Annotated in this window: 67 protein-coding genes and 1 tRNA gene (2 of these 68 running past the window's edge); 16 read left to right on the plus strand and 52 right to left on the minus strand. The window is 46.7% G+C overall.

All coding sequences use genetic code 11. The features are described from left to right. The 7 genes from ACYVD4_RS08695 to ACYVD4_RS08725 all read left to right on the plus strand — a co-directional run. Positions 1–846: the 3' portion of a glycosyltransferase gene (locus ACYVD4_RS08695; RefSeq protein ID WP_460944480.1), read on the plus strand. 276 nt of this gene lie to the left of the window's left edge; the window shows 846 of its 1,122 coding nt (coding positions 277–1,122); its start codon lies off the left edge, out of view; it ends in the stop codon at positions 844–846. Between the two features lie 87 nt (positions 847–933). Continuing rightward, positions 934–1,581: a polysaccharide deacetylase family protein gene (locus tag ACYVD4_RS08700; protein ID WP_460944482.1), complete on the plus strand. Its 648-nt coding sequence runs from the start codon at positions 934–936 to the stop codon at positions 1,579–1,581. After that, positions 1,568–2,572 carry a glycosyltransferase family 2 protein gene (locus ACYVD4_RS08705; protein ID WP_460944484.1) on the plus strand — a complete coding sequence of 335 codons (1,005 nt, stop codon included), beginning with the start codon at positions 1,568–1,570 and terminating at the stop codon, positions 2,570–2,572. Before ACYVD4_RS08700 ends, ACYVD4_RS08705 begins: the two co-directional genes overlap by 14 nt. Positions 2,573–2,660: 88 nt before the next feature. Next, positions 2,661–3,464 (plus strand): TatD family hydrolase, encoded by an 804-nt coding sequence (locus tag ACYVD4_RS08710; RefSeq protein WP_460944486.1) that lies wholly within the window; start codon positions 2,661–2,663, stop codon positions 3,462–3,464. A gap of 64 nt (positions 3,465–3,528) precedes the next feature. Beyond that, complete coding sequence (locus tag ACYVD4_RS08715) at positions 3,529–4,653, plus strand: asparaginase (RefSeq protein ID WP_460944489.1); 1,125 nt, start codon at positions 3,529–3,531, stop codon at positions 4,651–4,653. 71 nt (positions 4,654–4,724) lie between these two features. Continuing rightward, positions 4,725–4,811, plus strand: a tRNA-Ser gene (locus ACYVD4_RS08720). A gap of 219 nt (positions 4,812–5,030) precedes the next feature. Then, positions 5,031–6,371 carry a phage integrase SAM-like domain-containing protein gene (locus ACYVD4_RS08725; RefSeq protein ID WP_460944491.1) on the plus strand — a complete coding sequence of 447 codons (1,341 nt, stop codon included), beginning with the start codon at positions 5,031–5,033 and terminating at the stop codon, positions 6,369–6,371. A 247-nt stretch (positions 6,372–6,618) separates the two neighbouring features. Here the strand turns inward: ACYVD4_RS08725 and ACYVD4_RS08730 are convergent, their stop codons facing one another. From ACYVD4_RS08730 to ACYVD4_RS08770, 9 genes are all read right to left on the minus strand, one after another. After that, positions 6,619–8,130: a terminase large subunit domain-containing protein gene (locus tag ACYVD4_RS08730; protein ID WP_460944493.1), complete on the minus strand. Its 1,512-nt coding sequence runs from the start codon at positions 8,128–8,130 to the stop codon at positions 6,619–6,621. Beyond that, positions 8,114–8,653 (minus strand): hypothetical protein, encoded by a 540-nt coding sequence (locus ACYVD4_RS08735; protein ID WP_460944495.1) that lies wholly within the window; start codon positions 8,651–8,653, stop codon positions 8,114–8,116. Before ACYVD4_RS08735 ends, ACYVD4_RS08730 begins: the two co-directional genes overlap by 17 nt. Beyond that, complete coding sequence (locus ACYVD4_RS08740) at positions 8,628–8,999, minus strand: hypothetical protein (protein ID WP_460944497.1); 372 nt, start codon at positions 8,997–8,999, stop codon at positions 8,628–8,630. Before ACYVD4_RS08740 ends, ACYVD4_RS08735 begins: the two co-directional genes overlap by 26 nt. 80 nt (positions 9,000–9,079) lie before the next feature. Continuing rightward, complete coding sequence (locus ACYVD4_RS08745) at positions 9,080–9,568, minus strand: hypothetical protein (protein ID WP_460944499.1); 489 nt, start codon at positions 9,566–9,568, stop codon at positions 9,080–9,082. 65 nt (positions 9,569–9,633) lie between these two features. Beyond that, positions 9,634–9,825, minus strand: a complete 192-nt coding sequence (locus tag ACYVD4_RS08750; protein ID WP_460944501.1) for a hypothetical protein — start codon at positions 9,823–9,825, stop codon at positions 9,634–9,636. 103 nt (positions 9,826–9,928) lie between these two features. Further along, positions 9,929–10,615 (minus strand): hypothetical protein, encoded by a 687-nt coding sequence (locus tag ACYVD4_RS08755; protein ID WP_460944503.1) that lies wholly within the window; start codon positions 10,613–10,615, stop codon positions 9,929–9,931. 133 nt (positions 10,616–10,748) lie between these two features. Further along, positions 10,749–11,729, minus strand: coding sequence for a hypothetical protein (locus ACYVD4_RS08760; protein WP_460944505.1), 981 nt, complete (start codon positions 11,727–11,729; stop codon positions 10,749–10,751). Between the two features lie 63 nt (positions 11,730–11,792). After that, the gene (locus ACYVD4_RS08765) at positions 11,793–12,221 is read right to left on the minus strand and encodes a hypothetical protein (RefSeq protein ID WP_460944507.1); all 429 of its coding nucleotides are present in this window, start codon (positions 12,219–12,221) and stop codon (positions 11,793–11,795) included. 66 nt (positions 12,222–12,287) lie between these two features. Beyond that, complete coding sequence (locus ACYVD4_RS08770) at positions 12,288–13,166, minus strand: S49 family peptidase (RefSeq protein ID WP_460944509.1); 879 nt, start codon at positions 13,164–13,166, stop codon at positions 12,288–12,290. A 154-nt stretch (positions 13,167–13,320) separates the two neighbouring features. On the opposite strand from ACYVD4_RS08770, the gene ACYVD4_RS08775 reads away from it, so the two are divergent. Then, positions 13,321–13,911: a hypothetical protein gene (locus ACYVD4_RS08775; protein WP_460944511.1), complete on the plus strand. Its 591-nt coding sequence runs from the start codon at positions 13,321–13,323 to the stop codon at positions 13,909–13,911. A 78-nt stretch (positions 13,912–13,989) separates the two neighbouring features. Here the strand turns inward: ACYVD4_RS08775 and ACYVD4_RS08780 are convergent, their stop codons facing one another. The 10 genes from ACYVD4_RS08780 to ACYVD4_RS08825 all read right to left on the minus strand — a co-directional run bounded on the left by ACYVD4_RS08780 (position 13,990) and on the right by ACYVD4_RS08825 (position 23,966). Next, positions 13,990–14,436 (minus strand): DUF1353 domain-containing protein, encoded by a 447-nt coding sequence (locus ACYVD4_RS08780; protein ID WP_460944512.1) that lies wholly within the window; start codon positions 14,434–14,436, stop codon positions 13,990–13,992. Continuing rightward, positions 14,433–14,939, minus strand: coding sequence for a hypothetical protein (locus ACYVD4_RS08785; protein WP_460944514.1), 507 nt, complete (start codon positions 14,937–14,939; stop codon positions 14,433–14,435). Before ACYVD4_RS08785 ends, ACYVD4_RS08780 begins: the two co-directional genes overlap by 4 nt. A 4-nt stretch (positions 14,940–14,943) precedes the next feature. After that, positions 14,944–16,359 carry a hypothetical protein gene (locus ACYVD4_RS08790; RefSeq protein WP_460944516.1) on the minus strand — a complete coding sequence of 472 codons (1,416 nt, stop codon included), beginning with the start codon at positions 16,357–16,359 and terminating at the stop codon, positions 14,944–14,946. A 14-nt stretch (positions 16,360–16,373) separates the two neighbouring features. Continuing rightward, positions 16,374–16,955 (minus strand): hypothetical protein, encoded by a 582-nt coding sequence (locus ACYVD4_RS08795; RefSeq protein ID WP_460944518.1) that lies wholly within the window; start codon positions 16,953–16,955, stop codon positions 16,374–16,376. Between the two features lie 216 nt (positions 16,956–17,171). Then, positions 17,172–17,654, minus strand: coding sequence for a hypothetical protein (locus ACYVD4_RS08800; RefSeq protein ID WP_460944520.1), 483 nt, complete (start codon positions 17,652–17,654; stop codon positions 17,172–17,174). Between the two features lie 106 nt (positions 17,655–17,760). Further along, complete coding sequence (locus ACYVD4_RS08805) at positions 17,761–22,137, minus strand: hypothetical protein (RefSeq protein ID WP_460944522.1); 4,377 nt, start codon at positions 22,135–22,137, stop codon at positions 17,761–17,763. Next, positions 22,137–22,700, minus strand: coding sequence for a hypothetical protein (locus tag ACYVD4_RS08810; RefSeq protein WP_460944524.1), 564 nt, complete (start codon positions 22,698–22,700; stop codon positions 22,137–22,139). The genes ACYVD4_RS08805 and ACYVD4_RS08810 overlap by 1 nt, the downstream gene beginning before the upstream one ends. Positions 22,701–22,841: 141 nt before the next feature. Further along, positions 22,842–23,129: a hypothetical protein gene (locus ACYVD4_RS08815; protein WP_460944526.1), complete on the minus strand. Its 288-nt coding sequence runs from the start codon at positions 23,127–23,129 to the stop codon at positions 22,842–22,844. A 108-nt stretch (positions 23,130–23,237) separates the two neighbouring features. Then, positions 23,238–23,468, minus strand: a complete 231-nt coding sequence (locus ACYVD4_RS08820; RefSeq protein WP_460944528.1) for a DUF2188 domain-containing protein — start codon at positions 23,466–23,468, stop codon at positions 23,238–23,240. A gap of 69 nt (positions 23,469–23,537) precedes the next feature. Continuing rightward, positions 23,538–23,966 carry a beta/gamma crystallin-related protein gene (locus ACYVD4_RS08825; RefSeq protein WP_460944530.1) on the minus strand — a complete coding sequence of 143 codons (429 nt, stop codon included), beginning with the start codon at positions 23,964–23,966 and terminating at the stop codon, positions 23,538–23,540. Positions 23,967–24,102: 136 nt separating this feature from the next. Between ACYVD4_RS08825 and ACYVD4_RS08830 the strand changes: the two genes are divergently transcribed. Both ACYVD4_RS08830 and ACYVD4_RS08835 read left to right on the plus strand, forming a co-directional pair. Next, a complete protein-coding gene (locus ACYVD4_RS08830; protein ID WP_460944532.1) occupies positions 24,103–24,456 on the plus strand; it encodes a helix-turn-helix domain-containing protein in 354 nt (117 codons plus the stop codon). 13 nt (positions 24,457–24,469) lie between these two features. Further along, positions 24,470–25,039: an ImmA/IrrE family metallo-endopeptidase gene (locus ACYVD4_RS08835; RefSeq protein ID WP_460944534.1), complete on the plus strand. Its 570-nt coding sequence runs from the start codon at positions 24,470–24,472 to the stop codon at positions 25,037–25,039. 22 nt (positions 25,040–25,061) lie between these two features. Here the strand turns inward: ACYVD4_RS08835 and ACYVD4_RS08840 are convergent, their stop codons facing one another. From ACYVD4_RS08840 to ACYVD4_RS08980, 29 genes are all read right to left on the minus strand, one after another. Next, entirely contained in the window at positions 25,062–26,483 is a 1,422-nt protein-coding gene (locus ACYVD4_RS08840) for a hypothetical protein (RefSeq protein WP_460944536.1), read from the minus strand. A gap of 1 nt (position 26,484) precedes the next feature. After that, positions 26,485–28,536 (minus strand): DUF5977 domain-containing protein, encoded by a 2,052-nt coding sequence (locus ACYVD4_RS08845; RefSeq protein WP_460944538.1) that lies wholly within the window; start codon positions 28,534–28,536, stop codon positions 26,485–26,487. 81 nt (positions 28,537–28,617) lie between these two features. After that, positions 28,618–28,863, minus strand: a complete 246-nt coding sequence (locus tag ACYVD4_RS08850) for a hypothetical protein (protein WP_460944540.1) — start codon at positions 28,861–28,863, stop codon at positions 28,618–28,620. Then, positions 28,850–29,320, minus strand: a complete 471-nt coding sequence (locus ACYVD4_RS08855; RefSeq protein WP_460944542.1) for a hypothetical protein — start codon at positions 29,318–29,320, stop codon at positions 28,850–28,852. The genes ACYVD4_RS08850 and ACYVD4_RS08855 overlap by 14 nt, the downstream gene beginning before the upstream one ends. Further along, positions 29,317–30,171: a hypothetical protein gene (locus tag ACYVD4_RS08860; protein ID WP_460944544.1), complete on the minus strand. Its 855-nt coding sequence runs from the start codon at positions 30,169–30,171 to the stop codon at positions 29,317–29,319. Before ACYVD4_RS08860 ends, ACYVD4_RS08855 begins: the two co-directional genes overlap by 4 nt. A gap of 63 nt (positions 30,172–30,234) precedes the next feature. Then, entirely contained in the window at positions 30,235–30,516 is a 282-nt protein-coding gene (locus ACYVD4_RS08865) for a hypothetical protein (protein WP_460944546.1), read from the minus strand. A 62-nt stretch (positions 30,517–30,578) separates the two neighbouring features. Further along, positions 30,579–30,710: a hypothetical protein gene (locus tag ACYVD4_RS08870; RefSeq protein WP_460944548.1), complete on the minus strand. Its 132-nt coding sequence runs from the start codon at positions 30,708–30,710 to the stop codon at positions 30,579–30,581. Then, positions 30,707–31,396 carry a hypothetical protein gene (locus ACYVD4_RS08875; RefSeq protein WP_460944550.1) on the minus strand — a complete coding sequence of 230 codons (690 nt, stop codon included), beginning with the start codon at positions 31,394–31,396 and terminating at the stop codon, positions 30,707–30,709. The genes ACYVD4_RS08870 and ACYVD4_RS08875 overlap by 4 nt, the downstream gene beginning before the upstream one ends. Further along, positions 31,324–32,079, minus strand: a complete 756-nt coding sequence (locus tag ACYVD4_RS08880; protein WP_460944552.1) for a hypothetical protein — start codon at positions 32,077–32,079, stop codon at positions 31,324–31,326. Before ACYVD4_RS08880 ends, ACYVD4_RS08875 begins: the two co-directional genes overlap by 73 nt. 13 nt (positions 32,080–32,092) lie before the next feature. Beyond that, positions 32,093–33,076: a DUF6712 family protein gene (locus ACYVD4_RS08885; protein WP_460944554.1), complete on the minus strand. Its 984-nt coding sequence runs from the start codon at positions 33,074–33,076 to the stop codon at positions 32,093–32,095. Next, a complete protein-coding gene (locus ACYVD4_RS08890; RefSeq protein WP_460944556.1) occupies positions 33,073–34,365 on the minus strand; it encodes a hypothetical protein in 1,293 nt (430 codons plus the stop codon). The genes ACYVD4_RS08885 and ACYVD4_RS08890 overlap by 4 nt, the downstream gene beginning before the upstream one ends. A 3-nt stretch (positions 34,366–34,368) precedes the next feature. Then, a complete protein-coding gene (locus tag ACYVD4_RS08895) occupies positions 34,369–34,668 on the minus strand; it encodes a hypothetical protein (protein ID WP_460944558.1) in 300 nt (99 codons plus the stop codon). Beyond that, positions 34,658–34,861 (minus strand): hypothetical protein, encoded by a 204-nt coding sequence (locus tag ACYVD4_RS08900; protein WP_460944560.1) that lies wholly within the window; start codon positions 34,859–34,861, stop codon positions 34,658–34,660. The genes ACYVD4_RS08895 and ACYVD4_RS08900 overlap by 11 nt, the downstream gene beginning before the upstream one ends. An 80-nt stretch (positions 34,862–34,941) precedes the next feature. After that, positions 34,942–35,367 (minus strand): hypothetical protein, encoded by a 426-nt coding sequence (locus ACYVD4_RS08905; RefSeq protein WP_460944562.1) that lies wholly within the window; start codon positions 35,365–35,367, stop codon positions 34,942–34,944. After that, entirely contained in the window at positions 35,264–35,626 is a 363-nt protein-coding gene (locus ACYVD4_RS08910) for a hypothetical protein (protein ID WP_460944564.1), read from the minus strand. The genes ACYVD4_RS08905 and ACYVD4_RS08910 overlap by 104 nt, the downstream gene beginning before the upstream one ends. A gap of 90 nt (positions 35,627–35,716) precedes the next feature. After that, complete coding sequence (locus tag ACYVD4_RS08915) at positions 35,717–36,346, minus strand: hypothetical protein (RefSeq protein ID WP_460944566.1); 630 nt, start codon at positions 36,344–36,346, stop codon at positions 35,717–35,719. Continuing rightward, entirely contained in the window at positions 36,339–37,226 is an 888-nt protein-coding gene (locus ACYVD4_RS08920; RefSeq protein WP_460944568.1) for a DUF4747 family protein, read from the minus strand. Before ACYVD4_RS08920 ends, ACYVD4_RS08915 begins: the two co-directional genes overlap by 8 nt. Before the next feature lie 162 nt (positions 37,227–37,388). Next, positions 37,389–37,679 (minus strand): hypothetical protein, encoded by a 291-nt coding sequence (locus ACYVD4_RS08925; RefSeq protein ID WP_460944570.1) that lies wholly within the window; start codon positions 37,677–37,679, stop codon positions 37,389–37,391. Positions 37,680–37,747: 68 nt separating this feature from the next. Then, on the minus strand, positions 37,748–38,155 hold the full coding sequence (locus tag ACYVD4_RS08930; RefSeq protein WP_460944572.1) for a hypothetical protein: 408 nt from the start codon (positions 38,153–38,155) through the stop codon (positions 37,748–37,750). 14 nt (positions 38,156–38,169) lie between these two features. Continuing rightward, complete coding sequence (locus ACYVD4_RS08935) at positions 38,170–38,511, minus strand: hypothetical protein (RefSeq protein WP_460944574.1); 342 nt, start codon at positions 38,509–38,511, stop codon at positions 38,170–38,172. Positions 38,512–38,736: 225 nt separating this feature from the next. Beyond that, a complete protein-coding gene (locus tag ACYVD4_RS08940; protein ID WP_460944576.1) occupies positions 38,737–39,051 on the minus strand; it encodes a hypothetical protein in 315 nt (104 codons plus the stop codon). A gap of 297 nt (positions 39,052–39,348) precedes the next feature. Beyond that, positions 39,349–39,777 carry a single-stranded DNA-binding protein gene (locus tag ACYVD4_RS08945; protein WP_460944578.1) on the minus strand — a complete coding sequence of 143 codons (429 nt, stop codon included), beginning with the start codon at positions 39,775–39,777 and terminating at the stop codon, positions 39,349–39,351. Between the two features lie 7 nt (positions 39,778–39,784). Then, positions 39,785–40,030 (minus strand): hypothetical protein, encoded by a 246-nt coding sequence (locus tag ACYVD4_RS08950; RefSeq protein ID WP_460944580.1) that lies wholly within the window; start codon positions 40,028–40,030, stop codon positions 39,785–39,787. A 14-nt stretch (positions 40,031–40,044) separates the two neighbouring features. Continuing rightward, positions 40,045–40,482 (minus strand): hypothetical protein, encoded by a 438-nt coding sequence (locus ACYVD4_RS08955; protein WP_460944582.1) that lies wholly within the window; start codon positions 40,480–40,482, stop codon positions 40,045–40,047. Positions 40,483–40,622: 140 nt separating this feature from the next. Further along, positions 40,623–40,979 (minus strand): hypothetical protein, encoded by a 357-nt coding sequence (locus ACYVD4_RS08960; RefSeq protein ID WP_460944584.1) that lies wholly within the window; start codon positions 40,977–40,979, stop codon positions 40,623–40,625. A 66-nt stretch (positions 40,980–41,045) separates the two neighbouring features. Further along, positions 41,046–41,300, minus strand: a complete 255-nt coding sequence (locus ACYVD4_RS08965; protein ID WP_460944586.1) for a hypothetical protein — start codon at positions 41,298–41,300, stop codon at positions 41,046–41,048. 118 nt (positions 41,301–41,418) lie between these two features. Next, entirely contained in the window at positions 41,419–42,222 is an 804-nt protein-coding gene (locus ACYVD4_RS08970; protein ID WP_460944588.1) for a hypothetical protein, read from the minus strand. A 571-nt stretch (positions 42,223–42,793) separates the two neighbouring features. Continuing rightward, positions 42,794–43,099, minus strand: a complete 306-nt coding sequence (locus ACYVD4_RS08975; protein ID WP_460944590.1) for a hypothetical protein — start codon at positions 43,097–43,099, stop codon at positions 42,794–42,796. A 53-nt stretch (positions 43,100–43,152) separates the two neighbouring features. Next, entirely contained in the window at positions 43,153–43,419 is a 267-nt protein-coding gene (locus ACYVD4_RS08980; protein ID WP_460944592.1) for a hypothetical protein, read from the minus strand. Positions 43,420–43,597: 178 nt separating this feature from the next. Between ACYVD4_RS08980 and ACYVD4_RS08985 the strand changes: the two genes are divergently transcribed. Then, positions 43,598–44,101 (plus strand): hypothetical protein, encoded by a 504-nt coding sequence (locus tag ACYVD4_RS08985; protein ID WP_460944594.1) that lies wholly within the window; start codon positions 43,598–43,600, stop codon positions 44,099–44,101. Positions 44,102–44,116: 15 nt separating this feature from the next. Then, positions 44,117–44,584 (plus strand): helix-turn-helix domain-containing protein, encoded by a 468-nt coding sequence (locus tag ACYVD4_RS08990; RefSeq protein ID WP_460944596.1) that lies wholly within the window; start codon positions 44,117–44,119, stop codon positions 44,582–44,584. A 573-nt stretch (positions 44,585–45,157) separates the two neighbouring features. Here ACYVD4_RS08990 and ACYVD4_RS08995 read toward each other — a convergent pair. After that, positions 45,158–45,454: a winged helix-turn-helix transcriptional regulator gene (locus ACYVD4_RS08995; protein ID WP_460944598.1), complete on the minus strand. Its 297-nt coding sequence runs from the start codon at positions 45,452–45,454 to the stop codon at positions 45,158–45,160. Positions 45,455–45,511: 57 nt separating this feature from the next. Here ACYVD4_RS08995 and ACYVD4_RS09000 point away from each other — a divergent pair, with 57 nt between their 5' ends. Further along, positions 45,512–46,609, plus strand: a complete 1,098-nt coding sequence (locus ACYVD4_RS09000) for a ClpXP adapter SpxH family protein (RefSeq protein ID WP_460944600.1) — start codon at positions 45,512–45,514, stop codon at positions 46,607–46,609. An 87-nt stretch (positions 46,610–46,696) separates the two neighbouring features. On the opposite strand, the gene ACYVD4_RS09005 is transcribed toward ACYVD4_RS09000, so the two are convergent. Beyond that, on the minus strand, positions 46,697–47,563 hold the full coding sequence (locus ACYVD4_RS09005; protein ID WP_460944602.1) for a DUF4349 domain-containing protein: 867 nt from the start codon (positions 47,561–47,563) through the stop codon (positions 46,697–46,699). 347 nt (positions 47,564–47,910) lie between these two features. Here ACYVD4_RS09005 and topA point away from each other — a divergent pair, with 347 nt between their 5' ends. The 3 genes from topA to ACYVD4_RS09020 all read left to right on the plus strand — a co-directional run bounded on the left by topA (position 47,911) and on the right by ACYVD4_RS09020 (position 53,783). Further along, entirely contained in the window at positions 47,911–50,583 is a 2,673-nt protein-coding gene (topA, locus tag ACYVD4_RS09010) for a type I DNA topoisomerase (protein WP_460944604.1), read from the plus strand. 121 nt (positions 50,584–50,704) lie between these two features. Continuing rightward, positions 50,705–53,002: a glycoside hydrolase family 20 protein gene (locus ACYVD4_RS09015; RefSeq protein ID WP_460944606.1), complete on the plus strand. Its 2,298-nt coding sequence runs from the start codon at positions 50,705–50,707 to the stop codon at positions 53,000–53,002. A gap of 82 nt (positions 53,003–53,084) precedes the next feature. Beyond that, positions 53,085–53,783 carry an SIR2 family NAD-dependent protein deacylase gene (locus ACYVD4_RS09020; protein ID WP_460944608.1) on the plus strand — a complete coding sequence of 233 codons (699 nt, stop codon included), beginning with the start codon at positions 53,085–53,087 and terminating at the stop codon, positions 53,781–53,783. Positions 53,784–53,860: 77 nt separating this feature from the next. Here ACYVD4_RS09020 and ACYVD4_RS09025 read toward each other — a convergent pair whose 3' ends face one another. After that, a complete protein-coding gene (locus ACYVD4_RS09025) occupies positions 53,861–54,565 on the minus strand; it encodes a hypothetical protein (protein WP_460944610.1) in 705 nt (234 codons plus the stop codon). A gap of 42 nt (positions 54,566–54,607) precedes the next feature. Further along, on the minus strand, positions 54,608–54,658 hold the 3' end of the coding sequence (locus ACYVD4_RS09030; protein ID WP_460944612.1) for a hypothetical protein. It continues 438 nt past the right edge of the window; 51 of the gene's 489 nt are visible here — the last part of the coding sequence; the start codon falls outside the window, past its right edge — the gene reads right to left on this strand; its stop codon occupies positions 54,608–54,610.

Raw genomic sequence — 54,658 nt, forward strand, 5'->3', positions numbered from 1 at the left:
GTGCCTTTTTCACTACGTCCGCTGCCCTTGTCAGATGAACGAACAGCTTCTCCCAAGAAACGGGCAATAACCCAAAGCATCGCACTAGCAGTCGGCGAACTCATTATTACAACCGATGGCGATTGCCGCATTGGAGCCAACTGGCTGGCATCATTTGCTACGTCTTATCAACAAACTGGCGCAAAATTGATATCGGGCCCGGTAACCTTTACAACCGAACGTAGCGTTTTTGACTCCTTACAAACAGTTGAGTTCGCCAGCCTGATTGGTTCAGGTGCCTGCACAATGGCGCTCGGTTTTCCAACCATGTGCAACGGTGCGAATCTTTGCTACGTAAAGGAAGTATTTACGGAGGTCGGCGGCTTTGCCGGTGTTGATCATCTAGCGTCGGGCGACGATGAGTTTCTGATGCACAAGATTGCAGCTCGCTATCCTGATCAGATCCAGTTCATGAAAAGTGCCGATGCGATTGTGCAAACCGGGGCGCACCGTTCGTGGCAGGCATTTTATAACCAGCGGAAACGTTGGGCCAGCAAATGGAGAGCTTATACGAGTGTGTTGCCCTCCATGCTGGCCATTTTTATTTTTTTAAGTAATGCGATGCCGTTGGCAGCAATACTAGGCTATTGGCTCGAATTTTTAAACGGAACAACGGCCTTTGTCGTTATCCTGTTGAAGGCTTTGCCAGAGTTTTTGTTTTTACGGCAAGTTCTTGTTTTTTTACAAAAAAAATCGTCAGTAGCTTTCATTCCGCTGACGCAACTTATTTACCCATTTTACGTCCTATTTTTCGGGCTGGCCGCTCAAGGAAAAGGATACACCTGGAAGGGAAGAAAACTTAACTGATCTATGGTGTAGGATATAAGATGTATGACTTATTAACCGAGTCAGCAACGTATATCATATACCACACATCCTATATCATACATTATTTTGGGCTTATTTCTTCATAAATCTAACTTTCTGCTTAGAACGGTATATCCTGAATGCTGGTGGAAAATAGAGGATAATTCCGATCCTACGATTTATCTGACCTTCGATGATGGTCCGATTCCCGACGTAACCGAATTCGTTCTGGAACAGTTGGATAAATTTGCGGCTCAGGCTACGTTCTTCTGCATTGGCGATAATGTCCGTAAACATCGGGATGTCCTGTACAAAGTGCTTGAGGCCGGACACATGGTTGGTAACCATACGTTCAATCACCTCAATGGCTGGCGTACCGACGATGCTACGTATCTGGAAAATATCCAAAAATGCCAGCAGGAATTAGGCGTTGAAACAGACTTATTTCGCCCGCCTTATGGCCGGATTCGAAAGTCGCAGGTAGCCGAGGTTATGGAGTCATATTCGATTGTGATGTGGGACGTACTGAGTGGTGATTTTGACCAGTCTTTACCTGCCGAAAGCTGCCTTCGCAAAACCATTCAATATACCGAACCGGGTTCTATTGTGGTCTTTCACGACAGCCTGAAAGCCTGGCCTACCATGCGCTACGTTCTGCCTCGTATGCTTGCCCACTTCGCCGAAAGAGGCTTTTCGTTCAGAGCCGTTCCGCAGCCAATTTATGCCGGTTACTGAATCTTTACCCGTCGTAAGCATTTTAATTGCCGCCCGAAACGAGGAAGCTTCTATATTGAACTGTTTACGAGCCATAGACCTTCTTCACTACGTTCCCGGTACAGTTGAAGTGCTCATTGGCAACGACCAGTCAACCGATCAGACCCGGCAACTAATATCTGATTTCATCTCTGACAAACCGACGTATCATTTGATCGACGTTACGTCTACTTTAAGAGGGTTACAAGGAAAAGCAAACGTACTGGCCCAATTGGCCCATCGTGCCCGAGGCCAATTGCTATTTTTTACAGACGCCGACACACAGGTTCCTACCGATTGGTTAACCGAAATGAGCCGCCAATTAACGGCACAAACGGGTATTGTTACGGGCATTACGTTACCCGAGGGCTTCGGAATACTCTCACGACTACAAACAATCGACTGGTTATATAATCTGACATTAACCCACATTATCAGCAGTTTAGGCATTCCAGTAACCGCTATGGGGAACAATATGGCGGTGAGTCGGGTAGCGTATAAGGCCGTTGGTGGCTACGAGTCACTCCCCTTTTCAGTTGTTGAAGACTATACCCTGTTTAAGTCAATCGTTTCTAAAGGATATAACTTTCGCAACCTGCTCAATCCGAACGTATTAGCCTCAACAGAACCCGTAACAAGCGTTCAGGCACTTTTCCGGCAACGGAAACGGTGGATGCGTGGAGCTATGCAGTTGCCATTCTGGATGGTGCTTTCATTATTGGGTCAATATCTGATAGCCCCATTACTTTTTCTGATAGGCTGGTTTGCGCCTGGGCTGGCAATAGGCCTGTATCTGGCCCGACTCTTACTGCAAACAACCGTTATTTCATACAGCCTGAGCAGACTCGACCGAACCAGCTTATTACCCTATGCGTTGCTATTTGACATATATCAACTCATTTTCGGGCCATTGGCTGTGATTTACTACGTATTGCCAACGGCAATTGAATGGAAAGGCCGAAGCTATAAGTGAGTTTGGGATTATAGGTTATAAAGTTGTAGGGTTATAATGTTATGTACTTTATAACCCTACAACTTTATAACTCTACAACTATTTTACAATGACATTAATCGATACACACGCTCATATTTATGATGATCAGTTTGCTCAGGATCGGGAAGCAATGCTTCAACATGCCGAAAACCAGCAGATTAGTCAGATATGGATGCCGAATTGCGCTCGCGAAACCGTAGCCGGTATGATGGCCCTGGCCGATCAGTACCCTGAGCGCTGTTTACCAATGATGGGGTTACACCCTGCTTATGTGAACGATACATTCGAAGAAGAATTAGCTGTAGTTGAGGAAGCTCTAAATCGTAATGCTTTTATGGCCGTTGGCGAGATCGGCCTTGATTTTTATTGGGATATGAGTTTTGTTGACCAGCAATTTACCGCTTTTGAAACGCAGTTACGTTGGGCATCCCAACAACAACTTCCTGTTTCGATGCATACCCGCTCAGGACACGAACGTAACGCCTTTGCCGAATCGGCCGATTTAATCGAAAAACTTTCTTTGCCGAATTTGACAGGCATTTTTCATTGTTTCGTCGGTACACTGGATGAAGCCAATCGAGCCATCGATATGGGGTTTAAATTAGGGATTGGTGGCGTTGTTACGTTTAAAAATGGCGGTTTAGATAAAGTGTTGCCACACGTCGGTCTTGAGCATCTCGTTTTGGAAACAGATGCTCCTTATCTGGCTCCTGCTCCCTATCGGGGGAAACGTAACGAGCCTGCTTATATACAGCTAATTGCCCAGCGAATAGCCGATCTCAAACAAGTCCACATCGACGACGTAGCACGCCATACAACAGCTAATGCGATGTCACTTTTACCAATGTTATATTCAAATTTACTTCCTTAAAATCCGAGTTCATTGTCACATTGTCGATTACACCAATGTTTGACAATCCATTTACTACGTCAAAATGACATATAAAACCATTCACATCAAACCCCGTTCGTCGAACAAACCTCAAGCTTCCGTATTAGTGATCTATACGGGCGGTACGTTCGGAATGGTGTATGATCAGCAAGCGGGTCAGTTAGTACCTTTCGATTTCGAGCGTGTTCTTGATCGACTACCCGAACTCCAACGACTCGATTTCGATATTTCGATGTTAACGTTAGAAACGATCATCGATTCATCGAATATGAAGCCTGAGGTATGGATCGAACTGGCGCATATTATTCAGGATAATTATGCCCATTACGATAGTTTTGTTATTCTGCACGGCACCGATACAATGGCATATACAGCCTCTGCACTGAGTTTTATGCTGGTTGGGCTAAATAAACCGGTAATCTTAACCGGAGCACAGTTACCTATTGGTGTTGCCCGAAGTGATGCCCGCGAAAATTTTCTGACTGCACTTGAAATTGCGGCTGCCCTGGATTTTACAGTCACTGAAATAGATGAATACGCCAACCCTCGTCCGATGGTTCCTGAGGTTTGTGTGTATTTTAATTCATTATTACTTCGCGGCAACCGATCTTCCAAACGGGAAAGTGTCCAGTTTAATGCCTTTGTCTCTGAAAATTATCCCCATCTGGCCACAGCAGGCGTTAGTATCGATTATAATCGCCCATTTATTCAAGCCTATCAACCGGATCAGGAATTAAGTATTTATACCGTTCTTGATCCAAACGTAGCAGTCCTGAAGCTTTTTCCGGGTATCACACAACCAATTGTAGAATCGATACTTAATACTCCCGGTTTACGCGGTATTGTTCTGGAAACCTTTGGTGCTGGCAACGCTCCTACCGATACGTGGCTTCTGGATACGCTAAAGGCAGCCATTGACAGAGGCATGGTAATTTTTAACGTATCGCAATGTCAGGGCGGTCGTGTTACCCAGGGCCAATATCAGACCAGTATGCGTTTACTGCAAATAGGCGTTGTTAGTGGTTCCGACATCACGTTTGAGGCTGCTATAACTAAACTTATGGTGTTACTTGGCCGTGAAAGAGTACAGGATTCGGTTTCAGCTACACGTCTACGCACATTACTTGCTCAGCCGATCTGTGGAGAGATAAGTGATTTTGTTGCTTAGTCCAAAAACTTTTTAATCAGAAATCTTGCGTTATTAATTCCAATCGCCCATTTTTGCAGTCCCAAAGTCGAAGAGAGCTGCCGGAGTGGTCGAACGGGTCTGATTCGAAATCAGAAGTACTCGCAAGGGTACCGGGGGTTCGAATCCCTCGCTCTCTGCCGCAAACATTTTTAGTCGTTTGATTCTCACCGAGCCGCATTACCAAAATGCGGCTTTTTTGTTTAATCGCACATTTTACCGCCTTTACTCGCAACGTATGCCGATTTGATTGGCTTACGTGTGAGGTTACGTTTTGGCATCAGGTTACATAAGGCATAATTAATGTAAGCGATTGCTCCAGGGGGTGCACAATCGCTTTTATGTACAACATAAATAGAATGTGCGTTCTTTTCTGGTTTCGCAAATCTACCGTAAACAAAGTACAACAAAATGGAAAACAGTTACACACCGATACAGCCGACCCAAAGGGATTTATTCAAATGCGCGTTACGTACAATACCGAACGCGACGCACTTGGCTCAACTCATATTGAATGTTACAAATCCCAATGGGATGCCGAAAACCAAACGTTTAAAGGAAAATCGGTATGGGCACAAGAGCAAAATAAGAAGCTCAAACTACTGGAGCAACGCATTGAAAAGCTAATAGAGGATTTAGAAAAGAACAATGAAGTTGTTACTCTCTCTCTAATTAAGAATCATTTTTGTAATAAGAAGCGGCTAAGGGGTGGGCAAGTTGACAGTAAAAGCGGTCGAAATGTCTACTCTTTGGTCGAACTATGCACTGCGTATTGTATTTACCAGGAAAAAAGGAACAAGCTCAAAAAAATCACTAAGTCCACCCTGGTAGTACAATCAAACTACGCGGCTAACGTAGCCGATTACTTGCGAGCAAAACGCCAGGACAAGCTACCAGCGGCAAACCTAAAACACGAATTTATGGACGATTTGGCTATATATCTAGCTGAAAGAGAGAAGTTTGCAGATAGTCACATCGAGAACCATTTGAAATATATAAAGCAGGTTTTGAAATGGGCTGATAGTCGGGGAATGATCGTTAAAAACCCACTGGCAACCTATCGAGTAGAATCTTGCGAAGAAGAACCCGACACGACACACCTAACAATTGAGCAACTACAGAAATTAATTGATTTTGATTTTTTCGCCCTGGCCAATGCCAAGAAAATTAACTTGTCGATGGCTACCGCTTTGGATAAAGAGCGAGATGCTTTTGTTTTCAACTGCTTTACGGGTATGCACCATTGCGACTATACCAGTAAAGAGTTTCAAATTGAAACAGACACGCAAGGGAATTGCTGGCTAACCGGCTACCGATTAAAGACGAAAAAACAGTTTTTTCTCAAACTGCTAGAGCCCGCCGTGGCACTGCTTGAAAAGTACGATGGAAATTTAGAGAATCTTCCGGCCAAGTCGAACCAGAAACGGAATGATTCATTAAAAGTAATCGCTGCCTTTGTTGATTTGCCTATGAACCTATCTACTAAGATAGCCCGCAAAACGTTTGCAGATATGGCCCTAAATGAAATGCTGATACCAGCGGACGACGTAGCTACTATGTTGGGTCTGGTCGATACTACCCGTTTAAAGCACTACGCTCGGCCACGGCGCAACCGGATTGCAAAACTGCTCACGAGTTGGGAACATTTGGCAAATCTCAACAATAATAACACACTTGCGACCTCATTATCAGCCTTGTAAGTACAACCTAATAATAACTTAAAAAAGTTGCACCCCCTAAAACGTGAAACAATCTCATTATGAGACTGTTTCACAAAATCACCCCCCGTTTTAGGCTATTTTTTTGTTGATCGAGCCCGCCCTTTAGCATTTTGGAAATTTCCAATTTCCAATTTTCCGAATATCTGAAAGCCATCAGAGTTGGCAGGCTTTCCAAAAGTTTTACAGTAATTTTTTCAGAACTCAGAACTTTCCAGAGCGGCACAACTTAGAAATACTCCAGATCAAAACCACCACCCGAACCGAACGAGCGCCCGCCTTTGAGTTTCCAAAGTAGGTAGTAGTCCACTGTGTCACTTAGGTGGGTGGCCAGCTCCTGGTCTACCTTACTGCCTTCGCTTCGCTTGCTCTTCGTGTAGTCGGTGTTCAATGGGCTGTTATCCATGCTTATCACTGTGGCCTTGCATCGTATGCCATCCACCCGCACCCTAAACAGATCGCCACTACGTTCGGCAAACACGTTGCTAATGTCCTTAAACTTGTCGATGTGGAGCGGGTTATAATTGAGCGGGTTTGTAGAAACCTCCCATCCAGAACCCTCCAGAATCTGCGCCACCTGCTCAAACATACTCTTTGTAGAACCAGCGCTTTTATTCTTGCCGTTTCTATCCCCGGTCAGGATAGCCCGCTTATTGCGGTGGCCAGCGTAGGTGGTGGCTATGAGAGTGGCCAGCGTCTGCGCCATTGTCATGGCCACCCCTTCGGCATCCACTTCGGGCTCCTTGCAATAGAGGTTATCTATTAGCCTGGCCAGGCTAAAGTCTGATTGCCATAGGGTGGCACTCGTGAAATGGGCGTTAAAATCCAGGCTTATCTCTATGGCCTGGCCACTGTGGTACATTGGCTCACCATCTAAAACCGCTCGGTTTTCGTAGTTGTCGCTTTCCTCTTTTGATACGTGGACGTGATGCTGGAAAGAGGGGTAAAAATTATGAGGCATTTTAGAGAGTCGTTTGCCTTCCACTTCTACCTCATATTCCAATTTGGTAAGGCTCTTTTTAAGCGTCTCCAAATAGTCACCTGGCAGAAAGGCCAGATTATCGCGGGTTTTTACTTCCAGGAAAAAGTACTTTTCTGGCTCGGTTTTGGAAAGTTCCTCAATATCATACATCCATTGACCGCCAATGTCCCAGGGTGGGCTGGAGAAAACGGCCAGCATATGGTGGAACGTTGACGAGAAAACGCCAACGTTTGCCCGTAACGTGGGCAATACCACCTTTAGCCATTCCTTTTTAAAATTCAGCCCTTCGTCTATAACGTACAAATCATAGTTGGCCCCCCGGTTTTCGGCTGCGGCCATTTTGAAGCTCTCAAATTCGATAACAAACCCGTTTGGAAAACAAATGCAATTCTCCCAATTGTCGGGTGCTTCGTAGGGTCGGTCAAAGTGCGCGGGTGGTTCCCGCCAAAGTACGTAATAGCCTGTTCCGGTTTTAAAATCGTACTCGGTTAGGCCGTGCCGTTTCCAGCCCGCTTTTAAACCAGACGTTAATTTACTCTTTGCCTTTTTGATGGTCGGAACGCCCCATCCACATTTGGCTTTTGGCAATTCATCGGATGCCAGGTAAAGGAAATCGGACAGGGTAATGGATTTCCCAGAACCCCGCCCGCCAATCATGCCCGCTATTTTAAACCGATGCTCATAAACAGCCTGCAAAAAAATAGCTTGCTTCTCGTTTACTTCCACTTCCAGCTCGCCCTCGTTATTCGCTGATTTCATACGTTGTATCTTCGACTTTTTTGGCGCTCTGGCCATTGTTGATGGTCAGGCTCTTTACTTTAAATACCACTTTCGATGGCTTTTTAAATTCGTCCGCGTTGGCTACTTGCTGGTTATCATAAGCGCCATCTATTTTGGCCGCTTTGTCGAGTAAGAGCGCAAAATTGTAATAGTCGCCCGCGTCTTTGGCTTCTTTGGCGGCATCGCGGAACATTTCAGCATACAAGAATTTTACGCCCTCTTTAGCACGTCCCTGGCGCAATTCAGCAAAAACGGCATAAGCCAGCGTCAAAATTTCGCGGGCTCGTCGTTCCTGAATGGTACGGCTATTTTTGAGCATGAGTAGAACCTGGCTGTCATTGTGGCCAGCTTTTAACCAGGCTCTAGCGCTGTCTATTTTATCCCAGGTGTCGCTTTGTTCTGGTGTTAGTTCGGTGCCCTCCAGTAAGTGCTGTTGAAAAATGGAAAGTTCGGCCCGTACCTTTTCTAAATACTTGTTATTGCCCTGTTTCAGCTCTTTCATAGCTTAAAAGTCTTAGTTCGTCTTCGTATTGGGTTTTGATGGCCTTTAGCCTGGCCAGCTCCTGGCTCCAGATCGCGGCTTTGGCGTGGTCGGGTTTCTCAAGTAGCTTGGTTTCGTTTTTGGAAATGTTCACCCGTGTTTTTTGGAGCTCCAGCTTTATCTCGGCTTCAGATAGGCCGCTGGTGACCGTGGTGGGTTTCTCCGGTTTAGGAGCCTGGCGCGGTTTGCCGTTGATAAGCTCGAAACGGGCATCTTTCCAGAGCTCCCGTATTTCCAGAATTTTGTCCACTACCACCTTGCGGCCTGCTACGTCGTCGGCATCGAAATCGGCCAGGGTATTACTCAAAAGAGCGGCTGAACGATGGAGCTGTTCAGCTTCCAGCGTTAGCCGCTCTTTACGTTCGGTTTGTTCGGTTTCGCTCGTGGTTAGCTGTTTTTTTTTGCTTCGTCAGCTTCGCTCGTGGTGGCTGCTACTGTTTTGGCGGCTTTAGCTTCGGCGGCAACTTTAGCGGCTCCAGTCAATGGTTTGGGAGCGGTTGCTGGCGTAGTGGCTGGCGCGGTCGATTTTGCAGAAAGCAACGATTTTTCTAGCTCGTTAATTTTTCCGTCTTTCTCAATAAGCTGGTTTTTGAGTAACGAATTTTCGGTTTTGAGCTCGGTATTTTCGCTTACTAACCCCTGATTCGCTTTGTCGAGCGCTTCCACTACGTTGCTCAAAATCTCAACCGATGCCCCGCCCCATTCCTGGCCTTTGGGTTGTTCGGTTGGCGCTTCGGCCTGTTCGGCTTTTTCGGCTTCGTCATAGTCGCGTTGTGCCTTTTTCCAGGCTGCTTTTTTGTGCTCGCTCTGGTCGGCATTATAGGCCATTTCGGCCAGTTGGGCAGTAGCTAATAATTGGCTTAAAATTGGTTTCATTGGCTTTTGTTGTTGCAAAATAAAATTCTGTTTTTCGTCGAGCCTGGCGCGTTGATCTCCAAATATTATTGGGCGGCTTGGGTTGTTTTGGCGGGTTTCGCGTCGGTTTCTACTACGTCCACGTAAACGCCTGGATAAATGGCGTTGATGGCTTCGGCATCGGCCACGGCCATCTTTTCGCTAATCGTTACGTTTTTGTTTTCAAGGCCAAAAATGATGCCCGTGGATTCGTTCAGAACTACTACTTTTTTGTTCATGGTAATCAGTTGTTTGGTTGGTAAAAAAGGCCACCCCCACCAGGAGGGAGGCCTTTTTTAGTTGGTTGTTAGATTGAGAAAATAAAGGAGTTTTAAAATAGACTTAGACGGTTGGAACACCTGGCAGAACTACCGTGCTGGCAATTGGCAAATAGCTGTGCATAAAACCGTCCTGCTTTGCCTTTAGCGTCCATTCCCGACGGTCGCCACCTTTGGCTCCAGTCGTGTGGGTAATTTCAAACTGTAGGCCTACAAACGACGAACCTACCACCACCCGCTGGCCATCGCTCAAAATCGAAACGGCTACGCACTCGGTATTAATCAGCTTGCTAATAGCGTTTACTTGCTTCTTGCTAAAGCCAGCTACTTTAACGTCCAGTGATTGCTCCCAACTTTGATACCCCACGGCACCCTTTAGGGCTCCGTCCAGTTTCAAACTATTGTCTGATACCTGCAACTCAATAAATGTTGGCGCTGTCCCTCCTGTTACCAATGTTGGCGCGGTCGTTAGCTCGCCTTCGGTTACGTCGGCCAGCTTCGGCCATTCGCCTGTGATGTTGTCGGTAGCCAGTAAAAACAATCTACGGCCCCCGCCTGGATTGGTGGTTTGCTGTGCTGTTCGCTCAATGGTGGCCAGCGCGGTAAGAGCCAGGCCGTGGCTGTCAAATAAGGAAATGCCCGTAGTTTTCTGGAAAACATACGACGTTACAGGCATCGCCACTACTCCGGCCAGTACGTTGCCCGTACTTACGGCCACCAGCGCCCCGACTAGGAAAAGGGTTAAACTCATTAAAATTTTCGTGTACTTCATCGGTCTTTACGGTCCGCCGTAGCGGTTGTTGTTTATTGGGATTATTTGAGTTGAAAAAATGGAAACTTATGTAAACCAGCCGCCCGTTTCCGCTGGCGGCTGGATGATTGGGTTAAACTTTCGTATTTAAGAATGTGAATTTGCCATACCCATAATCAAAGCCAACACTCATGCGAATGTTGATTTTGAGCGCTTTAACGTCTTTTACAACTGTCAACGTATAGGCCGCTACGTCTTCGTTACACACAAAATTCATGTTTGAGCCTGGCGTGATTACCATTGTTTGCTTGCCCGAAAGGCCAGGGTCTGGCGTGATGGTAATATTCTCGTAACCGTCAATTGAGCGCATTACCTCGTTAGGCCGTACCAGGTTGGGGAATTTCGCCTGCCGCTGGCGGTTGATACTGCGAGACATACCTGGCGAGCAACGGAACTGCAACGGAATTTCCAGCATAGCCTCGTTAGCGGCTTCTACCACTTTACAGAGCGCTATGGCCTGATCGTAGGCGTTTAGATCGTCAATTGTGGTGCCACCTGCTACGGTCAATACGTTAGCGGCTGGAATGTCACCACCACCAGCCCGGCCAGTGGTTAGTTTAGCCAGCAAGCCCGTAATGGCATAGGCTGAACCTGTATTAGCGGCATTTTTAACCGCTTTCCAGCTCGCTTTTTCCACCATGTTGGCGCGGGCTGTTTTCAGGATTTGCGTTAAAAAGAAGACTTCAAACGGATTGGCCAGCAAATCCTTTTCAGAGCTCAACCCTTTAACGTACTGCAAATACGAGCGGTAAAGCGCTTGAATTTCGCCCGTGGTGAATTGCAAATCAATGTCCACGTCTTCAAATTCCGGCACCCGTGCCCCAAACTTTAGCACCCCTTCCGATGGCGTAAAATCATCAGAAGCCGCCCGCAATACGTCCAGAATTTCCAGGTTAACCAGCGGGCTTTTATTGTCCGTTACCAGGAGGTTATACAGCTCCCGCAATTTTGCTTCACCGTCTATCAGAACGTCGGTGATAATTTCCTTTTTACCGTCAAACACTTGTTTAAGTGCATCGGGTAACTTACTAAAATCATAGCCTTTTGTAGCCATTAGGGTAATTGTTGTTTAAAGTAATTGAATTGAAAAAAGATTGATAAATGCGTGTTTAGTGGCTTAGTTGCCTTTGCTTCGGCGGTAAAACTCCAGCGCTCCCTGGTTGTAGTCGGCGGTGTCCGATTCGCCTTTGCTGGTGGCATCAGCATCGGGCAATTGAGCGCCCGCCCCGGCTTGTTTCTCGAACCAGGCTTTGTATTTGTCCCGGTCAGTTTCCATTTCGGCCAGTGAGTTCTGGAGCGTGGTTTTCTCGCCTTCCAGCGTTGTTTTAGCGGTTTCCAGCGTGCTCTTTTCAGTGGCCAGCGTCGCCTTTTCCGTTTCCAGGGTGGCCTTTTCGTTCTCCAGCGCGGTTACTTGCTTTTGGAGCTCTCCGGCTTCGCTGGTAAACTGGTTGTGCTCGGCGGTGTCGAGCTTTTCCGAAATGACTTTTTCGGACTGTCCGAAAAAGGTGGCCAGAAACGTGGCCAGCGTCTGCTTTGGTTGTACCATAGTTGGCTTTTACTTTTTACTGGTGAATTGAGAAAAAAAAATAGGTTGTTAATTGTGGCTTTGTGGTTAAGCGCCTGCCAGTTGTAGCGCTCGCTTGGTGGCTCCCTGGAGTGTTCCGGCTTGGTTAGCCAGGCCAATACGGATGCCATCACTTTTGCCGTACATTTTGGCCGTTTTCCATTCGTCGCTGGTCAGTAAGCCAGCGCGGCCCCGGCGAACGTAGCCAGCAAATTCTTTTTGGCAGGAATCCAGCATTTTTTGGATGTCGTCCCGGTCTTCGTCGCTTAGTGCTTCAATGCCGTTAATGCGGGCTTTGTCGGTGCTTTCGGTAGCGCGGAAAATTTCCACCTGGAGCCCTGCCTTTTCCAATGCCTGGCGCTGATCGGTGTACACCATCAGCGTACCAATGGAGCCAATAATGGGCAAGGGTGAATCTTCCAGCCAAATCTCAGCCGCCTGGCTGGCAATGAAGTAGGCGGCACTGGCGCAATAATTCGTCCAGACTACTACGGGCTTTTTGCAGGCTCGTACTACGTCGGCAAACGTGCGTAAACCATCCACGGCCCCGCCTGGTGAGTCGATTTTTAACAGGATGGCTTTAACGCTTTCCATCCGGTCGGCAATGGCTAAAATGCCCGCCAAATCCTCATAACCCCAATTACAAAGCCCGTAACGGGTCAATGTTCCCAAAATCGGGATAATGCAAACGCCTTCCGACGTAGTGTAATAGCTGGCCACGTATTCGTAATAAGCCAGGGTTCCCGCCATAACTGCGGGATTGTGTACGGCCAGCCTGGCCTGAATAGTGCGGGCTGGATGCTCCGAAATTAAGGAGGGTGCAATGGGGTCACGTCCTGCGCGAATGCGTGGCTTAACGAGCCCTTGCATTCGAGCGGCATAATCGCCCTCCAGGTGCCAAATTCCATTTAGTGCAAATGCGGTCATAGTGTTGTTTACTGCCAGCGGGTGGCGTTCTGATTGCAAAAATGTTTTCCACTTTCCAGCCCCAAAAGGACATAAAAAAGCCATCCCTGGCGTGGGCTGGCGCATGGTCTATTTGTGAAATTGTGTACCTTGTGGCTATTGATCAGTCTAGCCAATGCTTATTGAAATATTGGCACTTATAAAACAGGTTATGTCCTATTCATTTACTTCTATCTTAAAAAAAACTCTAGTACTAAATCTATTAATCCCTATAATAATACTGGGTTGTAAATCAAGCGATTCTGTCAATCCTCTTTCTAAAGAGGATGACCTTGAAACAAATGGTTCAATCCTTGATTATTTAGCTGGCGTCTATATACTTGAGAACGTATATAGCAACCAAACTCTTGTGAGTGAGCAAGCTCCTCTCGGTGCTGATCCTCCATTCTCAACAATTAAGAGTACTTATACGCTAGTTATGACTCGAAAAGGCTCAGATTCATTACTAGTTTTGATTCAAGGAGATGGCATTCTTGGCGAACTTCCAAGTAGAGGTTCGGCTTATAGTCCTAGACTGATAACTACTAGTGCAAGTAAGGACAGTATCATAATGGAAAATAAAAGAAGTAGTAAGTGGGCTGTATCTCGAATTAAAGAAAGTAATAAAACAAGGTATCGGACTGACCAATTCTATTTGGCACAGGGACAAAATAGAATTGGTCATTTCAATTTTATTAAGGTTTCATCTGGCGTGGTTCGAAATTAATAGGCAATTACTAACATAAATTATAATCAATGAAAAAACAAAACAGCCAATTCTAATTAGAATTGGCTGTTTTGTTTTTTACAAGTTGGCCTCGTTTCTAAACTTGCGCCAATTGATGCCGCCAAAAGTTCGCACGGCCAGCACATAAAGCCAGTTACGTAAACCCTTGCCGCCAAATCGCTCCATGAGCTCCTGGTAAACTTCATCGCTGTAAGCCCTGGCATCGGCTCCAGCTAACTCTGGATAAATGGCCACAAAGTGCTCCCATTCCATGTACAAGTAATCATGTACAATTGCCGCCAAATTGGTACGGTTGTTATAGGCAGGTAGCAAGCTCTGGCTCCAGGGTGGTGTACTATGGCAGTCGGTTAAAAAGCCCGCTGGAATCCGTACCCGCCTAAAATCGGCCAGCTCCACCACCACGGCCCGCTCCAGGGTCATCTGGTCGGATTTTGGCAGCCTACTATCCACCACCACGGCCAGGCTGTAAAACGTAGCGGTACGGCTAATAAATTCGTCGCTCATAGTCGGCCCTGCGCGTCTAACTTTTGAATTTCGGCCAGTAATAACCCGTAAACCAGGCCAGGGACCGACGTACCATTACCAATGGTTTTGCCCATTGCTTTCAGTACGCCAATAGTAATGCCCTGGAAAAAGGCCAGTTGCTCCACGGCTCCCTCATTGCCAGCCTCCACGGCCTGGCCCGTACTGCGGTTTACATAAGCATTTTCCGTGCTGGCCGTGTAAACGGTGCTCTGGTAGGTTTGTAGCATTTGCGCCATTACGTTCGGGTTTAGTTCAGTTTCCCGAAACGCCTGGCTTAATTCTTTGCCATTCGCATCGAGCTTTACCACTTCTACCCGCTGAATCATTTGCAAGTTTTTTGAAATGTAAAGCGAATCATGGCGGGCAATTCGGGAAAAGCCTGTAACGGGTTCGGGTGAAATAGGGATTTCCAGACCACGTATTACGCCCGCCTGGTCGATTAAAAAACCGTCGTGATTGGTTAGAGTTGTTTCTTGGTTCATGGTGTTAAATAATGACTAGGTAGGCGAATTGGATGGTTTGCGAGTTGTCGAGTGCGGTGCTGGTATTCATTACCGTAAACGAGTTTACGCCCGTGGCCACGAACATTTTAGCGTAGTTGTTGACGGCGTGGGCGTTCATTGGCTGAATAAAAACTTTAGGCGTTCGCGGCAAGGCGCTCGTAAAATTGACCGTACAAATGACCGCTCCAGCGGTGTGGCCGCTGGTGGTAGCAATGTTGATAATGCCCGCCATATCGTTGCTGTTTGTCTCCAGCGTGGCGGCATTACAGGCATTGCCTTTGCTGATCGTTGGCAATGTACCGAACGAATAAACGCCCTGCGTGGCCAGTCTGCCCTCCAGGGTTAGCCGCTCGGTGCTGGTGGCTTCGCCAAACTGAACCCGCCCGTTACCACGGAAATAAGCCAGCATACGCTTGGTGTTGGCGCTCAATTGCTGAAATAAACTTATTCCTGCGTCTCCGGCTGATTGGTTGGTATTCATTAGGGCAATGTCTGTATTGCCCCCTACCAGGTTCGCGGCTAAAAACAGACTGGCAAATCCACCTTGATTGGTAAATGGTGGGTAGGCTCCGTCTGAGTTGCCAACGGCCAGCGTTTGGTGGGCAAGACTATGATAGCGCATTGGCTTATACGTAGCATGAACGTTTGAATCAAAAACGAGCGAGCCCGCTGGCGCGGCATTCTGACCAATTAGCGTGCTATGTACAACCGTTGCGGGCCCGCCGTAGTCCACTACCCTGGCCGATACCGTTTTAAACGTATTGAGCACTTTGGCCACTACGGTAATGTTTCCGCCATTACTGTAGCACTGTAAGCCCATACTTAAATTAGTTGGCCCTGAGCTTATGTACTCATAGACAAAGCCACCCCTACAGGCAAAATAAGCGCTTACGGTAATAGGTGCATGGTCGCCACTTTCCAGCGGCTTAATGGTGAGCTCTACCCTGGCAAATCCGTCATCTTGACCTACAAAACAAATTGGATAATAACGGGTAGCGGCTAGTCCATCGGTGGTTAGTGTGGTGGTACGAACTATGCCGTTACCTGGTAAACCTTGCGGCCCCTGGTTGCCCTGGATGCCCTGGATGCCTTGCTGACCTCTTACGTCCATCGCTTCGGCGGCTGTGGCTACGTAGCCGTTTGCGCCAATATATTGGCCCGTGGTGGGTTTGGTGCCGATTCCGTTTTGCCAGTCTATGACTTGCCAAACGTAGCGCTGGCCATCGGCTTTAATACCTACTATGGGTGCCCAGGTGCCCAGGCTCAGCGAATCAATAAACTCCTCCAGCGTTACCAGGATAACCTCCGCACTATTCGAGCGCGGTGGCGCGGGTGGTGATAGTTTAATATTACTCCGCAATAGCGCTTTAAGCTGTGCGGGTGTTTTGGGTGTTGGCATTAATGTATTTGTTGTTAGGATGTAAATGATAAATCAAAACTCTGATCAAAGTCCGCGTGTGCGAATAGTTCGCCCGCGTCGAATGTTTCCAGAAACCACGTAGCATGAGTAAAGCGGCCTTTTAGGGTCAGGCCTACCGAATTGCCAGCGGAAACGGCGCGGCTAACGTCCATGCGTAAACCATTGCCTGGCTCGCCCGCTACGTAGGCCAGCCCGTTCCGGTCGAGCCAGATGGCCAGCCAGCGCCTGGTCTGGTTTCGGTCGAGCCAGTCCAGGAGCGCGGGCTGGTTCTTTGGGATTGCCGCCTGGAGCTCTGGAGCCCAAACGGTGCCCGCCTGGTCGCGGGTCGATACTTCCACAAACGAGCAAGCGCCAAACGGGAAAATAATTTCGGTGAGATCGTAGCCGCCCGAAACAGGTAGGCCATAACGAGAAACAGTAAATGGGCCAGCCTGGAGGGTGCCCGCCACGGCTGGCCCTGGTCGTGGCGAAATTACGGCCAGCACGGAATCAATAGCCAGGAGTTTGAGCCTGGCCACGTTGCCCGCGTTAGGTTGCCGCAAATCGGTTGTAAATGATTGCTCAGTAACTAACATAGTAAGTCAAAAGTAACGGGCTGTTTGACCTACAGAAAGGACTGAACTTTAGGGGTGTAGAAAAATAAAAACGGCCCCTATTTGCATAGAAAACCGTTTTTTGATGGATTAGCCCGGACGAAACTGCACAAAGCCGGACAAACCCGTAAAAAGCCGGACAAAACTGCACACAGCCGGACTTTTTAACGCAAAATATTTTTTGTTTATGCGACCAGGCTAGGCCATTGCCATTGTTGGCCTGGTCCGGTTTACCTTGTCGATTCGCTCCAGGTAATCGCGGTAGATTTTGCGGACGGTTTCAAATTCGATGTCCACATCTGGCTCAATCGAATAACGGGCTAGAAACTCCCGAATAAAGCGGCTGTAATCACCCCCGCATAAACTATGCAATGCGCGTACTTCGCAAATGAGCGCCCGCCTGAATTGTTCGTCTAATGACTTGGCCAGGCTGGCCAGCTTTTCGGGTGGTACTTCGTGGGTACGTTCGCGGGTGCTGTACCAAATCACCAGTTTATTGCTGGTCGATTCGTGTTTAACGGTTGGGTAGGGAATGGTACGGGTAACGCTGGCAATGTAGGAGCCTAGCATGGAGCGCCCGCTTACTTTTAGTTCACCTTCGCTCGTAATGTCGCCAAATTCAGGGTTTAAAAAGTACTTCTTTAGATAACGGGGTACGGTTAAAACTACTTTTTTGTTCATTGGGTAAAAGACGGCCCGCCGTAGCGGTGGTTATTCATAGGAAAAAAAGCAGTTAATGGAGGATGTTGTAAAACTAGCCATTAACTGCCCTTTACGCAAATGACACCTAACCCGCAAACGACGAAATAGCCCAAATTAAGGCATCTAAACGCCCCGCCTGGTTCGTTCCCCAAACAGCGCCCTCCACCTGGTTAACCGCTCCTTTGGTTTGCATGACGGCACTTTCTACCTGGTTAATCGAACCCTTCAAGCTACGTACTTCGGTGGTCATGCTGGCCAGGCCGTTCTTTGTCGATGTGGCCAAATTATCCAGCCCGTTTTTAGTGTTTTTGGATAGATCGGCCATAGCCTGCTGGTTGGTGTCGCTCATGTCTTTGAGCGATGTTTTAACCGTGTCGGATAGGTTGCCCATTGCAATCGCATTGGTTAGGCTCATGCTACGTAATGAGCTTTGCATACGGTCGCTTAAATCGCCCATTGCCTTTTGCTGGTTCTTGTCCGCGTCGGTTACTGCGTCGATGATTTGGCCCAAAAGTTTGAGCTGTTGCTTGCCCTGTTCTACGGCTTCGCTGTGGGCCTGGTTGGCTTCGGCTATGCCATCGCCCCCCCCGCCATTGGAGTCGTAAATATCTACTCCAGGGTCAGAGAAACCGCCATCATCATACCGACGTTTAACCGATACCCGCCCGCCATACAAATACATTGGATTGCTCCAGCGGCTGGCATCCAGAATGCCGCCCGCTCGCATCATCGGTGCGCGGTTATCTAGTACGGGCTTACTACGTTGGCCAGGGGTGCGAGCGTTGGAAAACATACGGGTAATTAGTCCCATATTCGCCTGTGTTTGCTCGCGGCTTATGATGGCTTCCCCGCCTTCCATTTCCCCCACTTCGCGGCCCGATTGACGGTTTACAATGGCCAGCCCGCCCGTGCCATAACTGGAGCCGTGGCGTGGGCCATCGGGAATAAATCCACCCGCCCGAAATTGCGGTTCTGGCTGGCTCTTAATCTTGGCAATTTGAACGCCTGTCATTACGGCGGCCATTGCGGCAAACACCAGGTTAACGGGCCAGAAACCCGACGCTAACGCCTTTAACACCGATAGCGCTCCCGTTATGCCAGCGCTGGCAATATCGGCCCGCTGTTGCGCTCTAAAGGCATCGCGTTTGGCGGCAATTTCCTTTTGTTTGGCCCGCTCGTTTTCCTGCTCAATAGCGCGGTTAAGCTCCTTCTGGTTCTGGATTCGGGTTTGCTTTTCCTGCTCTACTTTTTTGAGCTTTTCCCGTTTTTCCCGTTCGGCTTCGTCTATCTTTTTTTCCGCTTCTTCTTTGGCCAGTCGAATCTTTTCTTTCTGGTCTTCCTTCGCTTTTTGTAAGATTTCTTTGGCCGCTTTTTCGTCGCCTTTTTGAATGGCTTCGATGGCTTTCAGTTCCGCGTCGCGCAAATCTTCGGCCAGCTCGGTTTTGGTTTTGGCCGTATCTTTCGCTAACTCAATCGTTGTTTTAGCGGTGTCCTTCGCTTTTTCAATTTTGTCTTTTGCTTCATCTTCGGCCAGTTGCTTCTCCTTTTTAAACTTTTCTTCGGCCTCCTTAATGAGCGTTTTTCGGGTTTCGCTGTCCACGTCCGCCCGTTTTTTGATCGCTTCTATTTCAGCGTCCCTGGTGGCTTCAGCAGCATCTATTTTTTGGTCTTTCTCATTGTTGGCCGATTTGATGGCCGCTTTTTCGGCCTGCTGTGCCGCTTCGATGCTTTGTTTTGCTTCGTCCTGCGCGGCTTCAATGGCTTCTTTTGCGGTGTCTTTCGCGGCCTGGCTCTTACCGTCTGCATTCTCTTTGTAGCTGTCTAGTTGCTCGGTGAGCTTCTTTTTTTCTTCGCTACTACTGAGTTGCCGATACTGAGCTTCCAGGCTGGAAATGGTTTGCTCCGACTGGCTTTTGATGGCCTGTATCTTGTCGTTACTTTCCTGCGTTACCCGTTGCTTTTCGGCTTCGGCGGCATCCTGCGCGGCTTTTTCGGCGGCTATCTGATCGTTTAATAAGCGTACTTTTTCATCCCGTTCCCGCTGTGCTTCGGCTATGGCCTTGTTTGCCTTTTGTTGCTCCAGATCGGCCAGGAATTGAGCCGCTGCCATTGCCATCTGGCCCACGGCGGCATACTTCGCTTCGTTCTCCGAAAGTCGCTTTTGCCAGGCCTGTTTTTCACCTTCTACAATCTTATTGGCATATTCGGCAAACGCCATTACGTCACCTTTCAGCAAGGCACTAAACGCATTACCCGCATTTGTCCAGATGCCTTTTTTCTTTTCCTGAAGCTCCTTTTCTAATTGCGCTTTTTTATCGCACGTCTGCATATCAGCCAGTACTCGCTCATTATTATACTTGGCTTCTATAGCTGTAATGGCGGCTTCTAACTGTGTTTTATCGGCAATCTCCCGATTAGCCCGTGCTTTTTCAGCGGCTTCCTCTGCATTTAGTTTGTTTACTGTTGCCTGGTAATCCTTGTCGAGTCGCTCCTTTTGGATCGCGGCCAGTTTGGTGGCATTGCCTTTGGCCTGCAACTCTCTCCAGTCGAGCAAAGCGTTTTCGGCCTGGCGCTCCAGCTCGTAAATGTGCTTTTGCGTTTCGAGTCGCTTCTGTTCTTCTTCTTCGGCTTTTTTGCGCTTTTTCTCGGCAAATTCAGCGGCTACTCGGTTAATATCCTGGAGTAATTTTTTGTCGAGCTCGGCAATTTGCTGGTTCTTTATTTTTTCGCTGGCCAGCGTTTTCTGGATGGCTTCGGCTTTGGCATCGCGTTCGGCTCCTAGTTTGGCAAATTCCCGTTGCATCTCGTCTTTGATGCTGTTGATGTGGGTTTCGGCTTCTAGTTTGGCCAGTTCTTCCAGCGCTTTCTCATTCGCTTTTTTTACTTCGTCCAGGTGTTTCTGGTTCTCCTTTTCCTCCTTTTTACGGGCTTTTTCGGCTTCTTTGGCCTGTTTCTCCAGCGCTTTCTTTTGCTCGTCGCTTAACCCTTTTCCGTGCGCGGCTCCCTGCTGTTTTCCGGCAAATTCAGCCTTTACCGTATTGGCAGGGTCTGACCAAATGGCCACCACGGCAGCGGCTCCGGTTTTGATGTTGGTTTTTACCCCTTCAATTACTTTGCTCGCGGCTGCTTTGGTTTGCTCCCAGGCTTTGCCAGCGGCTTCGGTATTGCCCGTTAAATACAGCTTAATGGCACTTCCCATGTTTTGCATTACTCCAGCGGCTCCAATGGCAAAATCGGCCAGGGTGCTCCAGTATTTGGAAACTACCGTTATTAAGGTGCCTATCACTTTCACCAGGCCAGAAATTACGGTAATACCCCCGCTCATTAGCGTGAGAATAGCCGAAAAGACGGGTCTTAATTGCTCGCCTATTTCCACTTTCAGCGCGTCGAAATTGTCGCCCAGGTTAGACGTTTGACCGTCTAGCGTTTTCATCATTTCGGCATTCTGCCCCCCTACGCCCTTCATTTCGCCCAGCTTCACCATTACGCCCTGTATGGCTTCCTCCTGGCTCTTAAAGGTCTGGATGGTTTTGCCGTTGGTCTTGTCTACTACCTGGAAATCATTGCCGAATTGTTTAACCTGGTAGCTGGCATCTTTAAAGGCGAAACTCATCGAGTCGCCCGCTTTGCTGGCCCTGATACCGAACTCTTTTAACCGCTCAAATTCGCCCGTTTGGGCATCCAGCGCGGCCTCAACTAACTGGTCAAAACTTTTGCCCTGGCTGGCCGCTAAATCGGTAAGCGCCACCATTTCCTTTTGCGATGGACGTAGGCCACGGTTTACCATTTTTACGTACCCCTCTGTCAGCTCGTCCACTGAAAAAGAAGTTTCAGCGCCTAGCTTTTTGAGTGCGGCCATACTTTGTTGTGCCTCCTTTTCAGAGCCCAGCGCGGTCTGGAGCACTTTGCCGTACTTCTCAAATTTGGCGGTCGTCTCAAAAATGCTTTTGCCAATGTCGATAATGAAGCCAATCACCTGGAGCGCCATCATGGCCTGGAAAGCCTTAGACATCGTACCAACGCCCGAACTGATTTTATTCCAGAGTGATGGCTGGCCTAAATCTTCGCCTGATTTCTTGATTTTGTCGGCTTCATCTTTGACCGCTTTAAACTGCTTTTCGGCTTCGCCTAATCGCTTCGATGTGGTTATAAACGCTTCTGTTCCTGGCTTCAATCCGGCCAGGTCTTTGTTTAGCTGTTTAATCAGGTTGTTGAGCTGGCCATAGGTCAACGTGGTTACGTCCACTTCCTTTTTTAGTTGGGTGGTGGCCGTTTTAACCTGGTTGAGCTCGTTCTTGTATTTCTGCCAGTTTTCGCTCCCTTTTCCGCCATCCTTTTCGATTTCGCGGATAGTTTTCTGGAGCTCTTTGGCGCGGGTGTTCAGGTCGTCAATACTCTTACTCGTATCGCCATTATTTAGCTTTAGGGTAAGGGTGGCTGTTTCGTTAAGATTGAGCGCCATTAGTTGGAGAATGCCGCTTTAAACGCCTGGCTGGCGGTTAGGTTGCAGGCTGTCGCCAAATCACGAAACAGGTAGGGCAATACGTCATTTAGGAGCGGGTCTGAATAAATACCCCGGTAGCCCCGTACTACGTTGGGCTTTCGTTGCAGGCTCATTTTATAGGCCCAGGCAATGCGCTCCACGGCTCTGGATTCGCTGGCCGGAAAGCTCCCTGCTGGATAGCCTGGTACGTAGGCAAAAGCGCCTATTCCTACCTTTTGTACGTAGTTCTCCATTGCCAGTAATGGCGGGGTACGGCTAAAGTCCATGCGCCGTAAATCCAGGAGCCTACCCGTGGCGGCAAGGTGTAGCCTGGCCTCTACAAACTCGCCCGCTTCTTTGGCGGCTTCGCGTCGGAATGAGTTGATTAATTCCCCGGTTAAGACTTTGCCAGCGGCCTGGATTCGGGCAATAAATAGGCGTTCAGCCTGGAGTAGATAAGCGTCCAGGATTTTGGCCGCTTCCCGGTTTGATGTGAGCCATACGGCTCTGGCATCCCCTCGGATGCCGCTTGCTGATTCCATAAACTTCTTGTATTTGTTGTTATGTCAGCAAGCTAAATCCGGCAACAGGAGCCCAAAAGGACACAAAAAAACCACGACGTATAGCCGTGGTTAGAATTCATTTTACAACAAGAAAATACTGTATGAAAACGCTTTTTTCTATTATGCTTTGTTCTCAGTAATCAATAGTTTCTCGAATTCTTTAATTTTTTTGCTTTGCTCCTGAATAGTGATCTCTAGTTTACAAATTTGTAGCTTTTGTTCTTCAATCGTTTGATCGCATTTTATGACACGTTTTTCTAGTTCAATACCACACTGATGTAGAAAATACTTCTCTTTATATAAATCATAATATGTAATAGCCAAATAAAGTAAAGCAATAATAAAAACGATTGGAGCAATTACCTCGAAGACTCCAAATGGTGTATAAATATTTGATAAGTATTCCATTTGTAACCCGGGTTTAAAAATGGGGATTTAGTACAAAGCTTTATAATATATTATGCAACCCAATCATAAGCTTCACATATGATTGGGTTGAGTATCGTACCGATATAATTAGTTCTTCTTGTCTCTGGGTGGCATAGGGTCATTTCCGTAAGAGTCTGAATCTCGTATTCTGCCGTTCTCTCCATGGATGACTACCTCTGAATGTTGATTTTTGGCGATTTCACGAGCTATTTCTATAGCCTGCTTCTGAGTGTCTACAACTTTCGTTGCTTTTTGATTTCCAGCCCCTTTAACCTGCCAACCAGCATCGTGTTTTGTAACGTGTTGATTTTTTCCCATGATTTTAACTTTGTTTAAAATTAGAATAGTGAACAGTGCTCAACTCAATTGAGTTGAGCACTAACTTGGTTATTTTAGTTGTTCCAAACTAACACATCGGAATGATGATATCTGATCGTTCGGGATACCAAAATCCGAAACCCTAGCATAGTGGCCAGGGCCTAAAATAGACCCCAAAGCTTTTCCGTCACTGTCGAAAAATTGCCAATAACCAGAATAGATAATGATGGCGGAAATATTTTTATCTAATGAGTGACCTTTAAGATCAACATTAAATGAAGTCCTAAAACTGTCTTTACCTCTACTTAGATCAATCTCAACCTGTCCAGGCTGAAGTTCTACCGTATCTGTCTGAAAATTGAAATTGATATGCTGAAAGACCTCAATTTCAGGAAGGCTCTGTGATTGAACAGCTTTAGCCAGATTGTTAGTGCTGAATGTGTACATTGTTTTTAGTTGTTTAAAAAAGAATTGTCCCTCTGGCTCATATTCACTCATTTTTGTTGCTGGTCAAAGAACAGTTACTACATTTGTTCAGCTTGAGCAAAAATGAATGCATATATTCCACCTATGAAACAAATCACAAACGAATTTTAGTTTCGTTTGTGATAAAAAATATAGATTTATTTCAAACATGAAACAAATGGAAGCACATAGTTTTCTCAATACCAGCCTATTATCGAGCATGGTCCGTTCTCGTAGAGGTGATAAAGTGCTACGAGATGCTGTAAAAGAAATAGGAGATATTAGCCCGTCTACTCTATCACGAATAGAACAAGGTCATGTTCCTGACGTTGAAACATTCATTAGAATTTGTCAATGGATTGGGGAGCCTACTGAAACTTTTATTAATGCAACAGGAGAGTCTGGGCAATCAAATTCGGGTCAACAGAAAATAATTGCACATTTAAGAGCAGAAAAGGCGCTTTCACCTAAAACTGTTGAAATGCTGGTAAAGGTTATAGAACTTGCATATTTGCAAGACTAAATATCTACACTAAGTGACAACACGTAAATCATCATTAACATCCCAATTTAAAGCAGAAGCAGAGAAAATTGCTGGTAAAATGCGTGAGGCAATGGGCTTACCCAAGCATTCTCCTCTTTGTGCTTTTAAACTTGCAGAACACCTTGGAATAAAGGTCCAATCAATCTACGATTGTGGATTTAAAAATTGTGGTGAAAGATACTCAGATTGGTCTGCAATGCTGATCTACACAAAAGCAGGGAAGCCCCTTATAATTCATAATAAAACTCATAGCTTACCTCGACAACAAAGTGATATAATGCACGAGATAAGCCATGATTATTATGGACACCCTCTTTCTGAGAATTCATTAGGACTGTTAGTACCAACGGTAATGCTAACAGTTAACCCACAACATGAAGAAGAAGCCTCGTACTTAGGCGCAACTCTCCAATTACCCCAAAAAGCCCTATCATGGGCAATCTTACAAGAAAAAATGCCGCTTCAAACTATAGCCAAAAAATTCGTTGCGAGTACCCAAATGGTTCAATATCGTGTAAATATTATGGGACTTTCTAAAGAATTAAAGCGGCTAACCGAATAGGCTGAGCTAAGCTAATACTATACTAAGCCCGAACGAGTAAGGCCGTGGCGGGTGCTGTTACGGGTAGGCTGATTATTAGTTTAGCCAGCCAGTAGTCTACGCCATTGATGTACACCTTTTCCGAAAAGTCCAGCGTGGCTAGGTCAACCTCCTTAATGTTCATTAACCGTTCTACGTAAAATTGACGCTGGCGGGCTATTTCGGTCTGTTTCCAGAATACATTGGCCAGTCCGTCCGCTCCATTCCAAAAAAGGGAATAGCCGTTCCATTTGGCCGTGGCCGTTGGTTTGCCGTTTTGCAGGCCATTCCAGAATAAAAGCCGTGGCGTGAATTTGGCCGTTAGCTGGCTGAATAGTTCGGTAGTGCCGGGCTGTTTGGCGGTGGCCAGACCTGTAAGCGGGTCAATTAACAGCGTCGAAAATTGGCTAACTAATGGGCTTATTCCGGTGTCACTTTCCAGCGCTGGCGTTAGGTAATCGTTTAATAGTTCGGGCTTGTCTTTGGTCAGTCCGTCGTTACCGTCTGGAGTGCTACCCAACTGCAAACGCCTGGCCGTTTCGGGCTGTTTTTTGTATTCTTTTACGGCTTTGGCGCTCCAGTCCTTACTGGCGGCTTTCTTCTGGTAATTGTCCATAAAATCCAGCCGTACCGTTTTGTTTACGGTGTTTATGTTCATGGCCAGATTAAACAGCTTTCTCAGCTCCAGGAGTAAAACCGGAATCGTCATTTCGGGTAGATGATGCTGGAGCTCTACCACGGTTTGGCCCGGTCCGGCGTTCCGGTCGAGCGCCCTGGTATTGTAAACCAGGAGCTGGCCAAAAATGTCATGCTCCAGAAAATGGCCAAAAAATCGAACCCCTGTTTTTTCGGTAATTCGATAAAAGAGCTCCTTTAAAAACACCATCGGCACCAGCGGCCCCGTGGTGGTATAAGCGCCCGCCCCGTATTCGTTGACGTAGCCACTGTACGAAATGGTCGCACCATTGGAGCCGTAGAAATCGGGGTTTACTAGCATCGGAAAGGCCAAAACGTTCCGGTTTGCCTGTTGCACTACTGGCGTGAGCACTCCAGGGAGCGCTACGGCCCCCAAAGGTTGCGCTGGTAGCGTTATTGTTTGATCGTCGCCAAATAGTTCGCCCAATGGTTGAACGACCGTTAAAGCGAAGTTTTGCGCGGCTTCGGTCAGGATGGCCACCCCCGCCTGGAGCAATTGGCCATTGTAATACTTCTCACACTGGTAACGCATTCCTATGGCATCGCTCTGAAGCAAGTCAGGAAAGCCCATTATTTGCTGGTTGCGTGGCGTAATGGGTAGGGCTGGAATGGTGGCCTTATCGCTCAGAATATCGCCATAAACCAGGTAGGGGTTTGTCAGCTCCAGGTTTATGCTGGTGTTTGGGGTCATGTCGGCCACCTGGCCGTTTATTCGTACCTGTAAGCTCATTTTATAGGGTGGTTAGATTCATGTACACTTTCGCCCCCGATGCTGGTTTGATCGGCATAAAAATGTGTTCGTAGCCATCGCGGTTGGTTAGTACGTTCGTATCAGACACTAAAACGCCATCCACGTAAACCTTTAAATTCAGGTTCGTATTGGCTGGCCCGTAAACCAGGAGCAAATAGTTTTCGGGCTTCACGGGAAAAGCCAGATCGGTGGAAAATCGCGGGTAAACAAACGCGTTGGTTTGGCCTTGCAAATCCCATTTATTGCCGAAAATTGGGTCACCTGTGCCGAATACGTAGTAATAAATTTCAAAGCGGGCAGGGTCATTAACTCGGTAGCGCCATTGCCCTGGCGCTACCATTACGTTATACATTTCCGGCGCGGCTGTACAAGCGCCATACTGATCGGCGTAGGCCTGCGTGTTCAGGCTGCTAAATTCGGCTTCGGCTCGGTTGTTGGCTTCGGCCTGGCTGATTTCAGAGCCATATTTTCCGGCTGCAATGTTGATGGTGGCCACGTCGCCCAAAGTGCCATTTGGGCACGTCGTTCGCTTGTAGCTGGTGGCTCGGATAATGGCCGCACTGGCAAAGGGAGTGCTCCCTGGCTGCACCCCGGCCAGCGGTGAGCTCGGCATATAGTCGGGGTCGCCTGGCTGGTTGGGTTTCTCGGTGAGCGGCTTAAAGGTGCTGTTATCATCCACGTAGTACTTTTGCAGCTTGAGCGGCCTACCGTAGCCCGTGCGTTTGCCGTAACTGTCGAGCTCGTAATAAATGCCCATGCCCCGCCATTTGGTGGCTCTGGCAGGCAAAACGGGCGCGGCTGGCATCGCGGAATGATTGTACTGAGCATTAACGTAGCGAAACGTAAACGAGCGCGTTAGTAGGTCGGTGTTGTCTTCGGCATCCACCAGGCTCGTACTGGTGAGTTCCAGCGCCTGGTGACCCTGGCTATCGACCAAATAAACCTGGTTAGCCAGTAGGAGCTCGTCCAGGTATTTGAGTTGTGCCGTGGCGTTACCTTCCAGATAGCCCGTGCTTACGGTTAGGCTCCTGGAGCCTTGCACGTAAATAGTACGTAATTCGGCAAAATCGGCAGGAGCTCCGGCTGGCCGCTCCAGTTCGGCGCTGGCTCGCTTGGTGTCCAGGGTTTCGGCGCTTTCACCTAGTAGCCGTAACGTATCCCATCCGCCCAGGCTATTGGTAAATAAAAGCCATCGCTCGTGGCTCCGGTGGCGCTGATCGACAACGTAAGTACGTACCTGGCTGATACGTTCCTGGTTGCCATCAGCCAGCCAAACCTCGTAATAGGCCACCAGATCGGGGTTTAAGTTTAGGGCTTTGGGGTGCACGGGAACACTAACAACCTGGTAGGCCTGCGCCCCTCTGAGTGCTCCAGCTTCCAGCACTTCCGACGTGCCATTAACGTAGTGCACCCGAAAACGGCGGGTAATGGTGGCGGGCAATGGTGAGCAATTGAGCAAAAAATACAGGTATTCCGGTTGATTGCGGCCAATGGTTTTGCCGTCGGGTTGCCAGGTTAAAAATGGCCGCTCTTTGCTCATGTAGTCGGTAAAGAATGCGTTACCCCATGCCGCAAAATCCCGCTCCAGCAAGCCCGCCTTTAGGAGCCACTGGCTGGCCACGTTTTTGGTAGACGCTGGAATGTCCACCCCCTTATTTTCGGCGCTCTCTTTGGCCATAAACGGCATGGTGAGCGTAGAAATTACGGCCATTTCGCCCGCTCCAAAGGTTGGCTTTTGGTAGTCCAGGAAACCGTCCAGGAGTTCGTTTAACTGATAAAAAGCGCCCTCATAAACGGCCAGCCCGCCCGTGGTGGCGGGTGGCTTCTCGGAGCCTGGCATTTTTACGAGTCGTTTAAAATTGGTCGAGCCCGTAAATTCTGGCGTGAGAATTTCCAGGTAATAGCGCAAGCCGGAACGGTCGGCCAGGGTGGTATCTACAGGGTCGATAACGTGCTCCAGGGTGTTCCTGGAGAATAACAGCGGCAAAAAGGCCAGGCTGGTATTTAGTGGGTCAATAAAGGCATACGGCATAAAAAAGGCTCAACTGCAACGGCAGTCCGATTTGTTTTGCCGTCAAAGTTGAGCCCTGGCAGGCCTGGCAGAAAGGACGTTTTAGGCATTGCCTTTGATGAAATTTTGTATTCGTTTTTGACGTAGCGCTTTGGCCAGTTTGGTGGGTCTGTTCTCCAGGTGTTTCTGGCGTAGGCTCAGGTGAATCAGGCTCAATTTTACGCCAATGAGCCGCCACTGGCCCGAAAAGATTGCCGCCCCGATTAGGTAGAGCAAAACGAACGGTAAAGCCACCAGCCAAACCAAATAAAAGCGGATGCGTTTGAGAATGCTTTTAAAGATGTGCATAAAAAGAGCTGTTTGCCTGTAAACCGATTCTAAACCGTACTTCGTAGCCATAGCTGGCTTCTAGTGTTACCATCGTTACGGGCTCCATAAAAATACGACTGGTCGGGTCAATTAATACGGTGTAGTCGTCAACGTGCGAAAAAAGTTTACTGGTTAGCTCGGTGGCCAGTCGCTCGGCTTCATCAAAAGCCGCGTCTTCCTGGTCGTCGTCGTCCATTCTGCCCGTGCAAATAACGTAGTACGTGCTGTCGAACCAGGCAATCGTGGCCCCGGCTCCGTTGTCTTCGATGCTGTATTTAGGCCGCAATAAAAACGCGGCTGGATAAATATCTTCATCGGTAGAATTTGCCAGGAGCCTATCCATTTTATCGCCACCAGAGCGCGAAACGGTGGTAATGCCTGGCACGGATTCGGCCACGGGTTTAAAGAACTGCCAAAAAAGTTGTGTGGTTGTCATTCGTCTTGTTGGTTACGTCGTTCGGCTTCGGCAATCAGGTCTTTACGGTGTTCCTCCAGGTATAAAAATACCTCATGCACGTTGGCCGCTTTGGTTTGGTCCAACGTACCGAAAATCCCCTTACTGGCCAGTAAATGGCTGTTTTTGGTTAAGCTCTGGCCTGGATAAAGTTCGGGTTCGCCATCGCTTTCGCCCTTGCCAAAAACCTCGTATTTATCCATGAGCCGTTGCATATTTCCGGCAAAGAATAACAGCACGGCCATTTTATAACCTGGCTCCAGGTGCTCCAGACTTTTGGCCCGCTCTTTAGCTACGTATTCGTTATAGGGCTCGCGGTGGTCGCCGTTCCAGCCTGGCGCGTTCTGATAGTCGCCTGGCCGCTCTGGTCGGCACAACGTAGCTACTAATAAATCCAGGTGTTTGTCTCCGGCTACGAGCTGGCGGATATAAACAAGGAAATGAATATAGGCGTCGGTTAGCTCGCCATAGCTCATGGCCAAAAAATCGGCATCGGGTAAAAGCCACGGCTGGCCTATGTCCAGGCTTTTAAATGGTTGCTGATGGATTGGCTCGGTTTGCATCCATCGTAATTGGTGCCAAAGGGTGTGCAAAACGATGGCGTTGGCCTGTCTGGTCTTTTTGCCAACGTGCTTGCCAAAGTGCTTGTACATCAGCTTTTGCCAGGCCTTTGGCTTAATATTGAGCGCTAACTGGAGCGTTTCATGGTAGGAATCCGCCCCGCCTGGAGCCAGGTAAACCCGTTGTAAAAGTTGGGGTAATACGTCGGGTTTTACCTCGCTCCAGCGTTCCGGTAACTGGTAGGATTTACCAGCAAATTCAATGGTTAACATTAGTCTTTTGGACGTAATAGATAAAGACAGAGTAAACAGGTAATAAACGCGGCTATCATTCGCCTATCGGATTAGCTCCAGCTCTTTCTTTTTGGCCAGCGCTTTAAAATCGACGGCCAATTGTGGAAAGAAAATTAGAACAAATTCCACGGCCAGCGTGGCGCGGTCGCCCATAAACTGCACCCATTCGGGCAGGGTGGTAACACTAGCGAGCTGGTAAATTACGGCCCCGATTGCGCCCAGGATAATGGCCATAATTTGAATAGCCCGAAAGTAAACGGGTGTTGGTGCCAGCAACCGCTCCAGGGTACTCAATTCGTCTTGTACATTGCTGTTTGTGTTCATTGGTTTGTGATTAAAAAAACTATCGGACCGCCGAAGCGGTAGAATGAGAAAAAAACGGCGGGCTATTCGGCAAAAAACAGCGCCATTAAGAGGCATCCGAATTTATAGCCCGCCATTGATAGGGCAAAAATGCCCAGCATTGCCCAGGCTGAAAAGGACGTTACTTTGTGCTTTGGGAGTGTGTCGGTGTTCATTGTTTGAGAGAATGTAAATAAGGTGTTAGCCAGTTGGCTATGTACTTAATTTCTGATTTCTTACGGCGGTTGATGTAACAGCCGTATTTGGTACCCTTGCCCCCCGACGTATTAAAACCGATTAGTTTTACTTCGTCGTCGTCGTCGTTCCAAATGTCATCCACTAGCCCCTCTATGTGGCTGGTGTAGATGCTTACGGCATCCATCCGGCGTGGCCGAATCCCTAGCCGCTGGTTTCCGCGTTGGTTGCGTCGATAGATGATTTTAGCGGAAACAGAGAAATAGCTGGCCACGGCTCCCAATGCTTTAACGGGCAATTTGGCCCCGTTCACCCGATGCGCGTAATAGAACCCACTGGCGCAATAAGCCGAACGAATTGGCAAACCGTTGTAACGGTTAATTTTCGTTATCCATGCGGCATCATTGTTGTTTGTAAGCTCCACCATGCCCAAAAAAACGGCGGCACTATCCAGAATAGCTTTACGTAGTTCGGTTTCGTCGAGCGTCCAGGGAGCGGCTGGATAGATGGCGTTTTTGTCTGGCCCTTTGACGGTGGCGGGCTTGGTTGTGGTGGTGGCCACTGGCTTAGTGGCCACCACGGCGGGCTTTTTCGTTACGGTTTGACTCCGTGCGACAAAGCAGAATGTAAGACAAATAAAGCCGCAAAGGCTAACGTAATTACGCATCGTTGAAATGGGGTTAAATCCTCGAAAAACTCAGTAAAGAAATCTTTGCGGCTACGTATAAACGGCAAGAGGTAAAAACACACAAACGGCACCAAAATCAGGAGTTTCAGCATGGCCACGGGCAAATCCCAGAACTCTACGTATTTCTCAAAAAAGAACTTTTGATTACTGGTAATGTCGTAAGCGTTCATTTTTTCCTCTAGCGGCAAATGCTCATTCAAAACTTTGATGTGTTCGCCTACCGTTTCAAAATTGGTGCTGGCCCAAAAGATGGCAGCAATCAGTAAAGCGATTTGCACCACGGCCCCCAAACGATGGCGTAACAGCCCGTGCACTTTGTCCAGGGTGGTCGGTTCGGCGGGCTGTTCTTCGGCGGGCTCTTCGATGGCCAGCCCTAGCTCTCTGGCCAATTGCACGGCTTGGCGGTCGGCCTCCAGTGCCCATTGAACGTACATTTTTTTACTGGTTTCGTCGGATTCTTTAGTCGCTGTTTCGCGGAATCCGGCGGCATCTTCGCGTAATGCCTGGTAGGTATCCAGTTTGCGCTGGCGTTCGTCGGCTTCGGCCTGGATTCGCTTTTGCTCCAGTTCGTACTCCTGTTGAGCAATCTGGTCTTTCATGGCCTGGATGCGTTCGGCCTCCAGTTCAAACTCTGTTTTTGTTACGTCGGTTTGTGTTTGCATTGTATTTGGTTGTTTAAAGAATTACTAGTGAACTGTCATTGTACGAATCGCTTTCTTCGCCCGTTTTTGGTGAATTTTCGGCGTAGTAGCCTGGCCAGAGTTGGGCGCTGGCGGTGGCCTGCAAATACTCCTGAAGCTCGCCCAGGTAAAACTGGCCATCCATATAAAGCTGGCGTTTTTGGCTGTTGGTCTTATCGGGTGCGGCTGTTACGTCTTCGATAATGCCGCCTTTGCTCCGGCGCTCGGTTATGCCTGTTTCATCGCTGGAGTGGAGCGGTAAATACGGGTAGGCCTCATAAATAGCCAGGTGAGCCAGCGCGGGCTGGATAAACTCCAGAATAGCCGTTTCGGCTTCGGTGAGCTCATGGTCTGGATTGCTCCAGTTTGCTTTTAACGCCTGGTAATCTAAACCGCCTAACATGGGCTTTATATAGACGTATTCGGCCCGTTTGATGTAGGTTAAAAGCTGGTCGAATAGGCGGTATTTGCGGCCCATTGTTGGCACGGATTGGGCCAGCTCATAGGCCGAACGGATAAAATACCGTTGCCGTTTTTTGTAGGCACTGGAGCCAGTCCAAACCGCTGGCCGAACTTCTTCCAGCGCCCGCCAAAAATTTTCGAGTGCCAAATCTAACATGGCCACGTTTGCCTCTTTTGAGTCTACGTATTCCCATTTGGCAATGGCCACGGTGTTCTGCGTGTTGAGCTTTTGCAGGCCTAAATCACCCACCCGCATTTTCAAATGCGGAAAGGCCAACTCATAACAGCGCCAACTTATGCAGGATTGAGCCAGGTAAAGCAAATCGGCACCGCCCTGGATTGGGTCGGGTGTGCCTGCGGTTGGATTCTGGAGCCCTGCCAGGTAAGCCACCAGCTCACGGCCTACCTGATCGGAAAACCAGCGTTCGGCAAAGTTGGCAAACGGCTCCATAGTTGAAAAATCCAGCTTACCCTGGATGCCGCCCAGGTGCATCTTTAAAATCTCTTTGGTTATCATGCCGCTCCTAGATTTACGTTTGCTTCTTTCCCGGTCGGGTTCTTGTCCAGGGTGGTTAAAGTGACTCCTTTAAACATGGGCACTACGTCTTTATAGCCCATAATTCGGAGCGCCATTTTGATTGGCTCCAGCAAAATCTGGCGTTGTACGGGTGTTCTGTAGTTTTGCTGATAATCGGCCACGATTCTAATTTGGCTCCCTGAATCGCCACTTTTTGAACCTGGTGTAACCCCGCCCAAAACGGGCAAAATTCCGGCGGCATTGGTGCCCGAAATATTGGCCATTTCCCAAACCTTGCTGTAGGCATCGTCTGAGTTTTCATTTTTCAGCGGCACTACGTCAATGTTATCGGTGGCTTTTCCATTCTCGCCCCGTAGGTAGCGCACCAGTAACGTTTTATTGACATTTTCCACCCCTGAAAGCCATTCTTTGAGGTTCGCGCCGAACTTCGACCATTTTTCTTTGCGCTTGTCCGGTGGTAAATCTTTGCCGTTTTCCTTATCAAAATAATCATCCGGCATACGGATAATGTATTTGATGTTATAGCCGTTTTTGAGCCCGCTTTTGTGGAATAGCGGTATCAGGTTTGATGTTTCTATCCAGTCACGAGCGCACCACCAGGAGGGAAACGCATAGAACGGATTGCCAGAAATATGCTCTCTGGAGTGGAACATACTTACTACGTTGCGCGTCGGGTCTACACGGTCAAACGCTGGTATTTTTTCACTCTTTTCGAGCTGTTGGCCCCATCCTTCACCGAACCACGGATTTTGCAGGTAATGACGAACTTTGCCGCCAACGGGCTTGCCTATACGTGTGGTAAAACTGTCGGAAATACTAAGGAGCGGTATACCGTCCACGGTAAACTCGAAACGGGTAAAATGATTCGCGTTCGTTACCCGCTCGTTAATGGCCGCAATGGCATAATTAGCCAGTTCGGTCTGATAGGCCCAGTCTTCCAGCTTGTCGTCTGTGTAGGGCTCCAGGGTAATTTTGCCCTCACTACGAATCTTGGTAAAAAAGTCAATGCCAGAACCATAAATCATGTCGCGGCTGGCTTCCAGGAGTGGCCGTATTTGGCTGTTTTTCTCCAGGAGTTTAGCCATTTGGTTCGGCTGGTTATCCTGCGAACCCCACGGAATATGGTCTAAGCCATTGGCCTGCGTTAGCGTTAAGCTGGTGCCAAAAACCTGGTCCCGGCCTGGATTGGCACGTCCGTTGGTGAGTTGAATAACTGCCCCGTTCTTCTGACTGTCGATGAAAAACGCTTTATCTGAAATCCATTCCATTGCTTAGTAGGTATGTACCACCCGCTGGCCGTTGTAGTGTGTTATCAAGTCAATAAGTAGCTCAAAAGGCTGGTTATTTTTCTCCAGGTTCTCCAGAAGAATAACGTGGTTCAAATTGATATTGCCCCGGTAGCCCTGCGAGCCTGGCAGGTTCTTCGCACATTTGCGAACCCTGGCTTTTTGGCCCGTTTGCCCGTCCTTTTTTACGTACTGAATGCCGAAAACATGGTTCTTGCCTCCCTCCAGGGTGTCCTGGTGGATTTCGGCAAACATGGCCCGCCTGGTGATGGTTTTAGATTGCATTTGTTAAGCGTCGGCTGGCGGTGGTTTCCGGCTCCAGCACTCGGTAATAGTGGCCAGACATTAGGGTAATGTGGCAAAACTGGTCAGGTTTGGCCATATCAGCCTCCACGGTTGAAACGTGTTCAGGATTGATATTAACAGCTCGGCTTGTGCCATCGCTATCGGTGATAAATTTTACTAGTTTTAATGCCATTGGCGCGTGTGTTTTGGTTCATATTGTTGTTTACAGTGTCAAAGTTGCGCCCTGGCTGGCATCGGCAAAAGGACAGTTATTTAGGGTAAAATACCCTTTAGTTTGCCCGCTACGTACAAAGCCACGGCCAGCCTCATGGCCCAAACCTCCAGCTTTGCCTGGCGGGTTTTTATCACTTGATCGGCCACGGCCTGGCGGGTGTTGGTTAGCTCGGCGGTTAGCTTTCCATTCGATGCCTGGCAGTTGGCCAGGTCTTTGGCCTGGCGCTGGTTGGTGGCCTCCTGCTGGCTTATTTGGTCTTTATAAACTACTTCGCGTTTGATGGCAAAGTCTAGCCGAATCAGATCCATTTCTATGCTTTTGGCGTGGCCAATAAATTCCACGGCCACGGCCAGCGAATCCTTACTTTTTGGCGTAGCGTTTAACGATTGCCCGCATAGCTTCGAGCTCGCTAAGAGCGTTAGCAGAATCCAGAGCGGCCTTTTCTTTAAGCTGGTTGTTTTCATTTTCTAGGGAGTTGATTTTTGCGTTTTTGTCGGATAGTACGGCGCTCCAGCGGATAGAGTCCTGGAATGATTGAGCGCTGGCGTTTTCACGTAGTAAAATGGCGCGTTCGTCCTGGCAGGCCTGGAGCTCGCCCTGGCCAGAAAAGCGGCTAATAAGCCAGGTTACGGCAATACCGATGGCCACGGCCACCAGCTCCCAGATAAAGCGCTCGCTATTGCTTCGGATAAATTGCCAGATGGTGCTAAAAAATTGTTTCATAGGCCAAAGGTGGCCAGGCTCTAGGCTCCCCGAAAGGACATAAAAAAAGCTCTCATAACTAGAGAGCTTTTAAAACTAAAATAGGTGAGCTTACGGATTGTCTAATTGTCCTTGTTGTAATCTTTTCTTTTTCTGCTCATCTTCTATTCTCTCAATAGTTAATAGAGAGTGATGCATTTGACCGAAAGTAAAAATATTTGTAACCAAATTTGGAATAATCAGCAATCCCCAAAATCCTAAAAAAGATAGTATTCCAATTGTTGAAGCATTGACTATGTTAGCTAAATCTTGGCAGTTTACCTCAAATTTAAACTCTTTAAGAAAGTTTATCAAAAAGGCCATAATAAAAGCAGTTAACTGAAGTAGAATTGAGAATGCAAATACTCCACTTAGCTTTTGGAAAATGGAGGCTTTTTTATTTGGTTGCTTTCTAGTCATAGCTTTCAATAAACTACCATTACCAAAGCCTACAATAAGTGCATATCCTCCAAGGTTGAATCCGAGTAGGTTAGGGAATACAGACATAACCTGTGATACCCAAAAGCCCAAAATTTCGTAGTAGGACTTGGTAGAATAGCCTGTAATTGCTACAGTCGCTACAGATAGTCCTAAACTCCAAAGAAAAGGCCATGACTCTCTGATCTCCTTTGCATCATAAGCTCGTAAAATGCCCCTGTAGCTAAAGGGATGGTCTTCTTTAATTCTTTCATGTTCATTCATCGTTATTAGTATATCGTTGTATTACCTCTTTAAATATAACATTTTCTAGGCTATTTTCGGCTGTTGCTATGGCTTTATTTTTTTCTGGATGCTCTTTAGTGACAATCCTCCTAGTTTTACCACGTCTGTCCTTCACCCTAGCTTCTACTTCCCCATTTTCAACTGCTAATTTTAGCCCGCCTTTTATTAGTTTTGTCTCTAAGTTTAACGTTTCGTCTTTCCCTGATTCAAATGCAAGATTAGCCTCACTAATGTTAGATTGTTTTAATTGAGAATCTAACCAGTCTGCGGCATCATCCCCAATTTCATCAGCATTAGTATATGAAACATTTATTAGTAATTTTTCAACTTTATCTGCTTTATATATTTCTTCAAAAATATCTTTTGACTGCTGAATGATTACACTATAATCCTCATCGCTACTTACGACTTTGTTTATGGCTTTCACAAAAAAATCTTGGGCATTTTTTGCAGTAAAATCTGATGATAATTTTAGCGCTAATCGGTGAGCTTGAGGAATAAAAACGTATTCAGTTTCTTGCTTATTTGGGTAGAGGCCTTTTTCAAGGTTCATAGTTATATCCTCTCTAGTTACAGTGCTAACCCAAACGTTATTTTCCAAATCAGTGAAACGGGTTATTTTACCGTAATAAAATTCCTTCCCATCAACTACTTCTGGAAACATAGTCCTTAAAAAAGCTCTTTTTCCTCGTCCAATATGCTCAGTGATAGTGCCACTGAAAATGTCACGAAAAATTTCCCGGTAAGCCGATTCACCTTTTCTTCTATTCGAAATGAGTTTGATGTTTAGTAGTAGATAAGTAAATGGTATCTTCTTAGGTTCTCCAGGTTTTTTTTTAGTTCTCTTCTTTAGAGCCATAGCTAATCAATGTACAAGTTAAACTAGTTTACAACTTATTAAAGTGAAATGGAAACACCACCTACTTTCATTAATTACAATTATACGACATATGAGATTTTAGGCGAAAATATTTTTTCTGGCATCTACTATTTGTTTAGATAACAACTTAATATTTTGTTGTTAATGACACATTACCCGCTCCTTTTGAATTTCTTTGAGCATTTCTAATAAGTCGATTTGGCCCGTATTGGTATGTCTGGTTTCTTTCTGCGGGGCCCTTTTGGCGGCATCGCGTTCGGCTTTCTCCAGGATAGCCTCCGAAATGAATCTGTTTTGATTTCTTACGCTGGCCAGCACGGTATAAGCCTCCAGGCTGATTTGGGGAGCGATTTTTTTAGAGGGCTTCGCTTTGCGGCCAGAGTTGGTGGGCCGTGTCTTTTTCGTACCGTCTTTATTGTAGCCTTTTGGCATAGTTGTAGAGTTTACTTTTACCAGTATTTTGAGAAAGAGAAGCCTGGTTTTCGTCCAGGCTCTGGTGATTAATCGGTTAAACCTGCTCTTTCTTTCTCGCGTTCGCCCAGCTCTAGCTGGAGCGGGATTTTCTCCCATTTGTAGCGCTCGTTTAGTCGTTCCACCATGTGCCACATTACCAACTCAAAACAATCTACATACGTCAACCTGTCGCCTTTTTGGATGATTTTGGCGGCTACATGGATAATGCTATAGGGCTGTTTTAGTAGCCTCTTTTGAGCCTTGTTCACTACGTTGTAGCAAACTCTGGTAATGTTGATTTCTGGCCCTTTAACATTGCAATTATGGTAAAGGGTAGGAATCATATTGCATTCTGGCTTTGGCTGTTGCTTTACACCTGGTGAACTGAAAAACCATTGTTCGGGCTCTGGAAAGGTATTTAGATACTTCTCTAATGTAATGATTTCGGTTTGCATGGTAGGGGTTTGGTTTAAGCCTGGCCAGGAGTTGCCAGGCTGGTTTTTCTCCAGTTCTCTTTTGCGAATAAAAAGCCTTTACGGGTGTTTGAGTTGAATGATAGGGCTTTGAATTTTCCGTCCTTAGAATGGCAATAAATCCAGGTGTGAGTGGTGATTTTAGCAACTCGTTTGTCATTGCGTCGCATCAATTCAAGCTCGGCAAATACGGCTTTTTCCAGTTCGGCCAGGGTGGTAAAGCGGGCTATATTCTGCCTTATGAAAAGCGCCACCTTTCGCTCTGTTTCGGTTATTTTGGCGTATTTGAAAATGGTTAAAATGAGCGGCTTTCTGTTGCCTATTACTTCAAATTTCATCGTTTTAACGGCGTAGTTTGGTGGATACTTTGCCAGAAAGTGCTGGTTCGATGTATAACGGCGGCTCATTGGTTAGTTTTTCGAGCTCGTTAATGTTGTGGTTACGTATAGAGCGGCAACGCTGGCAGGTGCACGTTTTGGAGATAGAGCTGGCCGTGGGATATTCTCGGAGTGGAATTAGTAGGCTGTCGCGGACTTCTTCAATATCTCTTATGTCTTCTTCGCTTAGTTGATCGGTGAGCATGGCACTAGCGTTGATTTGCTGAAATAATAACCTTGTGAGTGTGGGGTGTTGACGTGCTCCAGCGCGGCCTGGATAATGAGTTGCGGCCTAAACTCTTTACTGCCTGGTTTGTGGGTGTTGTTGTACCAACAAATCAAACGTAGCTGGCCAGTAGTGCCCTGGCGAATGTGCCGCCAAATCGGGGAATCTTTCGCCCAAATCGCTTTGGTTTCGTCGTATTGCAAACCGTTGTATTTACCCTCCAGGCTGGCCACAAATCGCTCTAAAGCCTGGCGCTGTTTTTCGTTTACTAGCATGGTGTTTGAAGTGGCCAGCCCTGGAGCCAGGGCTGGCGTTTAGTGAGTAGCTGTTTACTTATTTTGTTGGCAGGGTGGCCGCTCGCTGGTTTCGCTCTGGCCTGGCATTTGGTAGCTTTCCCGGTATTCCGGTTTAAGTAGGCTTTTAACGCATCCACATTTTAAGCACGTTGTGGATGCGCCCCATTTTGGTTTCTTGTCCCATTTGTGGCGCTCGTTTCCTGGCACAATTCGCGGCCTTTTGCCCTCGTTTAAGTGCACAATCCCAAACCCTGGAATCTGATAAAAGCCCATCGCTTAAAACGGTAAGTCGTCGCTTTCTTCAATAGCAAACGGCGCGGGTGCTGTGGTGGCGGCTATGGCTGGTGCTGGAGTGGTTGGCGCGGTTGTGGTCGTGCTACCATTGGCCTTATTGCCCAGGGAAATTTGGTTTACACTAATACGAATTGTGGCGTAGAGCTTGCCATCTTTTTCGTAGGCGCGGGCACTTGGTTTGCCTTCCACGTAAACCTCACGGCCTTTCGTTAGCCAGTTGATTACGTTAAAAAACCGCTCTTGTTCGGTCACACAATCGCACCAAACTACTTTATCTACCTTATTGCCATTACGGTCTTTATAGCTTTCATCAACGGCCAGCGAAAAGGCTACGAACTTACGCCCGTTATGGTCTACTATTTTGGCATCCTGGCCGATACGGCCAATAACTTGTAACTGATTTAATCTCACGGGATTATTAATTGAAAAGTGTTGATTGCTTGCTTTGAGCCAGTTGCGTCTGGAGTTGGAAAATAATTTGCTGTTGCTCCTGGCAGTAGTCCACTACTTTGGCCAGGGTGTCCTTTAGCTCGGTGGCCTGCTGGCCATTAATCGAACCTTTGATAAATCCGGCTTCGATACATCGCGTTAGTTTGCCGGTTTTGGTGAGCTCCTGTTTGATACCCTGGAGCTCGCGGGTGGATGGAACGGCTACGTTTGCCATTATTCTGGTTGGTTTTAAATTTGGTCTTTTACTTCATTGTATTCTACCACACTACCCTCTGTAATGCCCTGGATAATCTGGAGCACTTTGGCCAGCATTTCCGGGCTTTCGCATTTGGCCAATTGGCGGCCAAATTCCAGAATTACGTCCCGGCTGGCCAGGTAAAGCTGGCGCTCGTCGTTGTTTCGCAGATCGGCCAGGATTCGGCCCCGGCTTTTGTTGGCGGCTTCGCTAATGATGCCTTTAATCGGTAATTCTGCCAGAATCAAAAGTGCGAGCTCTTGCAGGTGGGTGTTTAGAATTACCTTGTTTTTGTTGGCAGGTGTTACGGGTGTTGGTTGCAGGCTTTTAGCGGCAAGTCCAGACGGTTTATTAAGGCTCGCGGCAAGTGCCGACGCTATGCCAGGGATTTTATTAAAACTCATAATGTGCGTATTTTGAGGGTGTTTCATTTAGGTTTAAATACTGGTCGATAAGGGAGAAAATAGGGCTCAACGCAAACGAGATTAACACTACTGAACCGATGGCCACGGCCAGCCAGAAAAAGCAAACCAGGCACAGAGTAATGGCAACCGGAGCAAAAAGCAGGAGTTTAAACATGGTTGTAATTGGTTAGGTATTTGGTTGATAGTCCGTTATCAAGTAGGGCTGTTGTTAGCTTGCTGTAAATCGTTTGCAATTCGATGGTGAGCGGCACCTGGCCAAATCGGAGCCAGAAAGCAATGGCCACCGTTAGCGGCAAACTCAGTGCAAATTCTTTGTTACGTTCGCGTAGTCTCCAGGTTAAAATTTGCTGTTGTGTTATCCTGGTTCTCCATTCTACTAGTAGGATTTCCTCCAGGCTTCTCTCGTTCAGCATTACCCATTTACTGAGTTGTCCAGGGTCTTCGGCAAACAGGTAAAGGCTTACAAATTCCTCCCGATAGAGCTTAATGGTGATTTTGTGCATTTGCTGGCTGTAAGCCTTTTTTCGCCTTATGGTTTAGTTTGGCAGGCTCAAAAAAAGATCGTTTACCTATTGGGCTGGTTTGCGGCCAGGCTTGGACTTTGGTTTTTTATTGGCTTTTTCAATAAGCTTATTTACGTCCCCTAGGAGAATGTCCAGAGAATCCTTTTCACCGTTCAATCCGGTTTTAAATCCAGTCCAGTAACCGCTGGCAAAATCATCGCCTTCTAGTGCTCTGGTTTGTGCATTGGCGGTGCTGCTGGCATTCATTCTAAGGAATGATTCTATGCTAATTTTCAGTAGTTCTAAGTCGGAAAGTGCCATCTGTTTTATTGGTTTTAAGCCATTTAAACCTTTACGTTTAGTTTGGCAGGAGTAAAAAAAGATCGTTTTGCGGTGGCTGATTGTGAGCGTCTGGTGGCTGGTTTCTCTTTTTCGGCCTTTACATTTCCCGCGTAAATCGGGTGTTTAGGTTCTGGACTGCCTGCTGTGCTCGTTTGGCCGATTCTACGTTGTCGGGGTCAGTTGTGCCGCTTGGTGGTGTCATTGACGGCGTAGGGCGTTGGCTGGCTGGTTGCTGGTAGTTTGGCCGCTGGTGCTGGCTGGCCTGTTGTTGGCCTGTGGGTGGTTCTGGCCGATATACAAGCGGTTGCTTGTTTGGGGCTTTCGTTGTGTAAGCGTCTTTGCAGGCTCTCCACCAGGCTTCTACTCGGTGGCGTGGATAACGCTTAATTAGTTCGTGGCAATGTTCTACCAGTAAATCCTCTGTGGGGAAACGTTGCGTATTGAATTTAAAATCAATCGCTTCAACGTCGCGTACTGTCTCTCTAGGTGGCAGGAGTTTAACAGGGTCGAACGCTTGGCCAGATAGTTTGGCATCGTAAAGCCGCTGTAAATAATTGATGGTCGAAAGATCAAGCTGGAGCTCATTATGGGCCACAAAATACGTTGGGTACATTTCCAGTAGTATTCTGTCTTCTTTCTTGTGCTGGAGCTCCCCGCCACGGCGATACCATAGCATTTGGTAGGTCTTGTCTAAATACCCGTTATGGCAGATACGGGCCACACAATCCTGAAAAAGCGCCTGTTTGTCGTGTTTTTCGGCCTGGTTGCGGCTCTTAGAATAACCGTCGAACGTATAAGCCTTTTCTCCCTTTAGGTAGAGTTCCCAGCGAAACGTAGAGCCCTCACGGTCGCCTACGAATTTGCGCTTTGAACGGTCTTGTGTGTTGTACTGTGATGTCATTTTTTGAATGGTTTTGGAAATGGTTGTTTTTGTTCGATTTAAGCCCTTTTAGAGCTCTTCCCTTGTTCTAGCAGATTCAGAAAAATATCTCATTGTCAGGCCTTTGTGTGGTGTTCTGATGGCCGATTTCGCTTTTTTGCCGTTTTTTCTGATCGCTTTTCTGGCCTTTTGGCCCTCCCTGCTCCAGTTATTCGGTTAAGAGAGTAGTACCCTTTTTTAAAAGTTACTCTAAAAGTTAAACGAGTTAATCAAAAGTTAATCTATTGGTTAACAGATAGTTAACTCTTGGTTTAACTGCGATTCGACCAAAAAAACGCGCCAAATTGGCATAGTCGTACCGGCCAGCCATTTCTGGCTGTTTTTTTACGGGTCTGGAAAATTGCGCGGCCTTGTGCACCAGGTCGCTAATGTGCACTAACGTTTACCTATATACGTTAAAGAAAATGTGAGTAAAAAGTTTAGTGGCTTGAATCTGGCCAGGCCACTAAAACCGTTTTGAAATTTCCTTAACCATTAACTTTATGGTAACCCTACCATAGCCGATGGCGGGGAATCGAACCCGCCTAAACTCCTAGCTTTGTGCCAGGTGTTGCTCTCCAGTAGAGCCTACCACCGTACCCTTTTTTTTATTAGTGATGGCATCACTAGTACCCATTAATAGCTTGCCGAAAACCTTCGGATAAATCCGAGCACGTAGTAAAACGTAGGTTAAACGAGCGGCCTGGATTGCCTCCTGGAGTGCTGGCTTTTGTCGGTTGTCTTTTTCAACCCTGGCCAGGAGGCTATCCAGTTCTGATTTTGCCCGCCTATATGCTGTCTCCGCTTGCTCTATTGGCATAGCGGCAATTTGATCGCTTGTCAACGTTTGTACGTTCATGGCTTTAATGGCGGAAAATTGGCGGAATTAGGAGGCTGATAAAAGGACGGATTTTATTCTACGGGTGGGATGGTGTTTGTTAAGATATTATCCCATGTAAACCCAAAAAAATCCACAAACTGAATTAGAATGAAATAGGGCAAAACGGCCATATCAATATCAGAACTACCCTTTGCCTCTTTCTCCAAAATTGACCGTTTGAAATAGGTTAAACAATCGCTTTTGATGTGCCATTTGGCGGATAAAATGCCATTCATGGCCAGCAATCGCTCCTTATCTTGGGTTTCAAGCCGTTTATAATGGTCGTTTATGGTGTTCATGGCAAATAATGACCGTTTACAAGAAATTGCTATGTTTTCACGGTGACTGTTACAATATTTGTACATTCACTGTTACAATCAGTGCACAATTTTATAGCAAATGATATATAAAAACAAACATTTGCTATAAAAATGATTTCACTTTTATATATATTATTGATTTTTAGACAATTAAAAAATGAAGAAAAAAAGCAATTGGTGGATTTATATAGTAGCGGCTGTAGGCGTTTTGTACATAATTGGACGACCTAAGTCAAACGAAGACGCGAGTAGTATTACTAAGATTACAGATTCTTATAGCAAACCTTTAATATCAATAAAAGAAGTTGCTGGAAAGAATAGAACAGATGTTAACAAAGTGCTGGGTAATGGCAAGTTTATGACTAATTGGAAAGATGAAAAGTCTGGTTGTACTCAATGCCCTAAATACGTTTACAAGAATGACTCATTAGAGATTATTTATATAGGCGGAAAAGCAGATAGAATAACCCTAAATAATCTAAAGGATTATAAGTTTAATGATTCGTTTGTTGAGGTTCTTGGTTTGTCTCCAGCAAAGCCTGGGTTTGCAAATGAAAATGTAAAGCGCTGGTATGGCCTTGATAATCTCAAGGAAGTTATGATTTTTAATGATGGGAGTGGAAACGTAGACTATGCTCTCGTTAAAACGAAAGCTGATTAAACCCCGTAGAACGCGATGACTACAACAATCAACCAAAGGATTAACCAACTAATTCAAGCATTAAACATGAAGTCTAGTGCTTTTGCTGATTCTATAGAAAAAACGCCAACGGCTATTTACACAATATTGAATGGTCGCAATAAGCCAGGGTACGACATTCTAGAATCTATCCTTTCTCGTTACCCTAAAATAAACGCTACGTGGCTAATTACTGGAGAGGGAGAAATGTTTCGGGAAGAATCGACACCAGTTACGTCTCCAGATAATTATCTGCATGACCATTTAAAAGCGCTAGAGGATAACTTTGAGCGGTTAACCAAACAACTGGAAAATAAGGATAGGCAGATTGAGGGTTTACAACGTACTGTTGACTCCTTACTAAGTCGTCCAGGAGCAACCGCAAATTTTCTTAACGACGTAGCCGATCACCAGGCCGTAGTCCGTATTCATCCCGCTACGCAAGCAGTGGGAAATGTTGCTTAAAAAAAGGGTTCGCCCCTTTTTTTGCTCAAGTTGCGGTTACGTTCGCGGTTACGTCGAAAATGTTAGTTTACTGAGTGTAGGCTGGCAACGGTGAGAATCAATAGATTATAATAATAATGCGGGTGGGGGTGTTAATTCCTCGCTCTCTGCCAAAACTGTTTTTAAAAGCTAAAAAAGCCGATTAGATAAATCTAATCGGCTTTTTTATTGCCTTATTCAGCATCTATTATCAAGTACATAAGCGTTTTCCCCGTTTAAATTTTAGATCGGTTGATTCTTTTGTTGGCACTTTAATTGGTTGGTGGCACCACCTATTACTTAAAAATGGACTAAACCAGATTCATACTCCATGTGAAGCTGACCAAATGCAAAAAGAAGCAAAATGCGTGCTATCTCAACCCTCTAAACAGATGAAAATTTCTGTCAGTTTTAAAACTAAATTTCACAGGAGACTAATTTCAAAAGCAAAAATATCCCCATAAACAATATTCTTTTTTCACAGCAAAAAGAGAATATTCCCCACGATACATATTAGATAAACTAATTTTTTAATCAACGTATAAATTATATTTCTCACGACAACATTTCTAATTGATTAAACACAGGAATCAATGCATTACCTTTCTCAGTCAACGAATATTCAACATGCAAAGGTTTTTGTTTAACAACAACCTTATTTAACAAGCCAGACTCTTCCAATTCTTTCAGCGCAATGGCTAACGATTGCTTATTTGCCCCTTCAATCTGACGTAACAGACTATTGAATCGAAGTGGTCCATCAAGCGCCAAACGAAATAATTCAGGTTTCCATTTCCCCGAAAGTAACTTTAATAACCCTTGTGCTGGGCATGTTTCAGCGTTTTCTGTCATACGGCTGGTAGTCAATTTTTTCTGACCTATTGTGCATTAATTTCTAATCGAAAACCTTTGCACAAAAATAAGGGAGTTAGAACACTAAACATTGGTGAAACATCTAGTACCGAAACATTCGTTCACATAATTTCCCAGAAAAACAAATTAACAAGTCTCACAATCGATATGAGCAGCAGTACGTATTTTTCAACAGTACTATTATCTTTTTTTCTTCAATTTTGCCAGGCTCAAACGAAACCATCAATGAACAATACTAATCCGCTTTTATGCGATCCAGAAAAAGGCATCTGCGAACTACCCGAATCAACTAATTCAGAAGTTAAATCAACCATTAATTCAGGCAAAAAACCAGTAAAAATTATTTATTTCACTGACCCAATTTGCTCAACTTGCTGGGGAATTGAACCTCAACTACGAAAATTAAAACTAGAGTATGGTAATTCTATTGAAATAAGCTATCACATGGGCGGATTATTGCCCGACTGGAGTTACAATAGCGGTGGAATTAGTAAACCATCGGACGTAGCACATCACTGGGATGAAGTAAGCCGCTATTATGATATGCCTATTGATGGTGATGTCTGGCTGGAAGATCCATTACATTCATCCTATCCGCCATCTATTGCGTTTAAGGCTGCCCAATTACAGGATGAAGACAAAGCCATCGCTTTTTTACGGGCAATACGGGAAATGGTATTTCTGGAGAAGAAAAACATTACTAAATGGGAGCATCTTGCCAAAGCTGCAAAAAGTGTAGGGTTGGACTCCGAGAAATTGAAACTTGATTACGAAAACGAAGCACAACGTTTGTTTCAGGCAGATTTGACATTGGCCAGAGAAATGGGGGTGCGTGGTTTCCCAACCCTGTTTCTTACCGATAGTTCAGGTTCTAAAGAAGTTGTCTATGGATTTAAGCCGTATGCCACTTTAGAAAATAGCCTTACTAAAATCTACCCTAAAGCCGAAAAACAGGCCTATCCAAAAAACTGGGAAGGTTTATTTGCTCATTATCCGACGCTCACAAAAAAGGAATTTGCCGAATTGAGCGGGGTATCAATTCAACAAAGTGAGCAGGAATTAGAGAATCTTGTGCAACAAAAAGAGCTAGTAAAAGTCAATACAAAAAACGGGGCTCTCTGGAAGCATAAGTAAACCCATAACTAACCAGCATCAGTAACGTATTGAGCCAGAAGTGATATTCACTTGTGGCTCAATACGTTACTGGGCAAACGTTCTACTTTATTTCGCTACGTTCCTGCGTTTTCTACGCCAGCGTTGAACAAGCCATACAACAGCGGCAATCACCAGCCCGATTGGCAAAAAATAGAAAGCACCAACCAATACGTCGCCCATAAGCCGGAAACCATCAGTCAGGTTGTGCCAGATTTGGGCGTAAAAAGGTTCTTCCGGATTTAAAGCCACTTCGGTTTGCTGATAGTACGTCAGATTAATCGTACTCAGCGTTATTTCGTCGTTGAGCTGCCGCAATTCGGCTTCCTGCACTTCCCGCTCTTCCCGTATTTCGGCCAATTGCTCCTCCACTTTCAATACGTCCTCCACGCTACGTGCCTGTTTCAATAACTTCAGGTACGTCTCTTCAGTAGCTTTTTTGCTACGTATACGTGCCTCTGTATCAACGTAACGGCGCGTAACATCGTCCGACGTAATGGATTTCGTATCCGTAAAAATTGATTCTTTCAGAAGTGATGCAAGCAATGAATCGAAACGTGTGGCTGGAACGCGAATAACGAGGGCATTTTCGATGGTGCTATTCGTTTTTAGTTCATTCGAACTACTAATCTGTCCGCCTGTCTGTTGAACCGCTTTTTGAATGACCAACCCCGAAGATTTAAAATCACTGACCCGCATACGTACCTGCGCATTACGGACGATTTTTCTGGTTACGGTGGCTGGTGTAGCTCTTTGAGGTGGTGGTGGCGGTGCAGGCGGAAGTTCATCAGTAACACCAGATTCACTATCTTCCTGAGCCGGAACTTTAGGAGCTGCCATTTGGTGGGGCACCATGGCCTCCGACATCGTAGATTCCGGCTTCGACTGGCAGGCTAGTAAAGCCAGGGCAAGTATAAGTGTCAAAAATTTATTCATGTCGGTAAGATGCAGGAGGTTGCTGATTTCCACACAAGATACGTAGCAATTTTACTACCGAAAAAATGAACATAATTGCTCATTTCTAGTAGTTTGAGCAGGAAGTGGCGAACGATGAGCCCTTGTAAATTGTTACCAGTTTACAACCAAAATGGCCCATTGGTCCCGCAATCCCTCGCTTTTGTTTTGTCCTGTATCGGCTGTCTATTTTGATAAGTCAATGCTTTTGCGTCTATATTTGGGCGAACCAGACAGCGATTAAACGTCTTGTCGGGCTGGTGATTTCAGACGTAAAGGTGCTCCGTACAAACTAAAAGCGGAGTTTTTGTCAACCTGAATATCGAATTATGTCAAAAAACTTAGTCATAGTGGAGTCGCCGGCGAAGGCGAAAACCATAGAAGGCTATCTGGGTAAAGACTTCACGGTTAAGTCTAGTTTTGGGCACGTCCGTGATTTGCCGAAAGATGGTCTTGCGGTCGACGTAACGAATGGTTTTCTACCTTCTTATGAGATTTCGCCCGACAAAAAGAAGCTGGTCAGTGAGTTAAAATCACTGGCGAAGTCGGCGGAAGAAGTCTGGCTCGCAACGGATGATGACCGTGAAGGAGAGGCCATTTCGTGGCACCTGAAAGAAGCCCTTGGCCTACGCGATAACACCAAACGTATCGTTTTTCGGGAAATCACAAAGAATGCGATTCAGAACGCGATCAAGACGCCACGTACCATTGATGTCGATTTAGTGAATGCCCAGCAAGCACGTCGGGTTCTCGACCGGCTGGTGGGTTATGAGCTATCGCCTGTTTTGTGGCGCAAGATTAAAGGCGGTAGTACTGGATTGTCGGCTGGCCGGGTTCAATCAGTGGCACTACGTCTTGTTGTAGAGCGCGAACGCGAGATTGACAAGCACTCAGCCAAATCGTCGTTTAAGGTAACAGCGCAGTTCATTGTTGATGGATCTAAAATTCTGAACGCCGAACTGCCGAAAAACTTTGCTACGTCGGCAGAAGCACGGAAGTTTCTGGAAGCGTGCATCGGCGCTACGTTCACCATCAAAAATCTGGAGGTTAAACCCGCCAAGAAATCGCCTGCTCCGCCGTTCACTACCTCGACACTGCAACAGGAAGCATCACGAAAACTGAGTTATTCGGTTGACCGCACCATGCGTTTGGCCCAGAACCTCTACGAAGCGGGTAAAATTTCGTACATGCGTACCGACTCAACGAACCTGTCGCAGGAAGCTATTGAGAAGGCTAAAACCGAAATTGAGACTGAATTTGGCGAACGCTACGTTCAAACCCGACAGTTTAAGACCAAAAATGAATCGGCGCAGGAAGCCCACGAAGCGATACGTCCGACAAATTTCAACGACCGGAACGCCGGTGCCGACCGCGACCAGAAACGACTTTACGAACTGATCTGGAAACGCGCCATTGCGTCGCAGATGGCCGATGCGCAGCTCGAACGTACCGTCGTAACAATCGGCATCCGATTTACAAATGGTGCGCAACTAGTGGAGCAGGACCTAAGTTTCGACGTTTTCGGGGATGATTTCGATCCAGCAAAAAAAGCTGAACCAAACCCGAAAGCACAGCCACAAAACACTACGTTCCCCAGCGAACTGGTTGCTCAGGGCGAAGTGATTAAGTTCGACGGCTTTTTACGAGTTTATCTCGAATCGAAAGACGACGAAGATGATGAGGATGCTAAAGGCATGCTGCCTCCGCTCAACATTGGCCAGATTCTGAACCTCGGCCAGATGAAAGCAACCGAGAGATTCACCCGTCCGCAACCACGTTATGCTGAAGCGTCGCTGGTAAAAAAGCTGGAAGAGATGGGAATTGGTCGTCCATCGACCTATGCGCCAACAATTTCGACCATTATCAATCGGGGCTACGTTATTAAGCAGGATAAGCCGGGTCAGGAGCGAAAATATCTGGAGTATACCCTTCAGCAGAACCAGATTCAGGAAACCAGCGGTAAAGAAACATTTGGGTCCGAAAAAGCGAAGTTATTTCCGACAAATACAGGTATTGTTGTAAACGATTTTCTGGTCGAATATTTCCCGGACATCGTTAATTATCAGTTCACCGCAACGGTCGAAAAAGAGTTCGACGAAATTGCAGATGGACGGATGAACTGGCAGAAAATGCTGGAAGAATTTTACGGCGATTTCCACAAGAATATCGAAGAAATTCAGGGATCTTCGGTTAGTACGTTCAAAACGGGTGCTCGTGATCTGGGCACTGATCCAGCATCTGGTAAACCTATGTCGGCACGATTGGGTCGTTATGGCGCTTACGTTCAAATTGGCGAAGCCAGCGACGAAGAAAAACCCAGATTTGCTAACCTTCGCGATGGGCAGCTTATCGAAACCATTACGCTGCAGGAAGCGCTGGATTTGTTTACGTTACCCCGCGAAGTCGGTTTCTTTGAAGATAAATCCCTGACCATCGGTATCGGCAAATTTGGCCCTTACGTGAAGCACGACGATAAGTACGTATCGCTGACGAAAGAAGACGACCCGTACACGATTGACGAAGCTCGTGCCATCCAACTGATTCAGGCCAAACGTGCCGAATCGATCAGTGAAGCACTAGGCGATTATGAGGGCAAACTCGTTACAACGGGAAAAGGTCGTTTCGGACCGTATGTGAAATACGACGAAAAATACATTTCGCTGCCCCGCAACGAATCGTTGGCTGGACTTTCGCTGGAGCGAGCTATCGAATTGATTCAGGCCAAACGCCAACAGGAAGCCAATAAATACATTAAGGAATTCCCGGAGCGTCCCGAAATTAAGATTGTGAATGGGCAGTATGGCCCTTATCTGGCGGTTGGGAAACGTAACGTTCGCATTCCAAAAGATGTCGATGCGGCTTCGTTAACGCTCGAAGATTGCCTTAATCTAGCCGGAGAAGATCCTGCGGCCACGAAAGCAAAACCAGCAAAAAAAACGACTACGTCGAAAACCACAACGGCCAAAAAGACTACAGCAAAAAAGACTACGCCGAAGAAATAAGTTGATTCGTTGCGTTGCCTACATATATTGACCGTTCACAAAGCCTTCCCATTCGGAGGGCTTTTGTTTTATGTTTCCTTGCGAAATCGTCGCTATTTTGCCAGCTAATTCGATATTTCCTATGCATATACGCCTGAAACTTCTGTTTTTTATAGTTCTTCTCTCTTCGTCACTATTTGCTCAAACTGACAATCAATACAATCTGATTCCGTTTCCGGCCCGATTTTCCGGCCAAAATGGTCAGTTTACACTTTCTGCTGCTACTAAAATCGTTACGTCTCCGGCAACAGACGCCAGCGTTCGGAGCGTTGCGCAGACTTTTTCGGCTCAGGTGAAAGCAGCGAACAACGTCGCATTAGCCGTTGCACCAACCAATGCGACCTTAGCTAAAGGAGCTAATATTTTTCTAACCTTAAACAAAAAATTAAACCTCGGCGACGAAGGTTATAAACTTACCGTGATGCCGGGCCGGGTTCTGGCCGAAGCATCGACGCCAAAAGGTTTATTTTATGCGACTCAAACCATGCGGCAATTGCTGCCTGTTGGTCAAAGTAATACGTTGGTGATGCCAGCCTGTGCCATTACCGACAAACCTCGCTTTGGTTATCGTGGACTTATGCTCGACGTGTGTCGTCATTTCATGCCCGTTTCTTTTGTGAAGAAATTCATCGACCTGATGGCGATGCACAAACAAAATACGTTTCACTGGCACCTGACCGACGATCAGGGATGGCGTATCGAAATCAAGAAATACCCGAAACTAACCCAAATTGGCAGTAAACGGGCCGAATCGATTGTTGGTCAGTACCATCAGAATTATCCGCAGCAATTCGACGGCACTCCGCACGGTGGTTTCTATACGCAGGATGAAATCCGTGACGTAGTGCGTTATGCTCAGAGCCGTTTCGTGACCATTATTCCCGAAGTTGAAATGCCCGGTCACGCGCAGGCGGCTCTGGCGGCTTACCCCGAACTCGGTTGCGATCCTGCCAAAGGGTATAAAGTATTTACCAAATGGGGTGTTTCGGATGATGTGTACTGTCCTTCGGAGAAAACATTCAGTTTCTTACAGGACGTACTGACTGAAGTTATGACCTTATTTCCAAGTAAATACATTCACATTGGCGGTGACGAGTGCCCTAAAATTGCCTGGAAAAACAGCGCGTTCTGTCAGGAGCTAATTAAGAAAAACAAACTGAAAGACGAGCACGAACTCCAAAGCTATTTTATCCGGCGAATTGAAAAATTTGTTAATAGTAAGGGCAAATCGATTATCGGCTGGGACGAAATTCTGGAAGGTGGTCTTGCGCCAAATGCAACCGTAATGAGCTGGCGAGGAACGGAAGGCGGTATCGAAGCGGCCAAACAGAAACACAACGTAATTATGACGCCCGGCGGATTTTGCTATCTCGATCATTATCAAGGCAATCCAGCCACGGAGCCGTTAGCTTTTGGCGGCTACACAACCCTCGATAAGGTTTATTCGTATGAGCCAATGCCCGCCGAATTGACGCCCGATCAGCAGAAATACATACTGGGCGTTCAGGGAAATATCTGGACTGAATACATTCCAACGACCGAACAGGTAGAATATATGGCTTATCCGCGTGCCATTGCACTGGCCGAAATTGGCTGGATGCAGGCCGGAACGCATAATTTCGAGGATTTTGCTCAACGGCTGAAAAATCATCTGCCACGGCTGAATAGTATTCCGGTAAATTACGCCAAACGTCTGTTCGATATTTCGGCCAATACCCAGCCAAACGATCAGGGGCAACTACAGGTAAAACTGAACAAGATTGATTCCGATAGCCGTATTTATTACACGATCAATAGCAAAGAACCCAACGAACGTAGCACGGAGTACATCGGGCCATTTACGTTAACTAAAACAGCTACGGTACGTGCCATCACCCAAACCGGTGGTCGACTCACGCAGACATTCACGCTGCATAAAGGCAAAAATAAGCCGTATACGTATGGTATACCGCTCGAAAATAAAAGCGATGAAGAGTTGAAACGGCTTACCGATGGCATTCGGGGAGAAAGCCCACGCGACCGTCGTCAATGGGCCAACTTTTTCGGCGATATGGACGTAACGGTTGATCTCGGAGACGTAACCAGCGTAACGAAAGTTTCCTTAAATTTCCTGAAGGTAATCAGCGATAAAAACTTCCCGCCTTCATCCGTCGAAATTGCTTTATCGAAAGATGGCAAAGATTTCAAAGAAGCTATCGCACAGCCTGTTACGTATGAGCTAAACGGACCATGGGATATATTGCCTGTGGTTGCGGACTTTAAAACGGCTCGTGCTCGCTACGTTCGAATTCGGGCTAAAAATGTAGGCGTATGCCCCCCTGGTCATCCAGAGGCTGGCCAAAAAACCTGGTTTTCGACGGATGAAATTGTGGTAGAATAAATGCATGGATAGCTAGGATAGCATGGATAGTCAGGAGGCATCCATGCTATCCCCCCTTCTGAGCAATACTAGCTAAAAAAACATGAATACTCGTAAAAAAATCGTCGTACTATCTGGGGCTGGCATTAGTGCCGAGAGTGGTATTCCTACGTTTCGTGCCTCAGATGGACTTTGGGAAAATCACCGAATTGAAGACGTAGCAACCCCAGAGGCCTGGCGACGAAACCCGGTACTTGTTCAGGATTTTTACAATCAACGTCGTAAACAAGCGCTGAGCGTTCAGCCGAATGCCGGGCATCTGGCACTGGTAAAACTGGAGGACAAATACGACGTAACAGTCATAACGCAGAACGTCGACAATCTGCATGAGAAAGCGGGTTCGTCGAACGTAGTACATCTGCATGGCGAATTGTTCAAGTCGCGCTCAACCATCGACGAATCTCTGATTTATGACATTGAAGGCTGGGAACTGAAATTGGGCGACTTATGCAAAAAAGGGTCTCAATTGCGGCCACATATCGTCTGGTTTGGTGAGGCTGTACCAATGATGGACGTAGCACTCGACATTACAGAAGCGGCTGATATCTTCATCGTAGTTGGTACGTCGCTTAATGTATATCCGGCAGCTGGGCTAGTTTATGCCGCAAAAAGTGGTGTACCCATCTTCGTAGTTGACCCTAATATTCCCAGCATGCATAAGCGGCCCAACGTAACGTTTATTGCTGAGCCAGCCACAATCGGACTGACACAACTTGCTCAACAATTACTAGACGAAGCCTAGTCAACCAGGAATTTCTTAAACTATAAAAGCCCCGAAAAATGTATTTTTCGGGGCTTTTATAGTTTGGCAATGCATACTCAGCTTTTCCTACTGTGTTTCCGTTCATAAAAATCTTTAGCCTGTTCTACCCAGTTATCGCGTTCGATACGTCCGGGGAAGAACTCGATAATTTCATTGACTTTATCAATATCTTCCTTAGTGAAATTACCAACCTGACGGAACGTATAGATACCCAAACTATGTAGTTTTCGCTCCAGAAACGGGCCAATACCAACAATATCTTTAAGATCATCGGCTTCTGTCGCAACAGCCCGGCCAATCCGATCAAAATTGATTTCGCTGGCGCGTGATGCAATCCGGTTCAGCACAGCCGCTTCTGAATCCGTTGCCTTAACCGATAAATCGGCAGCCGTAACTACGGGCGGAGACACAACCGGAACCGTGCTACGTGGTATAATCGTTGGCGGCTCTTCAACAGGAATTGGTTCAGGTGTATCATCAAGGGTGATAGCGGGCAACAACGGATCGGCCGGAACATAGGCTGGTGGCATTTCTATCACAGGTTCAGGTTTACGGTATGCCACACCCGAAACGCCTTCGATTTTCGACCGGCGGCAATTTTCCAGCTCCGTTTCTTTATCGGCTATCGACGAACGTAACGAACTGATACGTCCCGACAACACAAGGCGGCCTAATAACCAGCCGATGAATGCTGCCAGTGATAGTAAAAGCAGTATCTCAATAATAGCAACCGGCCGGCTTAAGGGATCTAATCCAAACATAGTGTGCTTTCGTTTAGGGATTTCGGGTTAGTGAGGTGTGGACTATTTATTCATCAACGTTTTAGCTTGCCCAACCCAGTTATCGCGTTGAAT

Source organism: Spirosoma daeguense (genome assembly GCF_054776875.1).

Bases quoted from the DNA above. Each gene is read 5' to 3' on its own strand.
- ACYVD4_RS08705 (WP_460944484.1), top strand. From the start codon at position 1,568: ATGCCGGTTACTGAATCTTTACCCGTCGTAAGCATTTTAATTGCCGCC.
- ACYVD4_RS08710 (WP_460944486.1), top strand. From the start codon at position 2,661: ATGACATTAATCGATACACACGCTCATATTTATGATGATCAGTTTGCT.
- ACYVD4_RS08715 (WP_460944489.1), top strand. From the start codon at position 3,529: ATGACATATAAAACCATTCACATCAAACCCCGTTCGTCGAACAAACCT.
- ACYVD4_RS08725 (WP_460944491.1), top strand. From the start codon at position 5,031: ATGTGCGTTCTTTTCTGGTTTCGCAAATCTACCGTAAACAAAGTACAA.
- ACYVD4_RS08730 (WP_460944493.1), bottom strand. From the start codon at position 8,130: ATGAAATCAGCGAATAACGAGGGCGAGCTGGAAGTGGAAGTAAACGAG.
- ACYVD4_RS08735 (WP_460944495.1), bottom strand. From the start codon at position 8,653: ATGAAAGAGCTGAAACAGGGCAATAACAAGTATTTAGAAAAGGTACGG.
- ACYVD4_RS08745 (WP_460944499.1), bottom strand. From the start codon at position 9,568: ATGAAACCAATTTTAAGCCAATTATTAGCTACTGCCCAACTGGCCGAA.
- ACYVD4_RS08750 (WP_460944501.1), bottom strand. From the start codon at position 9,825: ATGAACAAAAAAGTAGTAGTTCTGAACGAATCCACGGGCATCATTTTT.
- ACYVD4_RS08755 (WP_460944503.1), bottom strand. From the start codon at position 10,615: ATGAGTTTAACCCTTTTCCTAGTCGGGGCGCTGGTGGCCGTAAGTACG.
- ACYVD4_RS08760 (WP_460944505.1), bottom strand. From the start codon at position 11,729: ATGGCTACAAAAGGCTATGATTTTAGTAAGTTACCCGATGCACTTAAA.
- ACYVD4_RS08765 (WP_460944507.1), bottom strand. From the start codon at position 12,221: ATGGTACAACCAAAGCAGACGCTGGCCACGTTTCTGGCCACCTTTTTC.
- ACYVD4_RS08770 (WP_460944509.1), bottom strand. From the start codon at position 13,166: ATGACCGCATTTGCACTAAATGGAATTTGGCACCTGGAGGGCGATTAT.
- ACYVD4_RS08775 (WP_460944511.1), top strand. From the start codon at position 13,321: ATGCTTATTGAAATATTGGCACTTATAAAACAGGTTATGTCCTATTCA.
- ACYVD4_RS08780 (WP_460944512.1), bottom strand. From the start codon at position 14,436: ATGAGCGACGAATTTATTAGCCGTACCGCTACGTTTTACAGCCTGGCC.
- ACYVD4_RS08785 (WP_460944514.1), bottom strand. From the start codon at position 14,939: ATGAACCAAGAAACAACTCTAACCAATCACGACGGTTTTTTAATCGAC.
- ACYVD4_RS08790 (WP_460944516.1), bottom strand. From the start codon at position 16,359: ATGCCAACACCCAAAACACCCGCACAGCTTAAAGCGCTATTGCGGAGT.
- ACYVD4_RS08795 (WP_460944518.1), bottom strand. From the start codon at position 16,955: ATGTTAGTTACTGAGCAATCATTTACAACCGATTTGCGGCAACCTAAC.
- ACYVD4_RS08800 (WP_460944520.1), bottom strand. From the start codon at position 17,654: ATGAACAAAAAAGTAGTTTTAACCGTACCCCGTTATCTAAAGAAGTAC.
- ACYVD4_RS08805 (WP_460944522.1), bottom strand. From the start codon at position 22,137: ATGGCGCTCAATCTTAACGAAACAGCCACCCTTACCCTAAAGCTAAAT.
- ACYVD4_RS08810 (WP_460944524.1), bottom strand. From the start codon at position 22,700: ATGGAATCAGCAAGCGGCATCCGAGGGGATGCCAGAGCCGTATGGCTC.
- ACYVD4_RS08815 (WP_460944526.1), bottom strand. From the start codon at position 23,129: ATGGAATACTTATCAAATATTTATACACCATTTGGAGTCTTCGAGGTA.
- ACYVD4_RS08820 (WP_460944528.1), bottom strand. From the start codon at position 23,468: ATGGGAAAAAATCAACACGTTACAAAACACGATGCTGGTTGGCAGGTT.
- ACYVD4_RS08825 (WP_460944530.1), bottom strand. From the start codon at position 23,966: ATGAGTGAATATGAGCCAGAGGGACAATTCTTTTTTAAACAACTAAAA.
- ACYVD4_RS08830 (WP_460944532.1), top strand. From the start codon at position 24,103: ATGAAACAAATGGAAGCACATAGTTTTCTCAATACCAGCCTATTATCG.
- ACYVD4_RS08840 (WP_460944536.1), bottom strand. From the start codon at position 26,483: ATGAGCTTACAGGTACGAATAAACGGCCAGGTGGCCGACATGACCCCA.
- ACYVD4_RS08845 (WP_460944538.1), bottom strand. From the start codon at position 28,536: ATGCCGTATGCCTTTATTGACCCACTAAATACCAGCCTGGCCTTTTTG.
- ACYVD4_RS08850 (WP_460944540.1), bottom strand. From the start codon at position 28,863: ATGCACATCTTTAAAAGCATTCTCAAACGCATCCGCTTTTATTTGGTT.
- ACYVD4_RS08855 (WP_460944542.1), bottom strand. From the start codon at position 29,320: ATGACAACCACACAACTTTTTTGGCAGTTCTTTAAACCCGTGGCCGAA.
- ACYVD4_RS08860 (WP_460944544.1), bottom strand. From the start codon at position 30,171: ATGTTAACCATTGAATTTGCTGGTAAATCCTACCAGTTACCGGAACGC.
- ACYVD4_RS08865 (WP_460944546.1), bottom strand. From the start codon at position 30,516: ATGAACACAAACAGCAATGTACAAGACGAATTGAGTACCCTGGAGCGG.
- ACYVD4_RS08870 (WP_460944548.1), bottom strand. From the start codon at position 30,710: ATGAACACCGACACACTCCCAAAGCACAAAGTAACGTCCTTTTCAGCC.
- ACYVD4_RS08875 (WP_460944550.1), bottom strand. From the start codon at position 31,396: ATGCGTAATTACGTTAGCCTTTGCGGCTTTATTTGTCTTACATTCTGC.
- ACYVD4_RS08880 (WP_460944552.1), bottom strand. From the start codon at position 32,079: ATGCAAACACAAACCGACGTAACAAAAACAGAGTTTGAACTGGAGGCC.
- ACYVD4_RS08885 (WP_460944554.1), bottom strand. From the start codon at position 33,076: ATGATAACCAAAGAGATTTTAAAGATGCACCTGGGCGGCATCCAGGGT.
- ACYVD4_RS08890 (WP_460944556.1), bottom strand. From the start codon at position 34,365: ATGGAATGGATTTCAGATAAAGCGTTTTTCATCGACAGTCAGAAGAAC.
- ACYVD4_RS08895 (WP_460944558.1), bottom strand. From the start codon at position 34,668: ATGCAATCTAAAACCATCACCAGGCGGGCCATGTTTGCCGAAATCCAC.
- ACYVD4_RS08900 (WP_460944560.1), bottom strand. From the start codon at position 34,861: ATGGCATTAAAACTAGTAAAATTTATCACCGATAGCGATGGCACAAGC.
- ACYVD4_RS08905 (WP_460944562.1), bottom strand. From the start codon at position 35,367: ATGAAAACAACCAGCTTAAAGAAAAGGCCGCTCTGGATTCTGCTAACG.
- ACYVD4_RS08910 (WP_460944564.1), bottom strand. From the start codon at position 35,626: ATGAAACAATTTTTTAGCACCATCTGGCAATTTATCCGAAGCAATAGC.
- ACYVD4_RS08915 (WP_460944566.1), bottom strand. From the start codon at position 36,346: ATGAATGAACATGAAAGAATTAAAGAAGACCATCCCTTTAGCTACAGG.
- ACYVD4_RS08920 (WP_460944568.1), bottom strand. From the start codon at position 37,226: ATGGCTCTAAAGAAGAGAACTAAAAAAAAACCTGGAGAACCTAAGAAG.
- ACYVD4_RS08925 (WP_460944570.1), bottom strand. From the start codon at position 37,679: ATGCCAAAAGGCTACAATAAAGACGGTACGAAAAAGACACGGCCCACC.
- ACYVD4_RS08930 (WP_460944572.1), bottom strand. From the start codon at position 38,155: ATGCAAACCGAAATCATTACATTAGAGAAGTATCTAAATACCTTTCCA.
- ACYVD4_RS08935 (WP_460944574.1), bottom strand. From the start codon at position 38,511: ATGAAATTTGAAGTAATAGGCAACAGAAAGCCGCTCATTTTAACCATT.
- ACYVD4_RS08940 (WP_460944576.1), bottom strand. From the start codon at position 39,051: ATGCTAGTAAACGAAAAACAGCGCCAGGCTTTAGAGCGATTTGTGGCC.
- ACYVD4_RS08950 (WP_460944580.1), bottom strand. From the start codon at position 40,030: ATGGCAAACGTAGCCGTTCCATCCACCCGCGAGCTCCAGGGTATCAAA.
- ACYVD4_RS08955 (WP_460944582.1), bottom strand. From the start codon at position 40,482: ATGAAACACCCTCAAAATACGCACATTATGAGTTTTAATAAAATCCCT.
- ACYVD4_RS08960 (WP_460944584.1), bottom strand. From the start codon at position 40,979: ATGCACAAAATCACCATTAAGCTCTATCGGGAGGAATTTGTAAGCCTT.
- ACYVD4_RS08965 (WP_460944586.1), bottom strand. From the start codon at position 41,300: ATGGCACTTTCCGACTTAGAACTACTGAAAATTAGCATAGAATCATTC.
- ACYVD4_RS08970 (WP_460944588.1), bottom strand. From the start codon at position 42,222: ATGACATCACAGTACAACACACAAGACCGTTCAAAGCGCAAATTCGTA.
- ACYVD4_RS08975 (WP_460944590.1), bottom strand. From the start codon at position 43,099: ATGAACGTACAAACGTTGACAAGCGATCAAATTGCCGCTATGCCAATA.
- ACYVD4_RS08980 (WP_460944592.1), bottom strand. From the start codon at position 43,419: ATGAACACCATAAACGACCATTATAAACGGCTTGAAACCCAAGATAAG.
- ACYVD4_RS08985 (WP_460944594.1), top strand. From the start codon at position 43,598: ATGAAGAAAAAAAGCAATTGGTGGATTTATATAGTAGCGGCTGTAGGC.
- ACYVD4_RS08990 (WP_460944596.1), top strand. From the start codon at position 44,117: ATGACTACAACAATCAACCAAAGGATTAACCAACTAATTCAAGCATTA.
- ACYVD4_RS08995 (WP_460944598.1), bottom strand. From the start codon at position 45,454: ATGACAGAAAACGCTGAAACATGCCCAGCACAAGGGTTATTAAAGTTA.
- ACYVD4_RS09005 (WP_460944602.1), bottom strand. From the start codon at position 47,563: ATGAATAAATTTTTGACACTTATACTTGCCCTGGCTTTACTAGCCTGC.
- topA (WP_460944604.1), top strand. From the start codon at position 47,911: ATGTCAAAAAACTTAGTCATAGTGGAGTCGCCGGCGAAGGCGAAAACC.
- ACYVD4_RS09015 (WP_460944606.1), top strand. From the start codon at position 50,705: ATGCATATACGCCTGAAACTTCTGTTTTTTATAGTTCTTCTCTCTTCG.
- ACYVD4_RS09020 (WP_460944608.1), top strand. From the start codon at position 53,085: ATGAATACTCGTAAAAAAATCGTCGTACTATCTGGGGCTGGCATTAGT.
- ACYVD4_RS09025 (WP_460944610.1), bottom strand. From the start codon at position 54,565: ATGTTTGGATTAGATCCCTTAAGCCGGCCGGTTGCTATTATTGAGATA.